60 protein-coding genes and 1 pseudogene (1 of these 61 cut by a window edge) are annotated in these 54,370 nt (G+C 72.8%); 33 read left to right on the forward strand and 28 right to left on the reverse strand.

Features of this window, described 5'->3' with window-relative positions; translation table 11 throughout:
* Both AC3ET3_RS29090 and AC3ET3_RS29095 read right to left on the reverse strand, forming a co-directional pair.
* A partial coding sequence (locus tag AC3ET3_RS29090) for a tetratricopeptide repeat protein (protein ID WP_432139561.1) occupies nt 1–1,121 on the reverse strand: 1,121 nt, incomplete at its 3' end.
* Nucleotides 1,118–2,452 carry an ATP-binding protein gene (locus tag AC3ET3_RS29095; protein WP_432158271.1) on the reverse strand — a complete coding sequence of 445 codons (1,335 nt, stop codon included), beginning with the start codon at nt 2,450–2,452 and terminating at the stop codon, nt 1,118–1,120. The genes AC3ET3_RS29095 and AC3ET3_RS29090, both read right to left, overlap by 4 nt.
* A 325-nt stretch (nt 2,453–2,777) precedes the next feature.
* Here AC3ET3_RS29095 and AC3ET3_RS29100 point away from each other — a divergent pair, with 325 nt between their 5' ends.
* The 5 genes from AC3ET3_RS29100 (at nt 2,778) to AC3ET3_RS29120 (ending at nt 8,266) form a co-directional block, all read left to right on the forward strand.
* On the forward strand, nt 2,778–3,275 hold the full coding sequence (locus AC3ET3_RS29100; RefSeq protein WP_432139563.1) for a hypothetical protein: 498 nt from the start codon (nt 2,778–2,780) through the stop codon (nt 3,273–3,275).
* 183 nt (nt 3,276–3,458) lie between these two features.
* Nucleotides 3,459–5,156 carry a hypothetical protein gene (locus tag AC3ET3_RS29105; RefSeq protein ID WP_435613165.1) on the forward strand — a complete coding sequence of 566 codons (1,698 nt, stop codon included), beginning with the start codon at nt 3,459–3,461 and terminating at the stop codon, nt 5,154–5,156.
* Nucleotides 5,153–5,986, forward strand: a complete 834-nt coding sequence (locus tag AC3ET3_RS29110; protein WP_435613166.1) for an ABC transporter ATP-binding protein — start codon at nt 5,153–5,155, stop codon at nt 5,984–5,986. Before AC3ET3_RS29105 ends, AC3ET3_RS29110 begins: the two co-directional genes overlap by 4 nt.
* Nucleotides 5,983–7,200: an ABC transporter permease gene (locus tag AC3ET3_RS29115; protein ID WP_435613167.1), complete on the forward strand. Its 1,218-nt coding sequence runs from the start codon at nt 5,983–5,985 to the stop codon at nt 7,198–7,200. Before AC3ET3_RS29110 ends, AC3ET3_RS29115 begins: the two co-directional genes overlap by 4 nt.
* A gap of 10 nt (nt 7,201–7,210) precedes the next feature.
* Nucleotides 7,211–8,266: a hypothetical protein gene (locus tag AC3ET3_RS29120; RefSeq protein ID WP_435613168.1), complete on the forward strand. Its 1,056-nt coding sequence runs from the start codon at nt 7,211–7,213 to the stop codon at nt 8,264–8,266.
* An 18-nt stretch (nt 8,267–8,284) separates the two neighbouring features.
* Here AC3ET3_RS29120 and AC3ET3_RS29125 read toward each other — a convergent pair whose 3' ends face one another.
* The 6 genes from AC3ET3_RS29125 to AC3ET3_RS29150 all read right to left on the reverse strand — a co-directional run bounded on the left by AC3ET3_RS29125 (nt 8,285) and on the right by AC3ET3_RS29150 (nt 13,714).
* Entirely contained in the window at nt 8,285–9,739 is a 1,455-nt protein-coding gene (locus AC3ET3_RS29125) for a HAMP domain-containing sensor histidine kinase (RefSeq protein ID WP_432139568.1), read from the reverse strand.
* A complete protein-coding gene (locus AC3ET3_RS29130; RefSeq protein WP_432139569.1) occupies nt 9,736–10,470 on the reverse strand; it encodes a response regulator transcription factor in 735 nt (244 codons plus the stop codon). The genes AC3ET3_RS29125 and AC3ET3_RS29130 overlap by 4 nt, the downstream gene beginning before the upstream one ends.
* A gap of 43 nt (nt 10,471–10,513) precedes the next feature.
* Nucleotides 10,514–10,714 (reverse strand): hypothetical protein, encoded by a 201-nt coding sequence (locus tag AC3ET3_RS29135; protein ID WP_432139570.1) that lies wholly within the window; start codon nt 10,712–10,714, stop codon nt 10,514–10,516.
* 29 nt (nt 10,715–10,743) lie between these two features.
* A complete protein-coding gene (locus tag AC3ET3_RS29140) occupies nt 10,744–11,706 on the reverse strand; it encodes a S1C family serine protease (RefSeq protein ID WP_432139571.1) in 963 nt (320 codons plus the stop codon).
* A gap of 89 nt (nt 11,707–11,795) precedes the next feature.
* The gene (locus AC3ET3_RS29145; RefSeq protein WP_432139572.1) at nt 11,796–12,818 is read right to left on the reverse strand and encodes a LacI family DNA-binding transcriptional regulator; all 1,023 of its coding nucleotides are present in this window, start codon (nt 12,816–12,818) and stop codon (nt 11,796–11,798) included.
* Between the two features lie 116 nt (nt 12,819–12,934).
* On the reverse strand, nt 12,935–13,714 hold the full coding sequence (locus tag AC3ET3_RS29150) for a response regulator transcription factor (RefSeq protein ID WP_432139573.1): 780 nt from the start codon (nt 13,712–13,714) through the stop codon (nt 12,935–12,937).
* 181 nt (nt 13,715–13,895) lie between these two features.
* Between AC3ET3_RS29150 and AC3ET3_RS29155 the strand changes: the two genes are divergently transcribed.
* Nucleotides 13,896–14,762 (forward strand): alpha/beta hydrolase, encoded by an 867-nt coding sequence (locus AC3ET3_RS29155; RefSeq protein ID WP_435613169.1) that lies wholly within the window; start codon nt 13,896–13,898, stop codon nt 14,760–14,762.
* A gap of 47 nt (nt 14,763–14,809) precedes the next feature.
* Here the strand turns inward: AC3ET3_RS29155 and AC3ET3_RS29160 are convergent, their stop codons facing one another.
* From AC3ET3_RS29160 to AC3ET3_RS29205, 10 genes are all read right to left on the reverse strand, one after another.
* Nucleotides 14,810–16,747, reverse strand: coding sequence for a S41 family peptidase (locus AC3ET3_RS29160; protein ID WP_432139455.1), 1,938 nt, complete (start codon nt 16,745–16,747; stop codon nt 14,810–14,812).
* Nucleotides 16,748–16,819: 72 nt separating this feature from the next.
* Complete coding sequence (locus AC3ET3_RS29165; protein ID WP_432139454.1) at nt 16,820–18,748, reverse strand: DNA/RNA non-specific endonuclease; 1,929 nt, start codon at nt 18,746–18,748, stop codon at nt 16,820–16,822.
* Between the two features lie 193 nt (nt 18,749–18,941).
* Nucleotides 18,942–19,907, reverse strand: coding sequence for a CAF17-like 4Fe-4S cluster assembly/insertion protein YgfZ (ygfZ, locus tag AC3ET3_RS29170; RefSeq protein WP_432139453.1), 966 nt, complete (start codon nt 19,905–19,907; stop codon nt 18,942–18,944).
* Nucleotides 19,908–19,916: 9 nt separating this feature from the next.
* Nucleotides 19,917–20,354: a Fur family transcriptional regulator gene (locus AC3ET3_RS29175; protein WP_432139452.1), complete on the reverse strand. Its 438-nt coding sequence runs from the start codon at nt 20,352–20,354 to the stop codon at nt 19,917–19,919.
* Nucleotides 20,355–20,386: 32 nt separating this feature from the next.
* Complete coding sequence (locus tag AC3ET3_RS29180; protein ID WP_432139451.1) at nt 20,387–20,962, reverse strand: heme-binding beta-barrel domain-containing protein; 576 nt, start codon at nt 20,960–20,962, stop codon at nt 20,387–20,389.
* A 224-nt stretch (nt 20,963–21,186) separates the two neighbouring features.
* Complete coding sequence (locus AC3ET3_RS29185; RefSeq protein WP_435613170.1) at nt 21,187–22,125, reverse strand: hypothetical protein; 939 nt, start codon at nt 22,123–22,125, stop codon at nt 21,187–21,189.
* Nucleotides 22,122–22,955 carry a hypothetical protein gene (locus AC3ET3_RS29190; protein WP_435613171.1) on the reverse strand — a complete coding sequence of 278 codons (834 nt, stop codon included), beginning with the start codon at nt 22,953–22,955 and terminating at the stop codon, nt 22,122–22,124. The genes AC3ET3_RS29185 and AC3ET3_RS29190 overlap by 4 nt, the downstream gene beginning before the upstream one ends.
* Nucleotides 22,952–23,614, reverse strand: a complete 663-nt coding sequence (locus AC3ET3_RS29195) for a hypothetical protein (protein ID WP_432158280.1) — start codon at nt 23,612–23,614, stop codon at nt 22,952–22,954. The genes AC3ET3_RS29190 and AC3ET3_RS29195 overlap by 4 nt, the downstream gene beginning before the upstream one ends.
* A gap of 218 nt (nt 23,615–23,832) precedes the next feature.
* Nucleotides 23,833–24,042 (reverse strand): DUF397 domain-containing protein, encoded by a 210-nt coding sequence (locus AC3ET3_RS29200; RefSeq protein WP_435613172.1) that lies wholly within the window; start codon nt 24,040–24,042, stop codon nt 23,833–23,835.
* Nucleotides 24,024–24,866 carry a helix-turn-helix domain-containing protein gene (locus AC3ET3_RS29205; protein ID WP_435613173.1) on the reverse strand — a complete coding sequence of 281 codons (843 nt, stop codon included), beginning with the start codon at nt 24,864–24,866 and terminating at the stop codon, nt 24,024–24,026. The genes AC3ET3_RS29200 and AC3ET3_RS29205 overlap by 19 nt, the downstream gene beginning before the upstream one ends.
* Nucleotides 24,867–25,039: 173 nt before the next feature.
* On the opposite strand from AC3ET3_RS29205, the gene AC3ET3_RS29210 reads away from it, so the two are divergent.
* Both AC3ET3_RS29210 and AC3ET3_RS29215 read left to right on the forward strand, forming a co-directional pair.
* Entirely contained in the window at nt 25,040–25,213 is a 174-nt protein-coding gene (locus tag AC3ET3_RS29210; protein ID WP_435613174.1) for a hypothetical protein, read from the forward strand.
* Between the two features lie 190 nt (nt 25,214–25,403).
* Nucleotides 25,404–25,766 carry a DsrE family protein gene (locus AC3ET3_RS29215; RefSeq protein WP_432139444.1) on the forward strand — a complete coding sequence of 121 codons (363 nt, stop codon included), beginning with the start codon at nt 25,404–25,406 and terminating at the stop codon, nt 25,764–25,766.
* 29 nt (nt 25,767–25,795) lie between these two features.
* Here AC3ET3_RS29215 and AC3ET3_RS29220 read toward each other — a convergent pair whose 3' ends face one another.
* Nucleotides 25,796–26,062 (reverse strand): DUF3099 domain-containing protein, encoded by a 267-nt coding sequence (locus tag AC3ET3_RS29220; RefSeq protein ID WP_432139443.1) that lies wholly within the window; start codon nt 26,060–26,062, stop codon nt 25,796–25,798.
* A gap of 78 nt (nt 26,063–26,140) precedes the next feature.
* Between AC3ET3_RS29220 and AC3ET3_RS29225 the strand changes: the two genes are divergently transcribed.
* The 6 genes from AC3ET3_RS29225 to AC3ET3_RS29250 all read left to right on the forward strand — a co-directional run bounded on the left by AC3ET3_RS29225 (nt 26,141) and on the right by AC3ET3_RS29250 (nt 30,016).
* Nucleotides 26,141–26,395 (forward strand): MoaD/ThiS family protein, encoded by a 255-nt coding sequence (locus AC3ET3_RS29225; protein WP_432139459.1) that lies wholly within the window; start codon nt 26,141–26,143, stop codon nt 26,393–26,395.
* A gap of 8 nt (nt 26,396–26,403) precedes the next feature.
* Nucleotides 26,404–27,600 carry a hypothetical protein gene (locus tag AC3ET3_RS29230; protein WP_435613175.1) on the forward strand — a complete coding sequence of 399 codons (1,197 nt, stop codon included), beginning with the start codon at nt 26,404–26,406 and terminating at the stop codon, nt 27,598–27,600.
* A gap of 106 nt (nt 27,601–27,706) precedes the next feature.
* On the forward strand, nt 27,707–28,429 hold the full coding sequence (locus AC3ET3_RS29235) for an LmeA family phospholipid-binding protein (RefSeq protein ID WP_432158282.1): 723 nt from the start codon (nt 27,707–27,709) through the stop codon (nt 28,427–28,429).
* Between the two features lie 197 nt (nt 28,430–28,626).
* The gene (locus AC3ET3_RS29240) at nt 28,627–28,707 is read left to right on the forward strand and encodes a putative leader peptide (RefSeq protein WP_350203226.1); all 81 of its coding nucleotides are present in this window, start codon (nt 28,627–28,629) and stop codon (nt 28,705–28,707) included.
* Nucleotides 28,708–28,844: 137 nt separating this feature from the next.
* Nucleotides 28,845–29,690, forward strand: coding sequence for a sulfurtransferase (locus AC3ET3_RS29245; protein WP_432139440.1), 846 nt, complete (start codon nt 28,845–28,847; stop codon nt 29,688–29,690).
* Nucleotides 29,691–29,725: 35 nt separating this feature from the next.
* Entirely contained in the window at nt 29,726–30,016 is a 291-nt protein-coding gene (locus AC3ET3_RS29250) for a DUF1416 domain-containing protein (protein ID WP_432139439.1), read from the forward strand.
* Nucleotides 30,017–30,121: 105 nt separating this feature from the next.
* Here AC3ET3_RS29250 and dtd read toward each other — a convergent pair whose 3' ends face one another.
* Nucleotides 30,122–30,547 carry a D-aminoacyl-tRNA deacylase gene (gene dtd, locus AC3ET3_RS29255; protein WP_435613176.1) on the reverse strand — a complete coding sequence of 142 codons (426 nt, stop codon included), beginning with the start codon at nt 30,545–30,547 and terminating at the stop codon, nt 30,122–30,124.
* 180 nt (nt 30,548–30,727) lie between these two features.
* Between dtd and AC3ET3_RS29260 the strand changes: the two genes are divergently transcribed.
* From AC3ET3_RS29260 to AC3ET3_RS29270, 3 genes are all read left to right on the forward strand, one after another.
* Entirely contained in the window at nt 30,728–31,324 is a 597-nt protein-coding gene (locus AC3ET3_RS29260; RefSeq protein WP_432139437.1) for an RsiG family protein, read from the forward strand.
* A gap of 83 nt (nt 31,325–31,407) precedes the next feature.
* The gene (locus tag AC3ET3_RS29265; protein WP_432139436.1) at nt 31,408–32,667 is read left to right on the forward strand and encodes a GNAT family N-acetyltransferase; all 1,260 of its coding nucleotides are present in this window, start codon (nt 31,408–31,410) and stop codon (nt 32,665–32,667) included.
* 323 nt (nt 32,668–32,990) lie between these two features.
* Nucleotides 32,991–33,908, forward strand: coding sequence for a winged helix-turn-helix domain-containing protein (locus tag AC3ET3_RS29270; RefSeq protein ID WP_432139435.1), 918 nt, complete (start codon nt 32,991–32,993; stop codon nt 33,906–33,908).
* Here the strand turns inward: AC3ET3_RS29270 and AC3ET3_RS29275 are convergent.
* Nucleotides 33,898–34,080, reverse strand: a complete 183-nt coding sequence (locus tag AC3ET3_RS29275) for a hypothetical protein (protein ID WP_432139434.1) — start codon at nt 34,078–34,080, stop codon at nt 33,898–33,900. The two genes, AC3ET3_RS29270 and AC3ET3_RS29275, sit on opposite strands and share 11 nt — an antisense overlap.
* Nucleotides 34,081–34,205: 125 nt before the next feature.
* Here AC3ET3_RS29275 and AC3ET3_RS29280 point away from each other — a divergent pair, with 125 nt between their 5' ends.
* From AC3ET3_RS29280 to AC3ET3_RS29340, 13 genes and pseudogenes are all read left to right on the forward strand, one after another.
* Nucleotides 34,206–35,081 carry a FadR/GntR family transcriptional regulator gene (locus tag AC3ET3_RS29280; protein ID WP_432139433.1) on the forward strand — a complete coding sequence of 292 codons (876 nt, stop codon included), beginning with the start codon at nt 34,206–34,208 and terminating at the stop codon, nt 35,079–35,081.
* Nucleotides 35,082–35,084: 3 nt separating this feature from the next.
* Nucleotides 35,085–35,933 carry a winged helix-turn-helix domain-containing protein gene (locus AC3ET3_RS29285; protein WP_432139432.1) on the forward strand — a complete coding sequence of 283 codons (849 nt, stop codon included), beginning with the start codon at nt 35,085–35,087 and terminating at the stop codon, nt 35,931–35,933.
* A complete protein-coding gene (locus AC3ET3_RS29290; protein WP_435613177.1) occupies nt 35,930–36,673 on the forward strand; it encodes an HAD family hydrolase in 744 nt (247 codons plus the stop codon). The genes AC3ET3_RS29285 and AC3ET3_RS29290 overlap by 4 nt, the downstream gene beginning before the upstream one ends.
* A gap of 69 nt (nt 36,674–36,742) precedes the next feature.
* The gene (locus tag AC3ET3_RS29295) at nt 36,743–37,969 is read left to right on the forward strand and encodes a phosphotransferase family protein (protein WP_435613178.1); all 1,227 of its coding nucleotides are present in this window, start codon (nt 36,743–36,745) and stop codon (nt 37,967–37,969) included.
* An 86-nt stretch (nt 37,970–38,055) separates the two neighbouring features.
* Nucleotides 38,056–38,667: a TetR family transcriptional regulator gene (locus AC3ET3_RS29300; RefSeq protein WP_432139429.1), complete on the forward strand. Its 612-nt coding sequence runs from the start codon at nt 38,056–38,058 to the stop codon at nt 38,665–38,667.
* A 78-nt stretch (nt 38,668–38,745) separates the two neighbouring features.
* Complete coding sequence (locus tag AC3ET3_RS29305; RefSeq protein ID WP_435613179.1) at nt 38,746–40,959, forward strand: HelD family protein; 2,214 nt, start codon at nt 38,746–38,748, stop codon at nt 40,957–40,959.
* A gap of 101 nt (nt 40,960–41,060) precedes the next feature.
* Nucleotides 41,061–41,612 (forward strand): DUF2269 family protein, encoded by a 552-nt coding sequence (locus AC3ET3_RS29310; RefSeq protein WP_432158289.1) that lies wholly within the window; start codon nt 41,061–41,063, stop codon nt 41,610–41,612.
* Nucleotides 41,609–41,845 carry a hypothetical protein gene (locus tag AC3ET3_RS29315; protein ID WP_432158290.1) on the forward strand — a complete coding sequence of 79 codons (237 nt, stop codon included), beginning with the start codon at nt 41,609–41,611 and terminating at the stop codon, nt 41,843–41,845. Before AC3ET3_RS29310 ends, AC3ET3_RS29315 begins: the two co-directional genes overlap by 4 nt.
* Nucleotides 41,842–42,452: pseudogene (locus tag AC3ET3_RS29320) on the forward strand (hypothetical protein). Before AC3ET3_RS29315 ends, AC3ET3_RS29320 begins: the two are co-directional and overlap by 4 nt.
* Before the next feature lie 35 nt (nt 42,453–42,487).
* The gene (locus AC3ET3_RS29325; RefSeq protein WP_435613180.1) at nt 42,488–42,832 is read left to right on the forward strand and encodes a hypothetical protein; all 345 of its coding nucleotides are present in this window, start codon (nt 42,488–42,490) and stop codon (nt 42,830–42,832) included.
* A gap of 116 nt (nt 42,833–42,948) precedes the next feature.
* Nucleotides 42,949–43,386 (forward strand): helix-turn-helix domain-containing protein, encoded by a 438-nt coding sequence (locus tag AC3ET3_RS29330; protein ID WP_432139423.1) that lies wholly within the window; start codon nt 42,949–42,951, stop codon nt 43,384–43,386.
* 122 nt (nt 43,387–43,508) lie between these two features.
* Nucleotides 43,509–44,186, forward strand: a complete 678-nt coding sequence (locus AC3ET3_RS29335; RefSeq protein WP_435613181.1) for a hypothetical protein — start codon at nt 43,509–43,511, stop codon at nt 44,184–44,186.
* 153 nt (nt 44,187–44,339) lie between these two features.
* Complete coding sequence (locus tag AC3ET3_RS29340; RefSeq protein ID WP_432139458.1) at nt 44,340–44,675, forward strand: DUF2516 family protein; 336 nt, start codon at nt 44,340–44,342, stop codon at nt 44,673–44,675.
* Between the two features lie 298 nt (nt 44,676–44,973).
* On the opposite strand, the gene AC3ET3_RS29345 is transcribed toward AC3ET3_RS29340, so the two are convergent.
* The 3 genes from AC3ET3_RS29345 to AC3ET3_RS29355 form a co-directional block, all read right to left on the reverse strand.
* On the reverse strand, nt 44,974–46,263 hold the full coding sequence (locus tag AC3ET3_RS29345; protein ID WP_432139421.1) for a PP2C family protein-serine/threonine phosphatase: 1,290 nt from the start codon (nt 46,261–46,263) through the stop codon (nt 44,974–44,976).
* A gap of 327 nt (nt 46,264–46,590) precedes the next feature.
* Nucleotides 46,591–47,727 (reverse strand): C40 family peptidase, encoded by a 1,137-nt coding sequence (locus AC3ET3_RS29350; protein WP_432139420.1) that lies wholly within the window; start codon nt 47,725–47,727, stop codon nt 46,591–46,593.
* A gap of 183 nt (nt 47,728–47,910) precedes the next feature.
* Nucleotides 47,911–48,729: a class I SAM-dependent methyltransferase gene (locus AC3ET3_RS29355; protein WP_432139419.1), complete on the reverse strand. Its 819-nt coding sequence runs from the start codon at nt 48,727–48,729 to the stop codon at nt 47,911–47,913.
* A gap of 420 nt (nt 48,730–49,149) precedes the next feature.
* Between AC3ET3_RS29355 and mshA the strand changes: the two genes are divergently transcribed.
* Complete coding sequence (gene mshA, locus AC3ET3_RS29360; RefSeq protein ID WP_432139418.1) at nt 49,150–50,490, forward strand: D-inositol-3-phosphate glycosyltransferase; 1,341 nt, start codon at nt 49,150–49,152, stop codon at nt 50,488–50,490.
* Nucleotides 50,483–50,989 (forward strand): type III secretion system chaperone family protein, encoded by a 507-nt coding sequence (locus tag AC3ET3_RS29365; protein WP_432139417.1) that lies wholly within the window; start codon nt 50,483–50,485, stop codon nt 50,987–50,989. Before mshA ends, AC3ET3_RS29365 begins: the two co-directional genes overlap by 8 nt.
* On the opposite strand, the gene AC3ET3_RS29370 is transcribed toward AC3ET3_RS29365, so the two are convergent.
* From AC3ET3_RS29370 to AC3ET3_RS29380, 3 genes are all read right to left on the reverse strand, one after another.
* Nucleotides 50,943–51,638 (reverse strand): methyltransferase domain-containing protein, encoded by a 696-nt coding sequence (locus tag AC3ET3_RS29370; RefSeq protein ID WP_435613182.1) that lies wholly within the window; start codon nt 51,636–51,638, stop codon nt 50,943–50,945. The genes AC3ET3_RS29365 and AC3ET3_RS29370 overlap by 47 nt on opposite strands.
* Nucleotides 51,639–51,667: 29 nt before the next feature.
* Entirely contained in the window at nt 51,668–51,931 is a 264-nt protein-coding gene (locus AC3ET3_RS29375; protein ID WP_435613183.1) for a GntR family transcriptional regulator, read from the reverse strand.
* 323 nt (nt 51,932–52,254) lie between these two features.
* Complete coding sequence (locus AC3ET3_RS29380) at nt 52,255–53,130, reverse strand: helix-turn-helix transcriptional regulator (protein ID WP_435613184.1); 876 nt, start codon at nt 53,128–53,130, stop codon at nt 52,255–52,257.
* A 49-nt stretch (nt 53,131–53,179) separates the two neighbouring features.
* On the opposite strand from AC3ET3_RS29380, the gene AC3ET3_RS29385 reads away from it, so the two are divergent.
* Nucleotides 53,180–53,641: a DUF2000 family protein gene (locus tag AC3ET3_RS29385; protein ID WP_435613185.1), complete on the forward strand. Its 462-nt coding sequence runs from the start codon at nt 53,180–53,182 to the stop codon at nt 53,639–53,641.
* Here AC3ET3_RS29385 and AC3ET3_RS29390 read toward each other — a convergent pair.
* On the reverse strand, nt 53,616–54,370 hold the 3' portion of the coding sequence (locus AC3ET3_RS29390) for an MDR family MFS transporter (RefSeq protein ID WP_432139412.1). It continues 577 nt past the right edge of the window; only the last 755 of its 1,332 coding nucleotides appear in the window; the start codon falls outside the window, past its right edge; its stop codon occupies nt 53,616–53,618. The two genes, AC3ET3_RS29385 and AC3ET3_RS29390, sit on opposite strands and share 26 nt — an antisense overlap.

Here is a 54,370-nt window from a genome sequence, read left to right on the forward strand (position 1 = left end):
CAGTGGTTCTTCCTCCGGTCGAACGGCATCGTCGCCACCGCCGACAGCACCCCGGCCCAGAAGATGATCTGCGGCACGGTCCGGTCCGTCCACGCCACCTCGGCCAGCAGCAGGGCGCAGAGCATCGTGCACCCCGCCTGGACCAGCACGATGCGCGCCCAGACGCGGCGCCGGACCACCGACCGCAGATTGATCTGGACCCCGGCCCGCAGCCGCCGGAAGAACAGCAGCGCGCCCAGCGCCCAGATCCCGGCCATCGGGACCAGGTCCCACAGGCGTTGGCCGAGTCCCAGAGGCAGTGCGCGCGGCGTCGCCCCGTCCTCGGGGAACAGGTCGAGGCCGACACCGGCGAAGACGACGCAGAGCAGCGCGAGCCAGCGCAGTCCGCGCAGCATGCGGTACGAGGCGTTGTCGAGGCCCCGCCGCATCTCCGCCGAGTCGGGGGCGACGGCGAGGGCATCGGCGTAGAGGGTGGCCGCGAGGGGTGCCTTGGCCTCGTCGGCGGCCTTGGCGGTGAGCCGGGAGAGAGCCTCCGGGTGGTGGGGGTCGAGCCGGAGGATGGCCTGGTCCAGCATGTCGGCGACGGTCCTGTTGCCCGCCATGCCGGCGATCAGCCTGGCCACTTCGAGGGGGAAGACCTCCTCGGGTGCCAGGCGCATGGCCTCTTTGGCGAGTTCGGCGGATTCGTCGAGGAAGACCTGCGGGATCCCGCCTCCGGGGAACCCGCCGCCGTGCTCCTGACCGTACCGGATGGCCTTGATGCGCCACAGCCAGTCGCCGAGCATCGCGTACCCCACCCAGTACTCGGGGGCGATGCGGATGACCTCCCGCAGGACGCCCTCGGTCTCCGGGAAGCGGCCGCCCACGGCCTGGAGGGCGTAGGCCCGCTGGATGAGCGCGGGGACGTCCTCGGGGTCGAGCGCGAGCGCCCGTTCGGTCGCCTCCAGCGCCTGGTCCGCCTCGTTCTCCAGGCGGAGATGGCACCGGGCGAGCCTGACCCAGGCCCGGACGTCCTCCGGATCCTCGGCGAGCCGCCGGGTGAGGACCGTCTTGGCTTCGTCGTACCGCCTCAGCTCGAAGAGCCCGTCGGCCCGTTCCAGGGAGGAGTGCGCGGTCGTCACAGCTTGCGCCTCTTCTTCAGGTACGCGACGAGGTCGTCGTACATGCCGCCCTCGTTCGCGAACATCGCCACATTGCGGGCCGAGGCGAACCACGGTTCGGTCGACGGGACGACCTCCTTCGCGGCCGCCAGCAGGTCCTTCATGCCGATCATGCGGACGGTGCCGGTGCGGGCCGACTCCAGCAGGGCGCGTTCGGCGGCGGCCTCGCAGACGTGGGCGAGGTCGGCGCCGGACAGGCCGTCGGTGGCCTTGGCCAGCCTGCCCAGGTCGATGTTCTCGATGGGACGGTCGCGCAGGTGGTAGCGGAGGATCGCCTCGCGGGCGGGGGCGTCGGGCGGCAGCACCAGGAGGGTGCGGTCCAGGCGGCCCGGGCGGCGCAGGGCGACGTCCACGTCCCAGGGGACGTTGGTGGCGGCCAGCACGAACACGCCCTCGTTGGCGCCGGCGTCGATGCCGTCCAGCTCGGTGAGCAGCTGGTTGACGGTGTTGCGCATGCCGCTGTGCGCCGTACGGCTGCGCTTGGCGCCGAGCGCGTCCAGCTCGTCGAGGAAGACCACGCAGGGGGCCTGGCGGCGGGCGGCCTCGAAGACCTCGTGCATGTTGCGCTCGGAGTTGCCCATCCACATGTCGAGGACGTCGTTGACGGACACCGACAGGAAGGACGCGCCGAGTTCACCGGCGACGGCCCGCGCGATGAAGGTCTTGCCGCAGCCGGGCGGCCCGTACAGCAGCAGGCCGCCGCGCAGGCTCTTGCCGTACAGGCGGCGCAGTTCGGGGTTGCGCAGGGGCGCGAGGAACGCCGCCTCCAGCCGCTCCTTCACCTCCCGCATGCCGCCGACGTCGGCCAGCCGTACGCCGCCCGGCGCCTCCACGTCCCAGGCGTCGGGGCCGCCCGTCGCGCCCGGCCCGTCGGCGGCGGCCCGCGGCGCCTCGGTGCCCGGTGTCCCGGTGTCCGTAGTCCCGGTGTCCGGCGTCCCGGTGTCCGGCGTCTCGACGAACCGGGGCGGTACGACGTCCCCGATCTGCTGCTCGGCGGCTTTCCAGTCGAAGCCGGTCGACGGCTCCCCCGTACCGTCCGCCGACGTGGTGGCGGGTGGCGGCTCGTCAGTCCCGGCAGGGGACGCGGGTATCCCCATCGCCCGGGCCATCAGCGCCCGCGCCTGCGCGTCCCCCGGCGCCTGCTGCAGCGCCGTGGCGACCTCGGCGACGGCGGCCTCGCCGTGCCCGGCGGCCAGCAGCAGCTCCGCCAGATGAAGGCGCAGGGGGACGTCGGCGGGGGCCGCGGCGACGGCCGTACGGAGGCTCTTGATCAGCGGGGACTCTTCGGACATGGCCCTACCCTACGGACCGGCGACCGGCCCCCGGTTCGGGGACCGGAGTTCCGTTTCACCTTCGGGGGACCGGACCGCCGAGGCGGTCGCCGCCTCGCGGGTGAAGGTAGCCGCCGCGTCCGCCCCCGATGGCCGACGGCCCCGATCGGTTCCGTCCGACCGATGTGATCAAGCCAACCGCCCTTGCGGCTCCCGGGAATTGTGCGGCGGCTCGGCTCTCGCGTATGAATGAGATCAACAAGCCGCGCTCCCTTTCGGACGCGGCTTATGTGCGCGGTTTCCTGACCCGAAACCGCTTTCGTTGATCTCACGGGGAGACAATAGAATGAACAAGGGCATACGTACGCGCCTGATGTCCGGTGCGGCTGCCGCTTTCGCGGCCGGCGCGCTGGTGCTGACGGCGGCCCCGGCACACGCCACCTCGGCCTCCACTTCCGTGGGTCTGCCGGGCGGCAACAAGATCTCGGTGAACGCCTGGCACTGCGGCTTCTACGTCACCACCTGTGACTGGAAGGCCTCCACCAAGATGTCGGGCAGCAACCCGCGCAAGGCGCAGTGGATCCAGAACCGCGCCGAGCTGCAGGCCCACGGCTTCAGCGTCTCCATCAAGATCTCCAAGAACCCCGAGGCCACGCTCACCATGAAGAGCAAGTCCCTCGGCGAGGTCCGCTGGAAGAACACCCGCGCCAACATCTCCGACACCCACGGCCAGATGCGCCCGGGCGGCGCCACCACCTACGTGTCGACCAAGAGCTGCGGCTCGGCCAAGGTCACCAACTCGATCAAGGTCAGCGAGAAGTGCGCCTACGCGGGCGCCGCCTGACCGGCTTCCGCTTCGGCGTGCCGAAGTAGTTGAGCGAGCGACAGGAAATGTCACACCGTCAAGGGCCCGGCGGTGTGGCATTTTTTGCTGGCTTTTGCCGGCTTTCCTGGGGGACCTGTGAATGAACGGGGGAGATCCGTGAGATTCGGTACCGTGCCGCGGCGGGCGCGTGGAGGAATTCCGGTGCGCCGTCTTCTCGGGGCGGCGACGGCCGCCGTCCTGATGGCGTCCTGCGCGTCGTGCATTTCCTCGTCCGGCGATTCGGAGCAACGGGATCCGGCCAGGGCCCGCCAGTTCGACGTGCTGGCCAGCGGCGAGAACGGCTACTACTACCACCCGTTCCTGCGCCGGGAGCCGGCCGGACCGCAGGCCCAGTCCTACGCACTGCGCACCCTCACCGAACTCGGCCGGGACCCGAAGACCAGCATGAGCCCCGCCGACGCCGCCTCCTTCCGCCACGACGCCCTGGAGACGGCCTCCCTGTGGGGCCGCGACTGGCTCGTCCCGCTGCGCCGCGCCGGCGCCGGCGACGTCCTCGGCCCCGCCGACGCGACGGCGGTGGGCAAGGCCCGCGCCGAGGGCGGCTGGTACGTCGACTCCGCGCTCGGCGACGACGGTGACGCGGCCCGCCTCGGTGGCACCTGGGCCGCCCTCGACGTCCTCGACGCGGTCGACGGCCTGGACGACCTCCCCGCGGACGACCGCGCCACCACCGTGGCCTGGCTGCGCTCGCTCGCCGACGCGCCCGCGTCCGCCCCGGGCGGCCGTCCCCTCGACCAGAGCAGCGCCCTCGCCGCCTCCCTGCGCCTCCTGCACGAACCCGTCCCGGCCACCCTCACCCGCGTCCCCGCGCCCCGCACCGACGACTACGCCGGCCTCACCCCCGAGGCCCGCGGCCAGCGGCTCGCCGACACCTACGCCTACGTCGTCGTCCAGGAGGCGGCCGGACGCAAGCCCGCGGTGGACCGCGGCACCTGGGAGCCGGTGCTCCGCGACGGCGCCGCCGAGCTGCCGTACGAGCAGCTCTACCAGCTGGTGCACGTCCTCGGAGCGGCCGGTTCGCCGCGGTCCCTGTTCACGCCGGTGATCGAGCGGCTCGAAGCCGACCGCCTCGACGACGGCACGGTCCGCGACCCCGACGCCTACCTCGGCAACCCCGACGCCTCCCTCTTCGTCCAGCGGCTGCGCGCCCTCGCGGGCTGGTCCCGCCGGGACCCCGGGCTGCTGTCCGCCCTCGACCGCGAGGAACACGCACCGGACGTGAGCCAGGAGGGCGCCGAGCGGCTGAACCGGGCCGCCCTGCGCCAGGTCACCGACGGTGACGACGACGCCGCCGACCAGGCACGGAAACTGTGCGCCGACCCGACGGTGCTGCCCGCCACCGTCACCGAGCAGAACGCCACCGTCTGGCAGCGCACCGCCCTGACCTGCACCGACGCCGACGCACCGGCGGCCGTCCCGACGGTCGCCCGCTGGGCCCTGGACACCCCCGCACGGCTGGTCGCGGCGGCCACGCTCACCGTGGGCCTCGCCGACGCCGGCCACCGGGACGCCGTGCCCTCCTGGATCACCGCCGACGCCCTGCGGCCCTGGGCACAGAACCCGGACCGCTTCCCCTCCGTCTACGACTACGCGCTGGTCGCCCGGGCCTACGTCCTGCTCGGCGGACCCGTGGACGGGACGCTGCGCGCCGCCCTGGACCGGGGCATCACCCCCCACCGGGGCTGCCCGGCCCTGCCCGACCTGTACCAGGTCGGCGGCGGCGACACCGCGTGCGACCTGAAGACCACCTGGGCCGTGTGGACGCTGGACCGGCGTCTGGACGGCGCCATGGGCTGGCTGCCGGCCGGCGACCAGGACGGGAGGAAGAGCGGAAAGTGAGCGAGAACCCGGTGAACGCACTGCTGCGCGCGGAGGGCGTGGGCAAGTCCTACACCCTGCGCGGAAGGAGGGTCGACGTCCTGCGGGAGGTCGACCTGGCCGTCGGAGGAGGCGAGATCACCGCCCTGGTCGGTCACTCCGGCTCCGGCAAGACGACGCTCCTGCACGTCCTCGGCCTGCTGACCCCGCCGGACCGGGGCCGCGTGTACGTCGACGGCACCGACACCTCCGGGCTCGGCGACGGCGCGCTCGCCGGCCTGCGCCGCACCCGGCTGGGCTTCGTCTTCCAGTCGTACAACCTGCTGCCGCAGCACTCGGCGCTGCGCAACGTGCTCCTGCCGTACGCCGGCCGCCGCGCCGACGGCGAGGACCGGGCCCGGCGGCTGCTGGAGCGGGTCGGGCTGGCCGAGCGCGCCGACCACCTGCCGAGCGAGCTCTCGGGCGGCGAACAGCAGCGGGTCGCGCTGGCCCGGGCGCTGGTCAACGACCCGCCCGTGGTGCTCGCCGACGAACCCACCGGGAACCTCGACACCGACAGCGAGGAGGTGCTGCTCGGCCTGTTCCGCGAACTGGCGGACGAGGGCCGCGCGGTGCTGCTCGTCACCCACAACCCGGCGGTGTCGGACCGCGCGGACGTGGTGCACCGCCTCGACAAGGGCGCGCTCGACACGACTGTCAGGACCGACACGACCACGGAGTCCGACACGACCACGAAGTCCGACACGACCACGGAGTCCGACACCATCACGAAGTCCGGCTCGACCACCAAGACCGCTACGGACCCCCGGACCGAAACGGACCCCCGGACCGAAACGGAGGGCACGGAATGAACGTCCTCGGCCTCGCCCTGGCCAACGTCCGGGCCCTGCGCCGCCGCCTCTACGGCCTGGTCGCGCTGGTCGCCGTCGCCGCGGCGGTCTGCCTCGCCGCCCTCGGCATCGCCGGCCGTGCGCAGGGCGCCACCGACTCGGGCGTCACACAGAGCAGCGCCAACCGCAGCGTCACCGTCGACCGGCCCGCCGACCGACCCGACACCCCGCAGCTCACCGACCGCACGGCCGCCCGCCTCGCCGCGCTGCCGCACGTGGCGTCGGTGCAGCACCGGGCGCAGGTGTCGTTCGGGGTGCTGACCGACGCGGGCGACACCGTCCTGCTCTACGCGACGACGTACCGCCCCGCGCTCCCCCCGCCGGTCACCAAGTCCGTCCGCGAGGACCTGTTCCCGCTGCGGCCCGGCGAGATCGTGGCACCCGCCGTGTCCCAGGGCGTGGACCTCGGCGCGCTGGTCGGCAAGCAGGTCGAGATCGAGACCACCCGCTTCGTCCGGCCCGGCGAGGGAACCGGTGTCACCGGCCACGCCCGGCTCGTCGGCGTCTACGACCCCACCTGGCAGCTGGACAACCCGGACGCCGCGTACGCCGCCGACGCCACCGTGATCAAGTGGGCGGCCGACCGCGCGGGCCGGCCCGAGAAGACGTACCTGAGCGGCATCGGCTACGACCAGCTGACCGTGGTCGCCGACCGCGCCGAGAACGTCCCGGACGTGATGAGGGCCGTCCAGGACCTCGGCTACCCGGCGGTCACCCTGCAGCAGCAGCTCGACGCGCTGCCCGCCGTACTGGAGATGATCAGGACCGTCGGCCGGGTGCTGCTCGGCGTGCTCGCCGTGCTGGCGTTCGCCGGTGCGATCACCGTGACCGGCGCGCTGTCCCGGCAGCGGGCCCAGGAGATCGGCGTCCTCAAGGCGGTCGGTTTCCGCACCCGGGCGGTGCTGACCATGCTGGTCACGGAGATGGCGCTGGTCGGCGCGGTGGCCGCGCTGGCCGGTGCCGCGCTCGGCGCGCTCCTCGCCGCCGGTTCGGCGGCCGTGCTGCGCGACAGCGCCGACCTCGCGCCCTACGTCGAGGACCGGCTGCCGCTCCCGGCGCCGGGCACCCTGCTGTTCCTCCTCGGCCTGACCGTGCTGGTGGTGGCGATCGGATCGCTGGCCCCGGCCCGCAAGGCGGCGAGGATGTCCCCCACCGAAGCGATGAAGGACTGGTGAGCCACCCGTCATGCCGTACGACGACACGCACCGCCCCGGGCGCGGCCGGCCGGCCGGACCGGCCCGCGCCGCCCTGGCGCTGACCGCGCTGGCGACCGCGGCCGCGCTGACGACGGGCTGCTCCGGCCCCGGCGGCGTCGACCTGGGCGACGACTGGCAGGGCTCCACGACCTTCGCGCTGGCCCGCGTCGACGGCCTGGTCACGGTCGTCGGGATCAACCCGGCCGCCGGGCACGCGCAGAGCCTGGCCGTGGTCCCGCAGCAGGAGGACGACACCGACGCGATCAGCCCGCACATCGTCCGCCTCGCCGACGGCCGCTGGCTGCTCAGCGTGCCCCGCGCGGACGGCAGGCCCGACCGCCGCTACACGCTCGACCGCGCCGATCAGGCCCTCGACGGGCTGCCCGAGGGGGAGAGCCTGCGCCGCACCCTGCCCGGCCGGACGCTCGTCGCGGAGGTCGGCGGGCTGCCCGAGGCGGGCGGCACCTCCAGCGTGCTGGTGAAGGACCCCGCCGACTGGTCCACCGAGCGCGATGTGAGGATCCCCGGCACCATCGCCCACGCCGCCTCCGACCCGGCGTCGGACACGATCTGCCTGAGCAACGGCACCGGCGTCTACACCGCCGCCCTGACCGACGGCCGCACCACGCCCGTCGCCGTTCCGAAGGACCTGACGGTCAAGGACCTGGCCTGCCCGGCAGGCCGGCCGGTCGTCGTAGGCGCCCCGGCGAAGGACACCGCCGGCGAGGTCGGGGCCGCGCTGACCCGGACCCCCGCCGCGACCCTCGTCTCGGTGACCGGCGGCCGGGTCGACGCGGTCGCCGCGACCAAGGACACGATCGTGATCGCGGCGGCCCACGGCGGCGCCACCGACCTGGTGGAACTCGACGCCGCCACCGGCAGGGAACGGCACCGCGCCACCCTCGACGCGCTCCCCGCCTCCCTCGGCATCACGCCCACCGAGGCGGGCTGGCTCGTCTACGCGGAGGACACGGTCACCCGCGTCGACCTGGCCACGGGCGCCACCGAGCGCTTCGACCTGCCGGGCACCCTGCTCGACTCCTGATCCCGCCCGAGGGGGGCACTACGGCGCCGGCGTCTCCGGGGGAGGCGTCGGCGCCCCGGGCAGCCGTACCGTCGCCACCGTGCCGCCGCCTTCCGCGCGGGCCAGCGTCACCTGCCCGCCGGCCTCCTGGACGGTGCGGGCGACGATGGACAGGCCGAGGCCGGAGCCGGGCAGCGAGCGGGCGGACGGCGACCGCCAGAAGCGGTCGAAGACGTAGGGCAGTTCGTCCTCGGGCACGCCGGGACCGTGGTCGCGGACGGTGAGGACACCGCCGGTCAGGGTCACCTCGATGGTGCCCCCGGCGGGGCTGAACTTCACCGCGTTGTCGAGGACGTTGACCACCGCGCGCTCCAGCGCGGCCGGCTCCGCCCGGGTGTACCAGGGCTCCAGGGAGGCGTCGATCGTCAGCTCCGGGCCCCGCAGCCGCGCCCGGCGCAGCGCGGCCCGCACCGCGTCCTCCAGCGACACCACCTGCACCCGCTCCCCGCGCTGCCCCTGCGACCGGGACAGCTCCTGCAGATCGCCGATCAGCGCGGCCAGCTCGGTCATCTGCGCCTTCACCGACGTCAGCAGCGCCTTGCGGTCGGCCGCCGGGAGGGGGCGGCCGGTCTCCTCGCTGCGGGTCAGCAGCTCGACGTTGGTGCGCAGCGACGTCAGCGGCGTGCGCAGTTCGTGCCCCGCGTCCGCGATGAGCTGCTGCTGCAGCTCCCGGGAGCCGGCCAGCGCGGACGTCATGGAGTTGAAGGACCGCGAGAGCCGGGCCACCTCGTCGTCGGCGTCGTCCTCGACCGGGATGCGGATTCCCAGGTCCTCGGTCCGGGCGACGTGCTCGACCGCGTCGGTCAGCTTGTCCACGGGCCGCAGTCCGGCCCGCGCGACCGCGAGCCCGGCGGCCCCGGCGCCGACCACTCCGACCCCGGAGACGAGCAGCAGCAGCAGGGCGAGTTCGTTGAGGGTCTCCCTGGTCTTGTCCAGGGGCACGGCGACGAGGAAGGCGGCGCGGGACACCTCGCCGGTGAGGTTGTTGCGCAGGGCGAGGGGGACGGTCAGCACCCGTACGGGGGTGCCGTCCTGCGCGGTCCCGTCGCGGTAGACCCCTTCGTTGTCGCCCGCGTCGTCGATCACGTTCTCGTCGGCCCGGGTGACCTTGACGACGCCCCGGGACTCGCCGAGGACACAGGCGGTCCCGTCGGGCGTGATCGCCTGGGAGTAGGCGTTGCGGTAGCCGTTGAAGCCGCTCTGCGGGCTCTGGGTGCAGTTGAGCAGGGCGTTCTCGATGCCCGCCCGCTGGGCCGGGCCGATCGCCGACGCCTTCTCCAGCTCGCTGTCCAACTGGTCGTACAGCTTGCCCTGCACCACGAACCAGCAGGTCACCGATACCGCCGCGACGGCGAACGCCACCGCCGCCGCCACCAGCAGCGACAGTCGCGTCCGGATCGGCAGCGCGCGGAACCGGCGGAGCACCTTGTTCACTCGGCCCCGCCCTGGCGCAGGACGTAGCCCACGCCCCGCACGGTGTGCACGAGCCGCGGCTCGCCGCCGGCCTCGGTCTTGCGGCGCAGGTACATCACGTACACGTCCAGCGAGTTGGAGCTCGGCTCGAAGTCGAAGCCCCACACGGCCTTCAGGATCTGCTCGCGGGTGAGCACCTGGCGCGGGTGGGCCATGAACATCTCCAGCAGGGTGAACTCGGTGCGGGTCAGCTCCACCGGGCGCGTGCCCCGGGTCACCTCCCGGGTGACGAGGTCCATCCGCAGGTCGGCGAAGGCGAGCGCCTCGTCCCGCCGCGCCTCGGCGGACACGGCGGCGGCGTAGGAGCTGCGCCGCAGCAGGGCGCGGATACGGGCGAACAGCTCGTCCAGTTCGAACGGCTTGACCAGGTAGTCGTCGGCCCCGGCGTCCAGCCCGGTGACGCGGTCGCCGACCGTGTCGCGGGCGGTGAGCATGAGGATCGGCGTGGTGTCCCCGGTGCCGCGGACCCGCCGGGCGGCCGTGAGGCCGTCCATGCGGGGCATCTGGATGTCGAGGACGATCAGGTCGGGCCGGTAGGCAGCCGCCTTGTCGAGGGCGTCGGCGCCGTCGACGGCCACTTCCGTGTCGTAGCCCTCGAAGGCGAGGCTGCGCTGGAGTGCTTCGCGTACCGCCGGCTCGTCGTCGACGATCAGGATGCGCTGGGGGTCACGGTCGCCTTCGGCGGGGCTCATGGGCGTGGCTTCCTCGGTCGGGAGTCGGGCGGGCGGGACGCTCTCAGCGTCGCACGTCCGCCCGGCGGCGCCGGGCCCGGGCGGCACGCTTGGCGGCACCGCGGCCGGCCGTGCCCCGCGCCGCCACCTCCGGTGCCCGGCCGCCGTCCGCCGCCGGCGGGTGCAGTTCGTACGCCACGCCGAGGGCCAGTGCGAGACCGGCGGCGCCGGCCCCGGTCGCCGGGTGCGGAACCTGCTTGATCATGACGTGCTCCTCGGGAGGGGGCGGGCGGGTCAGCTGCCGGAGCCGCCGGCCCGCAGCGTGGCGAGGTCGGACTTGACGGTGTCGACCGGGATGGCGAAGCCGAGGCCGACGCTGCCCGCGTCGGAGGAGCCGGAGCCCGCGGCCGAGTACATCGCCGAGTTGATGCCGATGATGTTGCCGTTCATGTCGATGAGGGCGCCGCCGGAGTTGCCCGGGTTGAGGGAGGCGTCCGTCTGGATCGCCTTGTACGTCGTCGTGGACGACCCGGTGTCGCCGTTGAACTGCCGGCCGCCGAACTCGAACGGCCACCCGCCGTCCGGCCGCTGCTGCTGCCCGCCCTCGTCGGTGGAGACGGTGACGTCCCGGTCGAGGGCGGAGACGATGCCGCTGGTCACGGTGCCGGTCAGCCCTTCGGGCGAGCCGATCGCCACGACGGTGTCGCCGACCTGGACGCGGGAGGAGTCACCGAGGCTCGCCGCCTTGAGCCCCGAGGCGTTCTCCAGCTTGATCAGCGCGAGGTCCTTCGCCGGGTCGGTGCCGACGACCCGCGCGCTGTACTTCGTGCCGTCGCTCGTGCGCACCGAGACCGAGGAGGCGCCGGCGATCACGTGGTTGTTGGTGACGATCTCGCCGTCACCGGTGATGATCACGCCGGAGCCGGTCGACGCGCCGTTGCCGAGCGTCGCGTTGATCTCGACGATGCTGGGGCTGACGGCGGCGGCGATGGCCGCGATGTCGCCCTTCTTGGCGGCCGGCACCACGTTGGTGGCGGCGGTGGCCGCCACGGCGGTGTCGTCACCGACGAGTTCCTGGATCCCGTAGGCGGTGCCGCCGCCGATCGCCGCGGCCACGATGGCCACGGCCGCCAGCAGCCCCACGGGGCCTCGGGTCCGCCTGCGCCTGCCCTGCGCGGGGGGCGTCGGCTGGTGCGCCGTCGGCTGGTGCGCCGGCGGGGCCGGCCATTCCGGATTCACGTAAGGGTTCTCCGTCATGGCACCGAGCTTTCCGCCCGACCATGAGAGCCGCCTGAGGGCGGTCTGAGAACCCGGCCAGAAGTGCGTTCGCCCTACATGAGGGCGCGCTACACGCACCCACAGGACCGGCGCGTGACCAGCCGGGACGGGAACGTCTTCAGCCGCTCCCGCCGGGAGCCCGCGACGCGCAGTCCGTCGTCCAGGACCAGGTCGACGGCGGCGCGGGCCATGTCCGAGCGGTCCGAGCCGACCGTCGTCAGCGGCGGGTCGGCCAGCGCCGCTTCCTTGATGTCGTCGAACCCGGCCACCCCCAGCTCGCCGGGGACGTCGATCCGCAGTTCCCGGGCCGCCCGCAGCAGGCCGATCGCCTGGTCGTCGGTGGAGCAGAAGATCGCCGGGGGCCGCTCCGGCCCGGCGAGTATCTTCAGCGCCACCTCGTAGGCGTCGTACCGGTTGTAGGGCGCCTCGAAGAGCCGTCCCTCGGTGGACAGGCCGGCCTCCTCCATCGCGCGCTTCCAGCCCTCGACGTGGTCGGAGACCGGGTCGCCGACGGCCGGTGTCTGCGCCGTACCGCCCATACAGGCCACGTACTCGTAGCCGTGCTCCAGCAGGTGCCGCACGGCCTGCCGGGCGCCGCCCCGGTCGTCGAGGACCACGGCGACGTCGTCCATGGCCTCGGGCCGCTCGTGCAGCAGCACCACCCGGGCGTCCCAGGCGTCGATCTCGGCGGCGGCCAGGTCGTTCAGCGCGTGTGAGACGAGGATGAGGCCGGAGACCCGCATCCCGAGGAACGCCCGCAGGTAGTGGACCTCGCGCTCGCCGATGTAGTCGGAGTTGCCGACGAGCACCATCTTCCCGCGCTCGGACGCGGCCTGTTCGACCGCGTGCGCCATCTCCGCGAAGAACGGCTGGCGCGCGTCCGGCACGATCAGGCCTATGAGGTCGGTGCGCCGCGAGGCCATCGCCTGGGCCACCCGGTCGGGCCGGTACCCCAGCTCCTTGATGGCGGCGAGGACACGCTCGCGCGTGGCCGGGGCGACCGGCCGGGGTCCGTTGTTGATGACGTAGCTGACGACGGCGGTGGAGGTACCCGCCAGCCGTGCCACATCGTCCCGAGTCACCTTGGCCACGCGCGGAGTCTACGCGGAGAGACCGCCTCTGGGCAGGGCGTGAAGGAGCCCGGCCCGACCGTCCCGAGGGGTGGACGGCGCCTCGTGGGCGCCCCGCGCCGGGCCCCGCGCCGGTGTCACGCCTCGGCGGACACTTCCTCGGCACCCACGACGGCCGACTTGTCCGAATCGACACTCTTCGTCCGGTCCGCCTTGGTCTTGGCCTCCTCGGCGGCGCGCTCCACCTTCTCCGGCGTAACGAATCGATAACCGACGTTCCGGACGGTGCCGATCAGCGACTCGTGCTCGGGGCCGAGCTTGGCGCGCAGCCGCCGCACGTGCACGTCGACCGTCCGGGTGCCGCCGAAGTAGTCGTACCCCCAGACCTCCTGCAGCAGCTGGGCGCGGGTGAAGACCCGGCCCGGGTGCTGGGCCAGGTACTTCAGCAGCTCGAACTCCTTGAAGGTCAGGTCGAGGACCCGGCCCTTGAGCTTGGCGGAGTAGGTCGCCTCGTCGACCGAGAGGTCGCCGTTGCGGATCTCCATCGGGGAGTCGTCGTTGACGATCTGCTGCCGGCCCATCGCCAGCCGCAGCCGCGCCTCGACCTCGGCCGGTCCGGCGGTGTCCAGGAGTACGTCGTCGATGCCCCAGTCGGCGGTGACGGCGGCGAGGCCGCCCTCGGTGACGACCAGGACGAGCGGGCAGCCCGGCCCGGTGGAGCGCAGCAGCTGGCAGAGGCTGCGCACCTGGGGCAGGTCGCGGCGGCCGTCGACGAGGATGACGTCGGCGCCCGGGGTGTCGACAAGGGCGGGGCCCTCGGCGGGGGCCACCCGCACGTGGTGCAGCAGCAGGCCGAGGGCGGGAAGCACCTCCGTCGACGGCTGGAGGGCGTTGGTCAGGAGCAGCAGAGAACTCATATGTCTGGTTCCTCCTCGGTCCCTGCGAGGACGTGTTCGGCACAGCACCTGCTCTGCGATCCCGAAGGCCCATACACGAGCGTTCGCCTGGGGTTTCCCGCTTCGTATACAACGCTTCCGAAAGCACAAAAGGACCCGGGGGCTACGCTGCCCGAGTCCTCTGCCCAGCAGAATAGCCGACATGAGCGACGGTCCGGCAGGTCATGTGGCACGTTCCACCGTTCGTCCGTATGGCGAGACGACCCAACACGCACCATTGCGGACGTTTCTGCGCACGGCCGACGGGGTTTCGGTCGATTTCGTATACGACCCGCCCGCGGTTGTATACGACGCCTCCCGGCCACCCTCCGGTGACCTGGTGTTCGTCGTCGCGCACGGCTTCACCGGCGACGTGGACCGGCCACACGTACGGAGGGTGGTGGCGGGTCTGCGGCGTCACGGGGCCGTCGCCGCCTTCTCCTTCCGCGGCCACGGCGCCTCCGGCGGCCGCTCCACGGTCGGCGACCGCGAGGTCCTCGACCTGGACGCGGTGGTCCGCCGGGTCCGCGACCTCGGGCACCGGCGCGTGGTCACCGTCGGCTTCTCGATGGGCGGCTCGGTCGTCCTGCGGCACGCGGCGCTGCACGCCGGGACGGTGTCCGCGGTGGTCTCCGTCAGTGCCCCCGCCCGCTGGTACTACCGGGGCACCGCCCCCATGCGCCGCCTGCACTGGCTGGTGACCCGCCCGGCCGGCCGCCTGGTCGGCCGCTACGGCTTCCGCACCCGCATCCACCACCGCGACTGGGACCCGGTCCCGCTGTCCCCCGTGGAGGCGGTCCCCAGGATCGCCCCCACCCCGCTCCTCGTCGTCCACGGCGACAGCGACGGCTACTTCCCGCTCGACCACCCGCGCGCCCTCGCCGACGCCTCCGCCGGCCACGCCGACCTGTGGCTGGAGCCCGGCATGGGCCACGCCGAGCACGCGACCGACGAGGCGCTGCTGGACCGCATCGCGGACTGGGCCCGGTCGGCGGCCGACGCCGCCGACCGGGCCCGGCGGGGAACCTGACCGCCCGCTCCGGCGGTTCTCCGGCCCCTCGAGCAGGTCTCCGGCGTCTACGGCAGGTCCCGCGTCGTACTGGCCACCAGACGGCCGATCTCGAACCCCTCCAGGCGGGCGGTGTGAGCGGCGGCCGCTCCCGGCACCAGAAGGTCGGCCTGGCCGCCGGCGAGGTCGACGGAGGCGCGGGGACGCTGGTCGAGGTAGACGTCGACCCGGTCCACGTTCTCGGCCGTGAGCCGCAGATGCAGGGCGCCGTCGGCGGGGACGGCCTCCGTGAGGTTCACGGCGTGCGGAGCCATGCCCTGCAGAAGCCGCCCCGCGTGGTCGAGGAGGTCGGCGTTGCCCTCCAGCAGGTCGCGGCGGGTCATCCGGTGCGTCTCGTCGGGGACGACCCCGAGGTCCTCCACCGGGGTGCCCGAGTTCGGCCCGACCCGCAGCGTGCGGCGGATCGACACTCGCATCCCGGCACCGGCCGGCAGCGGCAGATAGGGCGTGGCCGGGTCGTCCGCCATGAAGTCGGACAGCAGCTCCTGCGTCCAGACGTTGGCGCCGCCGGCGCCCGTGTTGTCGTCGGTGCCGAGCACGGGGCCGATCCCGTGATCCTGGAAACCCGCCGCGAAGATGTCCGTGGCCGAGTAACAGCGGGCGTTGGTGATCAGGACGACCGGCCCGAAGTACTGCTGGCCGATGGCGTTGGCACCCTTCTCCGGGGTGATCGGGAAGGCGGCCGAGAACACCGATCCGGTCTCCAGCGACTGTTCCATCGACGGGACCCAGGAGCCCAGGTCCAGCCCGGGGTCCCTTTGATGAAGTCGGCAGATCCGCAGGTTGAGGGGCGTGTTGAGGAACTGCACGGGTTCCGGGGTGATCCGCCGCGGTGTCAGCGTCTGCAGGGTGAACTCGGCCGCGTGGATGTGCCCGCCCCCGTTGTCCCGGACGTCCACGACGAGGCCGCCCTGCGGCAGCCGGCGCACGAGCCGGACGAACTCGGCGACGAAGGCTCCGGGGCTGTCGACGTTGAACGTGAAGATGCGGAGGTGGCCGAAGACCCCGGACGCCGTCCGGACGGTCCGGGCCCGGAACACCGAGGGCATGGTGGTGACGACCTCACCCGCCCCCAGGTCCGGCACCGGTGCGTCCGCCTCGGCGGCCTGTGCCTGGGCGACCACCTGCGGCGCGAACAGCAGCACCTTGGCCCGCTGGGTCTCGTCGCCGTCGAGGTCGAGGCCCTGGAACACGGCCGTGTCCCGGCGGGCGGCGACGAAGGAGGGCAGGTTCTCCACGATCTGCCAGCTCAGCCGGATCTCCCGGGCTGTCCCCGCGAGGTCGAGGTAGCTGACGGTCACCCACTCCTCCAACGGAGGCAGGTGGATGACCAGCGGGCGCACGGTCAGCGACTGCACACCCCGGCTGCGGCGGGCCGCCGCGTTGCCGCCGGCGAACCGGGCCGCGTTGAGGTCGACGGCGTCCAGGACGGGAATGCCGCTCCAGTGAGTGATCTCGACCCCCGGCTCGAACCCGGGCGCGGAGAAGCCCTGGGCGACATGGGTGACCAGGAAACGGGTTCGGTCGTCTTCCGTGCAGGGCTCCACCAGGAAGGGCAGGAAGGCGATCTTGCCGATGAACGGCTCGGGCAGCAGGTAGTTGGTGTGCAGGTCGCGCACGGAGTGGAAGATCTCCGACATCTCGGCGTGGAAGAGCCACTCCCGCGGCATGGTCCGCGGCGTCTGCCGCTCCAGGCGCCGGTGCAGCAGCCGCAGCCGCTGGACCGGGTTGACGGCGTGCATCGCGGTTTTCAGCGGGAGGTGGACGTAGTTCTGCTCCAGCAGGACGAGGGCCTGGTCGACGAGGCGCCGGCGGTCCTCCAGGGACAGCCGTCCCGCGCCCTCCAGGAAGGCGGGCAGGGGAGCCGCGCCGCGCAGGTGGTCCCGCACCGGTTCCGCCGCGTTACGGGGGAACTCGCGTGCGCTGTCGTGAGCCGTGGGGGTCATGGTGATACGCCGGTCCTTCACGATCGGGGCGGGCCCGGGCCGGGCGGGCACCCGGCCCGGGCCCCGGCGGGGTCAGCTCCACCGGATGTCGGCCGTGGACTCCAGCGGCGCCCGGTCCGCGGCGGCCTCGGGCACCTGGAGCGTGTCGCCCTTGTGCAAGGCGGCGGGGAAGCGCAGCCGGGTACGGTCCTCGACCTCGCCGAGGGTGACCTGGAAGACCCGGAACTCGTCCAGCTCCAGCGCCTCCAGCTGGTCCAGGTTCTGGGTGAGCAGGAACGCCTTGACCTTGAGCTCTCCGTTCTCGGTGAAGGCGATCACCTTGTAGAACTCGCGGGGTACGGGCACGTCCCGGTAGACGCGGTCGTCGTCCTGGAAGACGGGGCCGCCGATGACGCTGATCCGCAGGTCGTCGACGTCGACGTCGGCGAAGACGGCGTCCTCCAGCTCGCCCCACACCCCGTTTCTGGCGCTCTGGTTGAAGTCGTCCATCTGCGGGGTGATGTTGGTGTAGAAGAACGAGTCGGTGTTGGCCTTCCGGGCCTCCGGCAGGCTCCCCCAGAGCAGGTCGGCGCGGCGGGCGATGTGCCCGCGGTCGAGCCGGTTGGCCTGGTACAGCTCGTTGCCGACCTGGGCGGTGCCGGGCAGCCGCGGATCCTTGACGAAGGGGATGCCGCTGCGGCTGAGCTTCTTCAGCGAGGCGCCGTCGACGTTCCAGGCCACCCAGAACGGGAAGCGCCGAGGCTCGCTCAGGGCGAGGGAGAAATGCGTGTAGGGGATCACCGGCGAGCCGCCCAGCAGTACGGCGTCCTGGGCCAGGTCGGTGTCCAGCTCAGGGGGCTCGATCCGTTCGCCGAGGAACCCGGCGTCGTAGCCGGCGATGATCTCCAGCTCCTCCGGAGCCGGCTGGGTGAGGGTGATGTCGAGCTTCTCGAACACCGAGGTCGACAGGCAGGCCAGCGCGTGCTCGTCGGGGTCACCGGTGCCCTCGCCGGCGAAGTGCAGCCCGGCCATCACCGTGCTGACGCGGTCGCCCTCCTTGAACAGCCAGGCCGCCCCGGAGTCACCGCCGCTGCTGACCTCGCCGTCCGACGACGGATGGTCGGGGTCCGGGCCGATCTCGAAGCAGCCCACGGTCCTGACGCCGGTCACCCCGCCGTAGTCGATCTTCGCCACGGTGTCGACGCGGCGGACGACGCCGTGGGTGACCCCGGTCGACCGGCCGCTCTTGACCACCTTGTCGTCGAGCTCGGGTTCCCCGAGGGTCCGGGGTGCGACATCCAGTTCGAGGAGTTCCGGGAAGAAGTGGCGGTTCTCCACGGTCGCCACCGCGCAGTCGCCGGCCACGCCGAGGTGCGAGCGCTTGAGCACACCCAGACGGTTGCGGTCGACGCGGTTGTCGTCCCGGGTGCCGGGCTGCACCACCTCCACGCCCAGCTCCCCGAACGGGCCCTGCAGCACATGCCAGTTGCTCAGTACGTACGGTGTGCCGTCGGCCCTGTCGAAGACGACGCACCCGATGGTGCCCGCCGAGACCGTCACCGCGCCGACGCTGGCCCCCGGCCGTATCGGGTCGAGCCGGGTCTTGCGCAGGGGGCTCTCCACCTCGGGCACCGTGCGGAAGCTCGGCTGGTAGGTGCGCTCGACGACATCGGTCGGCACCTCATGGCCGTCGACGGTGATCGTGGCCGGGATCAGGGACGTGCCCAGGGACTCCAGCACCTCCGGCTCGGCCTTGGCCGCCACGGTGAACTGCAGCGCCACCTCCTCGCCCCGCTCCCCGTCGGTGATCTTCCGGCCGATGCCGACGGAGGTGATGTTCGGGTCCTCCAGCAGGTGCGGGCCCCGGGTGCGGATGTACTGCCGCAGCGAGGCGACGAGTTCGTCGTCGGGGGAGGAGGCCCGGGGGGAGGTCCGGCGCGCCGAGGCGGGCCGCGGTGCGGATGTCGGGGCGCCCTTGGAGACGGCCTTCGACGCTGTCTTCTTCGTGGTTCTCGTGGCCATGACGGCCACATCCCTTCGTCGGCGGGACGTCAGGGGGCGAGCACCGGAAAGTGGGTGACCGGTGCGACTCCGAGGAGTGGTGGAGGTGAGAACGGCAGCCGGGACACGTCACCGGACCTGCGGTGGAGGACGTCGTCGCGCCCCTCACCTCCATCATCGGTGAGGGGCGCGGAGAAGCAAGTCGACGTTGGGGCTACGGCTCCACGACGACTTCCTGGGCGGCGGCCGTGTCGCCCGCGACCAGGGGGGCGTCGAGCGGCACGTTGCGCTTGACGAGGGCGAGGGCGACCGGGCCCAGCTCGTGGTGGCGGACCGACGTCGTCACGAAGCCGATCCTGCGGCCGTCGGGCCCGTCCGCCGCGAGCCGGAGCTCCGTGCCCGGCGCCGGGAGGTGCACCTCGCTGCCGTCGAGGTGCAGGAAGACCAGGCGGCGCGGCGGCTTGCCGAGGTTCTGCACCCGGGCGACCGTCTCCTGGCCCCGGTAGCAGCCCTTCTGCAGGTGGACGGCCGAGCCGATCCAGCCCAGCTCGTGCGGGATCGTGCGGTGGTCCGTCTCGAAGCCGAGGCGGGGCCGGTGGTGCTCGACGCGCAGCGCCTCGTACGCCAGCAGCCCGGCCGGTGACCCGACCCGCTCGGCGAAGGCCTCCAGGTCCTCGCGCGGCAGGAACAGGTCCCGCCCGTAGGGCGTCTCCCGTACGACGACGCCGTCCGGGACCGGGGCGATGGAACCGGCGGGCAGGTGCACCACCGCGATGTCGTCGGTGCGGTCGGCGACCTCGACCCGGTAGAAGAACTTCATCGACTCCAGGTAGGCGACCAGCGCCTCCCGGGTGCCGGGCTCGACGTGCGCCCAGACCGTCTCGCCGTCGTCGACGAGATACAGCGCGTGCTCGATGTGCCCGTGCGCGGAGAGGATCAGCGCCTCGGTGGCCCGCCCGGCGGGCAGGTCGCTGACGTGCTGGGTGAGCAGCAGGTGCAGCCAGCTCAGCCGGTCGGCGCCGGACACGGTGATCACCCCTCGGTGCGAGAGGTCGACGAATCCGGTGCCGTCGGCGAGGGCGCGCTGCTCGCGGAACAGATCGCCGTAATGGGCGGCGACGCCTTCGTCCACACCCTCGGCGGGGACGGCGCCGGGCAGGGACAGCAGGGGGCTCTTCATACCCCTAGCCTACGACCCGGTAGTTGAACCCTTCAGAGCACAGCTCCGGCACCGCCCGAAGATCGCGAAGTGCTTCATGTCGGTCTCGAAGCCGAACTCGTCCCGCAGCTTGGCGGTGAACTCGGCGGCCACCTTCAGATCGGCCTCGATCACGTTCTCGCAGTCCCGGCAGACCAGGTGGATGTGGTGGTGCCGGTCCGCGAGGTGGTAGGTCGGCGCCCCGTGCCCCAGGTGCGCGTGGGAGACCAGCCCGAGCTCCTCCAGGAGTTCGAGCGTCCGGTACACCGTCGAGATGTTGACCCCCGACGCGGTCCGGCGGACCTCGCCGAGAATGTCGTCGGGGGTCGCGTGCTCCAGGGACTCCACGGCTTCGAGCACGAGTTGCCGCTGCGGCGTCAGCCGGTAGCCGCGCTGCCGCAGATCGCTCTTCCAGTCAGTGCTCACCACACCGGAAAGTCTAGGACCACTCGAAGGCCCGCCTACTTGAAGAAGGCGATCCCGTCGTCCGGCATGTCCTCCGGGAGGGCCTTCGCCCAGCGCTCCACGTCCTCCGGGGTGACGACCTTCTTCAGCTGGGCCGACATGTACGGGCGCAGCGGGACCTCGGGGGTCTGCTTCTCACCGACCCACATCAGGTCGCTCTTGACGTACCCGTAGAGCCGCTTGCCGCCGTTGTACGGCTGGGAGGCGGCCGTCCGGGCCACGGCGTCGGTGACCAGGTCGATCTGCGGCTTCTGGTGGGCCATCTCGCCGTACCAGATCTCGATGACGCCGTCGTCGCGGGTCATCGTCACCTCGACCTTGCGCTCGGCGTCGATCCGCCAGTAGCCGTGCTCGGACTCCAGCGGACGGACCTTGTTGCCGTCCTTGTCCAGCACCCAGGTCGCGGAGTGGTACTCCAGGAAGTCCCGGCCGTCGTGGGTGAAACTGACCTCCTGGCCGAAGTTGCACTTCTCGGCGCCGGGGAAGTCGTGCACACCCGCACCCGCCCAGTTGCCGAGCAGGAAGGCGAGGGGGACGAGGTCCTTGTGGAGGTCGGACGGAATCTCGATCATGAGGGGTTCCTAGCTATGGATCAGCGCTGGCCCTGGTACAGCTTCTTCACGGTCAGACCGGCGAAGGCGAGCACGCCGACGCAGACCAGGACCAGCAGGGACTCGAAGAAGATCTCCACGGGTTGCTCCTCGGATGAGCGGAGTGGGGTACGTACGTACAGGGCCGGGCCCCAGCTTACGCGGCCGGGGCCCGGCCCTCCTTGTGAGGTACGCCCCCGCCCCGCTCACCCCAGCAGCTGGCTCTGCAACACGACCGTCTGCTGGAAGGGCACGGCCGCGGCACCGCCCTTGCGGGACTGCACGACGAGGGCGACGACGTCGCCGGCGGTCAGGTAGGCGTAGCGGACCTGCTCGTCGCCGTAGGGTTCCTTCTCGACGTGGGGGGACCGTTCCACGTTCCGGACGTCGGCGTTCTCCGGGAAGTCCTCGTCGAGTTCGACCTCGTCCGTGCCGCGCACGCGGTAGGCCGGATCGCCGTACCGCACCAGCTCGTCCGACAGGCTCTCCGCGACCTCCGCCGTGCTGAAGCGCAGCAGGTAGACGCGGGTGTGGGTGCCGTCCGGGGTGGTCCAGCCACGCGCCGCCACGTGCCGCAGCCCGTAGTCCTTCAGCTGCTGGGCCAGGCCGGCGCGGTCGTTCTCGTCCGGGAACTCCGCGAGGAGGTCCTTCGTCGCCAGCCACCCGTCGGTGCCGCGCAGCGCCTTGTCCTCCGTCGCGCCCTTCGGTGCCGGCAGCACCAGGGCGCGCAGGTCGGCGTGGTGGGTACCGGCCTCGTTGTCCACCGCGAACGGTCCCGGGCTGCCGGAGGGCAGCGGCGGCCGGCTCAGCGCCGGGTACTCCCACCGCCCGTCCGACTCGGTCGCCAGTCCCGGCACGTCGGTGCGCTCCATCCGCGTGATGCCGTACGCCGTTCCGGCCCCCGCCGTGGCGAAGACGACGACGGCGGCGGTCCATCGCAGCACGGCCCGCAGGACCCGGCGGTCCTTCTTGACCGGGGCCGGGGCCGGGGCCTGTTCCGGTGCTTCGGGCGGGGGCGGGGCCTGCGGTGGCATCGGGGGGAGTGGCGGAGGTGCGGGGACGCCGTCCGGGGCGGCCCCCGAACCGTGCTCGTCGCTCACCGGACCGTCCGTGGTCTGCGGCTCGGACTGGGGCTGCTCGGTCATACGGCCGCTCCCGGGGCCTTGATGCGGTCCAGTTGATTGGCCAGCAGGCGCGGGACGTAGTCCGTCAACGCCTCGCTCTCGCCAGACGCCGTGAGGTTGACCAGGACGTCTCCCACGTACCCGGAGCAGATCATCGCGTCGAGCGCCTCCTCGTCGTCCTCGTCCTCGTCCGCGTCCTCCTTGGGCGGCAGGAAACACTTGGTGTTCTTGTGGTCCTCGACCTCGGGACCCTTGCGTATGGCGTCGAGATCCGCCAGGAAGTCGTTCTGCCAGCTGGAGGCGTCACGGACGGCCGACTTGTTGTCCATCTGCGTGAGGACGATGCTCACCGTGACCCCGTCGGAGCCGTAGGGGCCCGCGTAGCTGCGCATCGCCATCCCCCGGACGCGCTCCTTGTCGATCTCCTTCTCCAGCTGCTTGCGCTCGGTGCGGGGCAGATCGCTGAACGCCTGCTTGCGCAGCGCCGCGGCCCGCTTCCCGCTCAGCTGGGCGTCCGCGCCGAAGTCCTCCAGGTCCGGGCCCCGGTCCCACTCGGTGTCGTACGGCACGATCACGCCGGCGAGTCCGGTCGGGCTGGGCGGCACGGCGGTCGGCGCGGTCTCCTCGGGGAACGCCCACACGGGGTCTCCGGCGTCCCGGTCGGCGTCCCGCACGGTGACGACGGTGTACCCGACCCCGGCGACCACCGCCCCCACGACGAGCGCCGCGCCGGCGGCGGTGGCGATCCGGCCCCACCGCACGGGCTTCTTCACGGGCTGCGGCGGGACATCGGGTGCCGCTTCCTCCTGCGCCTCGCTCAGGACGACGGGCTCGGTCCGGTTCTCGCTCACAGCCGCTCCATCTGCCGCTTGGCCAGGTCCATGATCGTCGCCTTGGCGATCGGCTTGCTGGAGTAGACCCAGACCCCCATCACGGTGTCCCCGCGCCACGCGTAGGCCTCCGCCCCGTACAGGGGCAGGTATCCCGGCTTCTCCTCCGGTGTGCGGTGGACGTACACCATGCCGTTCTCCGTGCCCGGGACCGGCCAGCTGTCGGTGTCGGACTCGTTGTCCGCCCAGCGCTCGGACGTCTCCACCCGGTGGTCGACCACCATGTCCTCCTCCTGGCGGAACTGGGCCAGCTGGATCTCCACGGTGTAGCTGTTGCCGACCTCCCAGCCGGTGGTGACGGCGCGGCGGAACTCGTCGTCGAGGAGGGCGCCGAAGGCCCGCACGGGCTTGTCGAAGTAGTTGGCGTACTCATACATCGGGAGCCAGCCGTCGTTGCCCTTGAGCCCGTCCACGTCCTTCGCGCCGCGGGGCTTGTCCAGCAGCAGTTCGCGCAGGTCGCCGTCCATCCTGACCTGCCGGTCCCGAGCGGCCGACAGCGGCTTCGGCGCCGGCCCCTTCGCCTGCGGCAGCGTGGGCTGCGACAGCGGGGGCAGCGCGGTGGCGTTCCGGTCCGCCTGGATCAGGTATCCGGTACAGCCGCCCGCGACGGCACCGAGCACGGCGGCGGACGCGATCAGCAGCGTCGTACGCCCGCGCCGGCGCCGTGGTCTTTCCGCGGGTACGGATTCCGGAACGGGGTCCGGTGCCGATTCCGTTACCGATTCGGGTATTTCCAAGACATCCCCCACAAATGTGAAGCGCGCACTCCGCATACGCGCTTCACAGGGGACTCATGTACAACACCGTGAGTTGTGCATTCTTCGATCACGAGTTGGTCTCATCCGGGAAGGGCTCCTCGCCGCACACCCCCGACGAAGGCCGCCCAGGCGGCAGTTGAGAGGAGGAGGGGGGTGCGGGTGGTGTCCTTGCTGTCCCGGACGGGGGTGAGGGAGGGCACGGCTTCGGCGACTTCGAGGCACGCGCCGCCATCCGGATTGCTGTAGCTGCTCTTGCGCCACGTCAGACCGTTCAGGTCGATGGATCGCACGGCGTCTCCTCCAACATCCGCAGGATGAACTTCCGTGACTGGGCGGGATTCAGAGCCGCGTCACGCATCGAATCGTACGCACGGTGCAGTCGCTCGACAGAGGCGCATTCCTCGACCAGTTCGCCTCGCAGGGCGTTCTCCGTGTACGCCACGGTCCGTCCGTCCGGCAGCCGCAGGAACATCACGTCGGTGCTCACCAAGCCGTACAGTCCGACATGTTGAGGCAGCACTTGGATGGTGACGCTCGACCGCTCCGACACCTCCAACAGGTGCTGCAGCTGCCTCGTCCAGGCGCCGGGGTCCAGCAGGGGGGTCCGCAGAGCGGCCTCAGCGAGCAAAGCGCGGAAAGCAGGAGCCTCGCGCCCCTCCAGCAACTGCCGTCGCCCGGTTCGCGCCTCGATCTGCCGGTCCAGTTCGTCGCCGTCGGCCCCGCCGATTGCGAGCACTTCCCGGGCGTACTCGGCGGTCTGGAGCAGGCCGTGGACGGTGCTGACCCCGAAGTGCCACAAGCTCACCGCCTCCGACTCAAGGATCATGTACCGCCGGTACTGCTCCTTGAACTGCGTGGGGTCACCCATCGCCAGCTCCCACAGCGTCAGCAGCAGGCCCCGCGTGCCGTAGTACCGGTCCAGGGCCTCGGCGATCTCCGGGCTCCCCAGCGTGTGTCCGTTCTCCAGGCGGCTGAAGACGGAGGAGTCCCAGCCCACCGCATCGGCCAACTCCCGAAGCGTCAGGCCCTTTTCGGTGCGCAGTAAGCGCAGCTCCTCCGCGTAGCGCAGCCGCGGTTCCTGGCTCTTGCCCGTGATCGCCCGCCTCGGCGGCATGGCACCCCCTCGCTTGTTGCGCTTGTTGCGTTTAGACCGCCCCTTGTTGCGTTAAGCCCCGTCAACGCCCCGACGGCCCCCGCCCTGCGCCATCCTCGTATCAGCCCAGGAATACGCAGAGTAGTGCAACTGGTGCTTTCCGTATATATGTTGGACGAAAGGGTGGAAAAGTCATGCCTGTTATCGACGATGACCTGAGCCGGCCGCCGCAGCCCGTCCCCGGCTGCGCCACCTGCGCCGAGCTGCTGGTGCTGCGGGAGGCCGCGCGGGCCGCGTACGACCGGAGCGCGGAGACCGACGCGAACGTGCTGCTGCGCCGCCATCAGAGGAAGGACCACCGCGCGTGAGCGAACGGGTGCCGTACGCGCTGCCGCCCTTCCACCCGGGCTACCCGCCCCGGCCACCGGCTCCGTCCCCGCCGCCCCCGCCGGCTCCGCCGGAGCCCCGCCGGGCGGTGCGGGTGGTGCGACGCGGGCGACACGGGCTGCTCACCGTGCTCGGCGTCGCCGTACTGCTGCTGGGACTACCCTTCCGCCCATGGACAAGAGGCTCGTGATCAAGGTGACGGCGGGGGCCGACGCGCCCGAGCGGTGCTCCCAGGCGTTCACGGTGGCGGCGGTGGCCGTGGCCAGCGGCGTCGAGGTGTCGCTGTGGCTGACCGGGGAGTCGGCGTGGTTCGCGCTGCCCGGGCGGGCGGCCGAGTTCGAGCTGCCGCACGCGGCGCCGCTGCCGGACCTGATCGAGTCGATCATGGCGGGCGGGCGCGTCACCCTGTGCACGCAGTGCGCGGCCCGGCGCGAGATCACCGAGAAGGACGTGATCGAGGGCGTACGGATCGCCGGCGCACAGGTCTTCGTGCAGGAGGCGCTCGGGGACGAGACGCAGGCGCTCGTCTACTGAGACCGGCTCAGTCCCGGACGGGGACCCGCCTACTGGCGCGGGCGCCGTTTCTTGCCGTCCAGCTCGTCCCACCACTCGTCGGACTTCGGATCCCCGGAGGGGTCGTCCCACCAGCGGTCCTCCGGGCCCCGCCGGTTGGCGACCATCGCGGCGAGGGGTGGGATGACCATCGCTACCAGACACATCGCGACCGCGGCCGGGATCGACCAGATGCGGACGACTCCCCAGGCCAGGACGAAGAGGCCCAGGCACGTCGCCATCATGGCGAAGTAGATGTGACGCCGGCGTGCGTACATGGGTCCAGGGTAGGTCGGCCGAGCCCAGTAGCCTGAAGCCGACACAGCCCGACCGACATGACAGACCAGAGGGACGAGATGGCCAAGGTCACGGTGCGCTACTGGGCCGCCGCCAAGGCTGCCGCCGGGGTCGCCGAGGAGCCGTACGACGCGGACACCCTCGCCGGCGCGCTCGCGGCGGTACGGGAACGGCACCCCGGGGAACTCACGCGCGTGCTGCTGCGCTGCTCGTTCCTGGTGGACGGCGACCCCGTGGGGACGCGTGAGCATGACACGGTACGGCTGGCCGAGGGCGGCACGGTCGAGGTGCTCCCGCCGTTCGCAGGAGGGTGAGCAGACCGATGTCCGACCAGCCTTACCAGCCCTACCAGGGCCAAGAGGGGTACGACCCGTATCAGGGTCAGCAGCAGCACGACCCGTACGGGCAACCCCAGTACCAGCAGCCCCAGCATCACCAGCAGGAGCAGCCCCCCTACCAGCAGCAGCCCCAATACCAGCAGCAACCGCAGTACCAGCAGCAGCCCCAATACCAGCAGCAACCGCAGTACCAGCAGCAGTACACGCAGTACCCCCAGGCCCAGCAGGGCTACGACGAGGCCCAGCAGTACACCCAGCAGTGGCAGGGGCAGACCTGGGAGACCAGCGTGCAGCCGCCGGTGCCGGTGGCGGACGCCGCGCAGACCTCGTACCTCGCGCAGCCGAACCAGGCACCCGCCCCGGCCGCCGCCACCGAGGAACCGGCCCCGGCCTACGGCCCCGCCACCCTCGCCGGGAACTCCCGGATCACCGACGCCCAGCGGGCCCGCCTCGAAGGCCGGTCCCCGATCATCGAGCCGGGGATCCAGCCCGCCGGGCTCACCCTGCTGCTCGGCCTGCTGCTGGCCGGGGCCGCGGCCGTGGGGACGTACGGGCTGCTGCTGCCCGTCGTGGCGCTGCAGGCGGTCACCGCGGCCGGGTGGTTCCGGCTGAACGGGATGTGGCCGGCCCGGCAGGGCATCGCGCTGGCGTTCCTCGGCGCACTGGTCGCCGACGCCGCGCTGCTGGCCGCCGGCCGCTCGCACGCGCCCGCCGCGATCCTCGGCACCCTCGGCGTGTGGGTACTGCTCTCCCTGGTGCTGCAACTGCGCTCGCACGCCGACCCGGACGAGCGGATGTACGGCCTGATGGCGACGGTCGCCTCGGCGGCGCTGGCGATCGTGGCGACGGGCTACCTCGGCGCCGAACCGGACGCCGTGTCGGTCGGCGCGGCTGCGGTCGGGGTGGCGGTCGTCGCGCGGGCGCTGCCGCTGCCGGGGCCGGTCTCGGTGGTGGCGGCGCTGCTGGCCGCCGCCGGCGCGGGGGCCGCGGTGGGCGGGATGACCGACCTCGGCACGAAGGGCGCGGTGCTCGGCGCGGGCGCGGCCGTGTGCGCGCTGATCGGGCACCGCGTGGCGAGCTACGACTACCCGTCGCGGTTCGTCCACTTCACGGCGGGCGTGGCCCTGCCCCTCGCTGCGGCGGCCCCGGCGGTGTACGTGCTGGGGCGGGCGCTGGGCTAGCCATGTCACAGGTGATCGACAATTTCACGGCTCCCCTTGCCCCCAGGGCTACCGTGGGTGGTCACCGACCGCCGCCGCCCTACTTCCACACGGGGGAACCAACGCAATGCGCGCGCTTCGAATACTGTTGATCGTCACGGTGATCCTCGGCGGTCTCTTCGTTCTCGCGGACCGGCTGGCCGTGGGCTTCGCCGAGGACGAGGCCGCCGACAAGCTGCGGACCAGCGAGAACCTGGCCGAGACCCCGGACGTCTCGATCAAGGGCTTCCCGTTCCTGACCCAGGTCGCCGGCGGCTCCCTGGACGACGTCGAGGTCGGCATCGACGACTACGAGGCGGACACCGGCGACGGCAGGAAGATCCGCATCGACAACCTCCAGGCGAACATGAAGGGCGTCGAGTTCTCCGGCGACTACAGCTCCGCCACCGCCGACAGCGCCACCGGCACCGCCCGCATCACCTACGAGGAACTGCTGAAGGCCGCCAAGTCGGAGCCGCAGGACATCGGCCTCGGGATCACCGCGAAGGTGGTGAGTCTCGCGGACGGCGGCAACGGCAAGATCAAGGTCGGCGTGAAGCCGTCGATCCTGCCGCAGACCGTCTACGTCCTCAGCACGGTCACCGTCGACGGCGACACCGTCCGCGTCCACGCCGACTCGTTGCCCAGCTTCGCCGGCGTCCGGGCCGCCGAGAACGAGGTGCGCTCCATCACCGACTTCCAGCAGAAGATCGAGGGTCTGCCGGGCGGCATCAAGCTCGACCAGGTGACCGCCGCGCAGGACGGCGTCGACATCACGGTGAAGGGCACCGACGTGCGGCTGGCGGGCTGACGCCGGCTCCCTGTCCGATCGGCGAGACGGCGGCGTCCGTACCGCAGATGGCCGGCCCGCACGACGAGGGCCGCGAGCGCCCGGGACCCCTGCGGGGGCTGCCCGGGCGCTTTTCGTTTCCCGGCATTCGGACGATCCCGTCTCGCTATATGACACGCCGGTGACATGCCCGCCCGTCCGTCCCTACGATCGAGGGCATGAAGCGACAGGCGGATCTCACGAAGCGGCGGGCAGTAGACCTGTGCCGTGTCGCCGCCATGCTCTGTCGCACCGTCTGAGCGGGAGCGCCGACGCGCTTCCGTATCCCCCGCCCGGCTCCGTCCGGGCACCCCGTGCGCCGCGCCCCCGTACGGCCTGCGCGCACGCCTCTCCCACTCGCACGCCCCCGCCGCAACTGCCCCGGAGGAGAAACAGCATGAGCCGCAGCGACGTCCTGGTCGACGCCGACTGGCTCCAGGAGCACCTGGACGACCCGACCATCGCCATCGTCGAGGTGGACGAGGACACGTCCGCCTACGAGAAGAACCACATCCGGAACGCGATCCGCATCGACTGGACCCAGGACCTCCAGGACCCGGTCCGCCGCGACTTCGTCGACCAGGAGGGCTTCGAGAAGCTCCTGTCGGAGAAGGGCATCGCCAACGACCACACGGTCGTCCTCTACGGCGGCAACAACAACTGGTTCGCGTCGTACGCCTACTGGTACTTCAAGCTCTACGGCCACGAGAACGTCAAGCTCCTCGACGGCGGCCGCAAGAAGTGGGAGCTGGACGCGCGCGAGCTGGTCGCCGGTGACGAGGTGCCCGAGCGGGCGAAGACCGAGTACCGGGCCAAGCCGCAGGACAAGTCGATCCGCGCCTTCCGCGACGACGTCGTGGCCGCCATCGGCTCGCAGAACCTGGTCGACGTGCGCTCCCCCGACGAGTTCTCCGGCAAGCTGCTCGCCCCGGCCCACCTGCCGCAGGAGCAGTCGCAGCGCCCGGGCCACGTGCCGAGCGCCCGGAACATCCCGTGGTCGAAGAACGCCAACGACGACGGCACCTTCAAGTCGGACGAGGACCTCAAGGCCCTCTACGCCGCGGAGCAGGTCGACCTCGCCAAGGACACCATCGCGTACTGCCGCATCGGTGAGCGCTCCGCGCTGACCTGGTTCGTGCTGCACGAGCTGCTCGGTGTGGAGAACGTCAAGAACTACGACGGCTCCTGGACCGAGTACGGCTCCCTCGTCGGCGTGCCGATCGAGCTCGGCGCCAACAAGTAAGACCTCACCGACCTTTACCCCTCAAGGAGTTCAACATGTGCGGAGCGAAGGCCGGCGGCCCCGACGCCTCGACGATCAAGCCCGGTGAGACCACCATCCAGGGTCAGGTGACCCGCGGCGGCGAGCCCGTGCAGGGTTACGTGCGTCTGCTCGACTCGACCGGCGAGTTCACCGCCGAGGTCCCCACCTCGGCGACCGGCCAGTTCCGGTTCTACGCGGCAGAGGGCACCTGGACCGTGCGCGCGCTGGTGCCCGGCGGCAGCGCCGACCGCACCGTCGTCGTCGCCGAGAAGGGCGCTCTGGCCGAGGTCGCGATCGCGGTCTGACCGGTCCCCGAACGGCAGGAGGGCCGTACCCCGCGGGTTGGACGCCTTGGGGTACGGCCCTCTTCGCCCTGCCCGGACCCCGAGCGGTGCTCCGGGGCGCGGGCTTCAGATCTCCAGCAGCACCGTGAACGGGCCGTCGTTCGTCAGCGACACCCGCATGCGGGCGCCGAAGCGGCCCGTCGCCACCGTCGCGCCGAGCGCGCGCAGCTGGGACACCACCTCGTCGACCAGGGGCTCGGCGACGTCACCGGGCGCGGCGGCGTTCCAGGTGGGGCGGCGGCCTTTGCGGGCGTCGCCGTAGAGCGTGAACTGGCTGATCACCAACAGGGGCGCGTCGATGTCGCTGCACGACCTCTCGTCCTGCAGCATGCGGATCGACCAGAGCTTGCGGGCCAGCTGGGCCGCCTTCTCCTTGGTGTCCTCGTGCGTGACGCCGACCAGGACACACAGTCCCTCGCCCTCGATCGCGCCGACCGTCTCGCCGTCCACGACGACGCTCGCGCCGTCCACCCGCTGCACCACCGCTCGCATACGGCCATCATGCCGTGCCCGCCGGCGACCCCCGTGACCCGGTCCCAGACCTGGCCGTGAGCCGGTCTCCTTTTGATCCTTTGGCCCGCATCTGGGCCGTTCGGGGGCACTCGGTAACCGAGCGGCCACTCGGGGTGGCACGATGCTAGCCACACGCCGGTCGAGGGGACGGTAGAGGGAATGAGCACACCGAGTACCGGGCAGCGGGGCACGACCACCCTGCGGACGCCCGTGCAGCGCACCGACAGTCCGGAGCCGGCGGGGGAGCCGCCGCGACCGGACCTGTCCCGGCTGAGCCTGGCCGAGCTGCGCACCCTGCGCCGGGACGCCCAGCGTGACGAGGCGGACCTCAGCTACGTACGGCGGCTGCTGCACGGGCGGATCGACATCCTGCGCGCGGAGCTCGCGCGGCGCGGCGCGGCGGCGGCGCCCCTGCGGCCCGCTCCCGGTGAGGCGTCGGTCGTGGCCCGCCTCTCCGAGATCCTCGCGGACGGCCCGGCCCGGCAGCGCTCCTCCGCCCGCCACGTCACCGTGGCCACCCCGCACAGCGAGGAGTACCGGCGGCTCGCCGCCGAGATGCTCGCCGAGGTGGAGCTGTCCGACCTGGGCGCCCGCACCGACGCCGAGCTGGCCGCGGCGATGGACCGCCTCGCCCGCTACGAGCAGCAGGTCTCCCGCCACCGCCTGGCCCGCCAGCGCACCATGGACGGCTGCAGCACCGAGATCACCCGCCGCTACCGGGACGGCGAGGCCCAGATCGACGACCTCCTGACCTGACCCGTGGCCGCCCGCGCGCCCGCCCCCGTCGGCGGTCGGAAATGCGGGCGACAGCCGAGCGGTGGGCCGCCTACCGTGGCCTCATGACCAGCCACGCCGCCACCGACATCGATGTCCGTGCGATCACCGAGGCCGAGATTCCCGCGTGGGTGCGGGCGATGAACGTCGGGTTCCTGCGGAGCCGGGACGTGCCGGAGGAGGTGGTGGCCGCGCGGGCGTCGGGGATGGAGCCGGCGCGGACGCAGGGGGCATTCGACGCGGGGCGGTGCGTGGCCACGTTCCGGTCGTTCGCGCAGGAGCTGACCGTCGTGGGCGGGGCGATCGTGCCCACGGACGCCGTCACCAACGTGACCGTCTCCCCCACCCACCGCCGCCGCGGCCTGCTGACCCGCATGATGGGCCACGACCTGGCCGCCGCGAAGGACCGCGGGGACGTCGCCGCGACGCTGATCGCCGCCGAGTATCCGATCTACGGCCGCTACGGCTTCGGCGTCGCGACCCGGACCGCCGAGTGGGCGATCGACGTGCCCCGGACCGGGCTGGACCCGCGCCGGGCGGTCCCGGACGACGGCGGCCGCATCGAGCTGCTCGACGGCGCCGACGTCCGCAAGCTGGGCCCCGAGCTGTTCGAGCGCGTGCGCCGGGCACAGCCGGGCGCGGTGAGCCGCAGCGAGCGCTGGTGGCAGTTCCAGACGGGCGTCCTGCGCGCCGAGCCGGACTGGACCGAGCCGTTCTTCGCGCTGTACCGCTCGGCGTCCGGCGACATCGAGGGCATGGTCCGCTACGGGGCGGACGACAAGTGGGGCGACGCCAAGCAGCCGCTGAACACCGCGACCGTGGAGTGGCTGGTCGCGGCCACGCCGGCCGCCGAGCGCGCGCTGTGGCACTACCTGTGCTCGATCGACTGGGTGGTGACGGTGCGCTCCGGCTGCCGAGCCCCCGACGACGTGCTGCCCCTTCTGCTGCCCGACCCGCGGGCGGCGCGGATCGTCAGCCTCGCCGACTTCCTGTGGGTGCGGCTGCTGGACGTCGTACGGGCGCTGGAGGCGCGGACGTACGAGGGCCGGGGCGGGCTGGTGCTGGAGGTGGCCGACCCGGGCGGGTTCACCGGGGGCCGGTTCCTGTTGGAGGCCTCGCCCGAGGGGGCGTCCTGCACCCCGAGCACCCGGAGCGCCGACCTCACGCTCGACGTGGCCGACCTGGCGCCGCTGTGGCTGGGCGACGAGTCGGCGGTGCGGCTGGCGGCGCTGGGCCGGGTGCGCGAAGAACGAGCGGGCGCCGCCCGGAAGGCGGACGCCCTGCTGCGTACGTCCAGGCGACCGTGGTGCCCGGACATGTTCTGAGTGTGGGTCGCTCCTTCCCCCTGGGCTGCGATGCTCGTGCCGTTCGGTGGATCCGTAGCGCGGATTGTTCAGTGGTCGATGTTCAGTTGTCGATGTTCGGTTGTGGCTGTGCGCGGTGTTCAGTTGTGACTGTGCCGTCTCGTGCCGGTCCGGTTTCCTGTCGGGCTCCCGGCTCCCCTCCGGAAGGGAACCCGACCAACCACCGGCAAGCTTGACCATGTTGTGGAAGTTGGCTGCCAACTTCACTCTGCTTATGTCCGCTTGGAAGCGGCTTATAACCATCTCTCGCTGAACTGCCCAAAGATGGCGGGAAGTTGTACTGTTTGGCCGTGGAGCCGGAACACGCCTCCGCCAGTGGGCGGAAGAGGCAACAGCGGCCACAGAAATCACACCGCGACGTGGCCGACGAACTGCGCGCCCGGATCAGGTCGGGGGTGCTGCGACCGGGCCAGCGCATGCCCACCCAGGCGCGGCTGGCGGACGAGTTCGGCGTGGAGCGCGGCGCGGTGCGCCAGGCCCTGCGGATCCTGCGGGAGGAGCGCCTGCTCACCGGCGCCACCCAGGGCGCCCCGCCGACCGTGGCCCCGGACCTGGAGCGGAGCCCGTCCGGGCTCCGTGCGGCGGACGGTCCGCAGCCCACGATGGTGGCGCTCGCGCCGCGCATTGCGGAGGCGTTCGCGGCCGACCACGTCGAGATCGACGCGCTCTGCCTGACCGCCGTCTCCCTCACACTTGCCATGGGCGAACCCCTCCGGCAGATTCACACGGACCGTCGGAAACCGGCCAAGGTCGACGTCCGGGTCCTGCTGCCCGCCCGCGACATCGACCTCGCCTTCCCGGCCCCGGTGGACACCGCCTCGCCCGCCGAGAGCCTGCACCGCCACTGGCTCGCGCACCGCAACGCGCAGGTCCAGGTGCTCAGGCACAACCTGCGGACCCTGCGCGCGACGCACGGCATCGAGGTGACGGTGACCTTCCGGGCGCTGCCGTTCACCCCGCCGGTGAAGCTGTACCTGCTCAACCGCTCGGAGGCGCTGTTCGCGTACTACCGGCTGGAGCGGCGTGAGCAGGTCGTCGGCCAGGAGCGGATGGCGCTGTACGACGCGGAGGGCACCCGGTCGATGCTGTTCGCCTTCGAGCGGGGCGCCGGACCGCGGGACACGCTGTTCGTGGAACAGTCCCACCTGTGGTTCGACGCACTGTGGGAGACCATCAGTTCGGACCTGGTGGCTATGAGCTGACCGCGGGGCCGGCCACCAGTACGGCGAGGATCACCGCGCCGAGCGAGGTCGCCGTCGGGCTCTGCGCCTTCATGCCCCCGCTGAACAGGAGCAGTCCGACGGTGCCGGCGGTGCCGTACTTCCACTGGACGACCTGTTCCAGGGCCGTGGAGACGAGGGCGAGTGGGGACATGGGCCTACCTCCTCCCACCAACTTTCTTAAGTTGGCAACCAACTGTGCTTAAGTTGTCCCCACTTGGCGACAACTGCCAAACAACTTTTGGGTAAGTCCCTTAAGATGGATATGAGTTGTAGCGTTTGGTCGTGACCCAGGAGAACGTGGTGGTGGACGGCGGCAGAAGGCGCACCCCCCGGGAGATCGCCGAGGCGCTGCGCGAGCGCATCCGCGCCGGCGAGCTGAAGGCGGGCGACCGGCTGCCCACCCAGGCCGAGCTCGCCGCGGAGTTCGGCGTGGAGCGCGCCGCCGTGCGCCAGGCCCTGCGGGCGCTGCAGGGCGACGGGCTGCTCACCCACGTGAGCAAGGGCAGCCCCCCGCGCGTCGCCGAGGCCGCGTCCGCGGGCCGGGACGAGCCCCGGCCGGCCATGGTGGCGCTCGCCCCGCGCCTGGTCGCCGCGTTCGACGCGCCGCGGGTCCGGATCGACGTCGTCTGCCTCACCGCCGAGACCCTGATGGTCGCCATGGGCGAGCCGCTGCGCCTCGTCCACGAGGACCGGCTGCGCCCAAGGGCCGTCGACGTGCGCGTCCTGCTGCCGTCCCGGACCATCAACCTCGCCTTCCCCGCGCCCGTGGACGGCACCGACGAGTCCGTGCACGAGCGGTGGCTGGCCCGGCGCAACGCCCAGGGCCATGTGCTGCGGCACAATCTGTACGCCCTGCGCGCGACCCACGGCATCGAGGTGAACGTGACCTTCCGGGCGCTGCCGTTCACCCCGCCGGTCAAGCTCTTCCTGCTCGACGGACAGGAGGCACTGATGGCGTACTACCAGGTCGGCCGCCGCGAGGAGCGCACCGACCACGGCCCGACCGACCTGTACGACGTGCTGGACGCCGAGTCGCTGCTGTTCAGCTTCGAGCGGGACGGCGGCCCGCGGGAGGCGGCGTTCGTGGAGCAGTCCCAGAAGTGGTTCGACGCCCTCTGGGAGACCATCACCTCCGACCTGGACCTGGGCTGAACCGTGACGACGACCCCCCAGAACATCGCGGACAGCCTGCGCGGCCGGATCCGCGCCGGCGAGCTGAAGGCCGGCGACCGGCTGCCCACCCAGGCCGAGCTGGCCGAGGAGTTCGGCGTGGAGCGCGGCGCGGTCCGCCAGGCGCTGCGCGCCCTGAAGGAGGACGGGCTGCTCACCCACCTCACCAAGGGCAGCCCGCCCCGGGTCGCCGGCGCGGCCCCGCCGCCCGCCCGGCGGTCCCGGGCCTCCCGGGTGGTGCTGGGCCGCTATCTGGCGGAGGCGTTTCGCGCGGACGAGGTGCGCGTCGACGCCGTCTGCTTCACCGCCGAGACCCTGCTGTGGGCGCTCAACGAGGTGCACATGGCGGTGCTGCGCCGCGAGCTGCGCCCCCGGTCCATCGAACTGCGGTGCCTGGTGCCCGGCCCCGACGCCGAACTCCCCTACCCGCGGCCGGTCGGCCGGCCCGACCTGGCCGAGCGGGTGCGGGCCGAGCTGCGCAACCAGATCAGCAAGCAGGAGTCCGTCATGAAGTGGCGGCTGGAGGCGTTCGCCGCCGAGGGCATCGACGCGCGGCCCCCGGCCTTCGGCGCCCTGCCGTTCTGGCCGTCGGAGAAGCTGTACCTGCTCAACGGCGCGCTGGCCCTGCAGGGCAGGTACCACGTGGGGCCGCGCACCTACCAGCTGCCCGGCGAGGGGGAGTTCGAGGTACTGGACGTGGGCGGCTTCCAGGCGCAGCTCTTCGAGTACCGGCGCGGTGCTCCCGGCCAGGAGGGCGAGGCCTTCCAGGACGCCGCGCGGTACTTCGAGGCCCTCTGGGCATCGACCGCCGAACGGCCCACACTCGGCAGGTGACTGCCGACACGGGACGGACCGACCTGGTGACGAGCGAGGCCGACGATCTGCGAGAGCTGGTCGCGCGCACACGGTATGTCCTCTTCGACTTCGACGGACCGATCTGTGCCCTGTTCCCCGGCGACTCGGGTAACCACCTCTCGGAGGACCAACTCTCCCTGTTCCGCGCACGGGGGCTGCTCGGGCTGCTCACCGACGAGGAGCGGATCCAGCGCGACGCCTACACCCGGCTGAGCGCCTTCGGCCGCCGCCACCCCCGCAGCGACCTCTTCCTCGAACTGGAGGAGCGGCTGACCCAGCACGAGTTGCGAGCCGTACGGCACGCGATGCCGACGGCCTACGCCGACCCCCTGATACGCACCTGGGTGGCGACCGGGACGCGGCTCGCCGTGGTGACCAACAACTCGGCCCGCACGGTCAACCGCTACCTGCACAGCCGCGGCCTGCTGCCCTGCTTCGCGCCGCACGTCTACGGGCGCACCCAGGACATGAGCCTGCTCAAGCCGCACCCCCACACCCTGCACCGGGCGCTGGAGGCCCTGGGCGCCGCGCCCGGCGACTCGCTGATGATCGGCGACACGGTCACCGACCACGCGGCGGCCCGTGACGCCGGGGTCCGGTTCATCGGCTACGCGCGTAACGACGTCAAGGAGCACATGCTGCTGCGGTCCGGGGTGGAGCACCGTCACGTCGTGCGCTCCCTGGAGCCGCTGCTGCGCGCGGTGCGGGCGCACGCGTGAGCGAACGTTCTGTCCACATCGTGGCCGGATGTGAGGAGCGTCACGCCGGAGCGGATACCCTCTGCGGCCATGTCGTCCCAACCGCCTCAGGGAGCACGCCTGACCCTGGTGCGTCTCCTCGCGCGCGCCCGACTGCTGGGCGCCGGCCTGTCCGGCGGCGAAGCCGTCGTCGGTCACCACAACCGCAATCTGATCCTCCCGGTGGGCGGGCCGCTGGCCCGGCTGCTCGGGCTGGAGTCGGGTCAGGTGCCCGCCAAGTTCCGGGTGCCGCTGCGGACCGTGGAGGTGGTGCCCCGGCTGTGGCCGGAGTCGGCGGTGCTGTCCGCGGTGGGCGAGCGGCTGGACGACGTACCGCGCTGCCTGGCCGACTTCGGCTCCTGGTCGCTGCACGACTACGTACCCGGGCGGGTCCTCGCCGAGGAGACGCCCAAGGGCCCGGTGGGCGACGTGCGGCTGGCCGCGTTCGCCGACTTCTTCGCCCGGCTCGTCTCGGTGCCGGCCGACGCCCTGCCGACGCCGCCCGCGGACTGGCCGCGCTCCCCGGACACCACGGCGTTCCTGTGCCGCCTGGCGCGCTTCGCCGAGGAGCGGGTCCACCTGGCCAACCGCCCTCGCTTCGGCGCCCTCTTCGACCGGGTGGGCATCCCGCACGACGCGGTGGAACGTTTCCTGACCACCCCGCGCGCCCTCCTGCCGCGCCCGTTCTGCCTGCTGCACACCGACGTCCACCGGGGCAACGTCGTGGTCGACCGGACCCCGCTGGGCGAGCGGCTGTCCGTCGTCGACTGGGAACTCGCCCTGTACGGCGACCCGTTGCACGACCTCGCCACCCACCTGGTCCGCATGGACTACGACGACACCGAGCGACGCGTCCTGACCGACCTGTGGGCCGACTCGCTGACCGCCGCCGGACACGCCCGGATGACCGCCGGCCTGGACCGCGACCTCGGCGCCTACCTCGACTTCGAGTACGTCCAGTCCCTGTTCCCCGACGTGATGCGCGCCGCCCTGGCCCTGCCGGACGAGCCCGCCGACGGGGACTTCCGGCAGGGCGCCGAACGCGTCCACCGCGCCCTGCGCCGCGCCTGGGGCCCGCTCGGCCGCACGGACGAGCCGATCGGCGAGCAGCAGGCCGAGGCGGCCCTGCGCGCCTGGCACGCCGACCACGGCCCGGGCGCCGGCAGCCGCCCCCCGTCCCACCCCGACACGGCCACGAGCCCCGGCCCGCCGGCCCCCGGACCCGCGCCGGCACCCCGGGGGGCGGTACGGCGTACTGCGGCGGGGGCGGGGGCGTAGGTTCCTGGAGGGAGTGGCCCGGCGCGCCGCGTGCCCGGCTCGGCGGCCGGCGGGTCGCGGTCCGGGCGGGTGCGTAGGCTCCTGGCATGGCTGAGCTGGGGCTGCGCGAGCGCAAGAAGCGGCGGATGTATCAGGAGCTGTCGGACGTCGCGGTCCGGCTCTTCGTGGAGCGCGGCTTCGACGCGGTGTCGGTGGCGGAGGTCGCGGCGGCCGCCGACGTGTCCAAGCCCACGCTGTTCCGGTACTTCCCCGCCAAGGAGGACCTGGTGCTGCACCGGATCGCCGACCACGAACGGGAGGCCGCGCGGGTGGTGTCCGGCGCGCCGGACGAGCCGCCGCTGCGGGCGCTGCGCCGGCACTTCCTGGACCGGCTGGCCGCCGGTGACCCCGTCACCGGGCTGAACGACGACCCCGACGTCCTCGCCTTCCACACCCTGCTCTACGGCACCCCCGCCCTGGTCGCCCGGCTCTCCGCCCATCTGGAGCGGGCGGAGGCCGCGCTGGCGGACGCGCTCGGCGGCGACCTGGAGGCCCGGCTGGCCGCCGGGCAGATCATCGCCGTGCAGCGGATCCTCGCGCTGGAGAACTGGCGGCGCATCGCGGCGGGGGAGCGGGCGGCGGACGTACGGCAGGACGCGGTGCGGGCGGCCGAGCGGGCGTTCGGGCTGCTGGGGGAGGGGCTGCGGCGCTACGCGTGAGCGGGGTCGGCACCGGCCCTTGAATGCAATCGAGTAATAAATATAACTCGGTAACGTTTGCTGGGTACGCTTCCCCGCATGGACCGCGAACTCGACCTCGAACGAGCCCACCACGACACCTGCCGTGCCGCCCTCGCCGCCATGGTCGCCGGAGCGGCGCGGCAGGTCGTCACCGGCGAGGACGTCTCCGCGTCCGGTGCCGACGCCGAGGCCCTCGGCTACCGGCTGCGCAGCCACGCGAAGGCCTTGCGGGACCTGCCCGAGGGCCCGCTGTTCTTCGGCCGGCTGGACTTCCGGGGCGAGGACGAGGGCGAGGGCGAGGGCCGGGACGGGGACCGGGGCCAGGATCGGTGCGGGACGCGCGAGCGGCTGCACATCGGCCGGCTGCGCATCGGCACCGACCCGGCCTCGCCGCCCCTGGTCGTCGACTGGCGGGCCCCCGTCGCCCGCGCCTTCTACCAGGCCGGCCCCCGCGACCCGCAGGGCGTGGCCGTCCGCCGCCGGTTCGGCTGGGCCCCGGGCAGCCGCGGCGACTCGGCCGACCTGACGGGGCTGGAGGACGAGCACCTGGCAGCCGGAGCCGGAGCTGGAGCCGGAACCAGGACCGGAGCCGGTACCAGGACCGGAGCCGGAGGGGGAGCCGGGACCAGGACCGGGGCCGGAGCTGGAGCCGGGGCAGGAAACGAGGCCGAGGCGGACGGGGCGCGGCCGAGCGCGATCGTCGCCGGGGAGATCGAACGCCCCCGCGTCGGCCCCATGCGGGACATCGCCGCCACCATCCAGCCCGAGCAGGACGACCTCGTACGCGCCGCCCTGACCGAGTCGGTGTGCGTCCAGGGCGCTCCCGGTACCGGCAAGACCGCCGTCGGCCTGCACCGCGCCGCCTACCTCCTCTACACCCACCCGCAGCGCGTGCACCGCGGCGGCCTGCTCGTCCTCGGCCCGAACCGCGCCTTCCTCTCCTACATCGCCGAGGTCCTGCCCGCCCTCGGCGAGACGGACGTACGCCAGTCCACCCTCTGTGACGAGATCGCCCGCCACCCGGCAACCGCCACCGACGCCGCGCCCACCGCCGCCGTCAAGCACGACGCCCGCATGGCCGAGGTGCTGCGCCGCGCCCTGTACGCGCGCGTGGCCGCCGACCACGCCACCGACCTGGTCGTCCCGGACGGCTCCTACCGCTGGCGGATCACGGCCGGAGACCTCGCCCGGATCGTGGCCGGGGTCCGGGCCGAGGAACCCCCGTACGGGACCGGCCGGGAGCGGGTGCGGGCCCGGATCGTGCGCCGGCTGCGCGAGCAGGCGGAGCGGCGCGGCGGGCCCCGGCCGGGCGCCTGGCAGCGGCGCGTCGAGCGGTCACGAGCGGTCACCGCCTGCGTCGACGCCGTGTGGCCGGCGGCCCGGCCGGAGCAGGTGCTCGCCGAACTCCTCCGCGGCGGCGAGGCGTTGCGGCGGGCGGCGGACGGCCTGCTCGACCCGGCCGAACGGACGGCGCTGACCTGGGCGCGCCCGCCCCGGTCCTGGAAGTCCGCCCGCTGGTCGGCCGCCGACCTCGTCCTGCTCGACGAACTCGCCGGGCTCGTCGAGCACCCCGAGGGGTACGGGCACGTGGTGGTCGACGAGGCCCAGGACCTCTCCCCGATGGAGTGCCGCGCCATCGCCCGGCGGGTCCCGTTCGGCTCGCTGACCGTCCTCGGCGACCTGGCGCAGGGCACCACCCCGTGGGCGGCCCGCTCCTGGCCCGTCCAGCTCGCCCACCTGGGCCGGCCGCAGGCGCCGGTGATCGGGCTGACCACCGGCTTCCGCGTGCCGGGGCCGGTCGCCGACCTCGCCAACCGCCTCCTGACCCGCCTCGACGTCGACGTACCGCCCGCCCGCTCCCTGCGCGCCGACGGCGAGCTGCGGACCCGGCGCGCGGACGGCGACCTGTTCGCCGAGGTCGTCGCCGCCGTACGCGAGGCGCTGGCCCACGAGGGCTCCGTCGGCGTCGTCGCCGCCGACGCCCACACCGCAGCCGTACGCGACGCCCTCACCGGGGCCGGGCTGAGCCCCGCCGGCCCCGAGGAGCCGGGCGCACGGCTGAGCCTGGTCCCGGCGAGCGCCGTCAAGGGGCTGGAGTACGACCACGTCGTCGCCGTCGAGCCGAGCGCCGTCGCTCAGGGGGAGGCGCGCGGCCTGAACCGGCTGTACGTGGTGCTCACCCGGGCGGTGTCCCGGCTGGTGGTGGTCCACACGGGGGACCTCCCCTGGGAGGCCCCCGGCAGCGACAGCCGTGTCCACGACCGCGGTTGACACGTGCCGCACTCACCAGGGCGGGCGTACGGCGCGGGGAGCAGGCCCGCTTACTCCCGCCGTCAGACGCCGCAGCGCCCCGCGCGCGGCACGGTGAACGCATGGAACTGCGCCGACCCGCACGCCGGGCCCTCCTCGTCGTCCATGTCGTCGCCTCGGCGGGCTGGCTGGGCCTCACGTTCGGCCTGCTCGCCCTCGCCGTCACCGCGGCCACCACCGGGTCCGCGGCGACCGTGGAGGGGTCCGTCCGCGCCATGAAGCTCTTCGCCGACTGGCTGCTGCTCCCGGTGGCCCTGCTCACCCTGGCCAGCGGTCTGGCGCTGTCCTTGGGCACCAAGTGGGGGCTGGCCAGGCACCGCTGGGTCTACGTCAAGTTCTGGCTGACCCTCGCCGCCCTCACCGCCACCACCTTCGTGCTGCGTCCGACGGTGAACTCCGCGACCGCCGAGGTCGCCGCCGGCCGGCCGCTGCCCGACGACGTCCTGCACGGCCCGATCGTCTCCCTGACCGCGTACGTCTTCATGACGGTCATCTCCGTCCTCAAGCCCTGGGGCCTGACCCGCCGCGGCCGCGCGGCACGGGAACGGACCCGCCGCCCGGCGCCGACCGCTCGGCAGGCCGGCCGGCGCCCCGGCGTACCGTCGTCCCCGTGACCGCGCCGACGGACCTGAACGACACCGGCCCGGCCGCCTCTTGCTGCGGGCCGCCTCCTGACCCCGCGGCCATGGCCGCTTACGAGCGGCAGTACGGCGTCCTCGCGGAGGGCGCACTGCGCGGATGGCAAGAAGCGGACGGTGCTGCCGAGATCACTCGCCAAGAATTCGAGTCGACGTGGGCCGCTGCGCGAGAGACCCTCGACGCGGATCGCACCGAGGAGACGACTTGATCACGGAGTACCAGCAGAAGCTGCGCGAGCGCTATCTCGCTGCCACCGTCATGCCGGCCCCCGAGCCGTGGCAGCCGGTGATGGACCGCAGGACTCCCATCGGGGGCCTGCTCGGTTCGGGGGCCTGCTCGGTATTGGATTCGCCGTCCATCCCGACAGCGGACACGACCTCATCATGGTCGTGTCCAGCGACGGCCATGGACTCTTCGATGCGGTCACCGGCGAGAAGATCGCCCGCGACCGGGACCCTGACCCGGAAACGAGCACTCCCGACGCCCACCCGGACCTCACCTGCCCGGGGCTCGGCCCAATCGCGGGCGTCCCGGTACGCATAGCCGGACTCTTCGGCGGCGGCCTGCACAGCACCACGCCGGACGGCTGGACCCTGGACGTCGTCAGCCCCGAGTGGCCCCACGACCGCGTCATCCTCTCTGCCGACGGCGGGTCCCACAAAGGCGCGGCGGGAGGGACGTGGTGGCACGTCTTCCACTCCGAGTACTCAGAACTCCGCGCGGCCGGGTTCTCTCCCTCCGGCCTGACCCTGGCGGTCGCCACCAGCAGTGACCTCACACTCTGGACCCGGCCCGGCCTCCACTTCGACGACTGAGCGGACAGCGGGACAGCAAGGCGGGAGGAGGACAGATGGACCGGGCGGAACTTGCCGTGATGCTGGGCAACCAGACCACGGCCTGCGAACCCGCCAGGGCGGCGCTTCTCGCCGGAGGCGACTTCGTCGTATGGGACGGCCGCGTTCCCGGTCAGCAGCTTGCCGGCATCTACGCGGCTCGTCTCCGACGGGCGAGGAAGCGAGGTGCTGAGACTCTCGCCCTGCCGTCCACCGTCGACATCCTCACCCGGCTCGAAGCGGCTCAGGTCAGGATCGGCTGCATCTTCTCACCGGACCGGACGTGGGCCTTCATGCTCTTCTTCGCCGACGACGCAGGCTCAGTCCTCGCCTGCACGGGAGTCCGCCAAGACGCACGGTGACAGTTGTCCTCCTCAAGTGACAACGTGCCCAGTCACAGGCGCCCTGCCGGACGGCATGGCGCACTCCTGCAAGCGAGGTGCTTGCAATTGTTAGCGCAGGGGTGCACTGTGGGGGTATGGCCTCGCTCAACGTCGGCAATCTCGGTGAGTACCTGCGCGAGCAGCGGAGGAGCGCGCAGCTGTCGCTGCGGCAGCTCGCCGAGGCCGCCGGGGTGTCCAATCCGTATCTCAGCCAGATCGAGCGCGGGCTGCGCAAGCCGAGCGCGGAGGTGCTGCAGCAGGTCGCCAAGGCGCTGCGGATCTCCGCCGAGACGCTGTACGTGCGGGCGGGGATCCTGGATGCCGAGCGGGACCGCGACGAGGTCGAGACCCGGGCGGTGATCCTCGCCGACCCGACGCTCACCGAGCAGCAGAAGCAGGCGCTGCTCCAGATCTACGAGTCGTTCCGCAAGGAGAACGGCTTCGCGCCCGACGGGGCGAGACCCGACGGCGCGAGACCCGACGACTCGCAGGACCCCGGCGCCGACGCCGATCCGCAGCAGACGGCCAGTTGACCGGACCAGGGGACCGGCCGCCCGACTGCGGACCAGCTCCGCCCTCAGCCGAATCCACGGCGGACAGCACGAACGCGAACGACCCGAACGCGAACGACCCGAACCAAGGGAGGACCCTCACCATGACCATCACCGACGACCTGCGCAAGACCCTCAGCGACCCGACCCCCCTCTACTTCGCCGCCGGCGCCGCCGACCTGGCTCTGCAGGAGGCCCGTAAGGTGCCCGGCCTGGTGGAGCAGCTGCGCGCCGAGGCGCCGGCCCGCTTCGAGGCCGTTCGCAACACCGACCCCAAGACCGTTCAGGACCGTGCCGCCGCGCGCGCCAAGGAGGCCGGCGTCAAGGCCAAGGAGGCCCAGGAGAACCTGCAGACCCGGGTCACCGACTTCTTCGCCTCGCTCGACGGCGACCTGAAGAAGCTCGGCACCACCCTCGACGCCGACATCAAGAAGCTCGGCGAGTCCGCCCAGGACCTCGCCCTGCGCGGCGTCGGTGTGGCCGCGGAGTACGCGGTCAAGGCCCGTGAGACGTACGAGAAGGTCGCGGAGCACGGCGAGCAGACCGTGCGCCAGTGGCGCGGCGGGGCGGCCGAGGAGATCGAGGAGCTGGCGATCGCCGTCGAGCCGGAGGCCAAGCCGAAGGCCGAGCCCGAGCTGAAGCCCGAGCCCGCAGCGGTGAAGGACGCCGAGGGTGACGCTCTCACCGGCGAGGGCGACACGGGCCCGGCCCGCAAGACCGCCGCCAAGAAGGCCCCGGCCCGCAAGACGACCGCGAAGAAGACCACCCCGCCCGCGAAGTGACCCCGGTCGGCGGTGAGGCCGAGTGAAAACGGGTGAATCCGGCGGACCGGGCACTCCTCGGGTGCCCGGTCCGTTCTACCGGGTAGCCGGGTCATGGTGCGGGTACGGTGACCGGGTAAGGACGAGTCGAGTCGGGTGGTGGACGTAGTGCTGATGCAGGGCTTCGCCGGGTTCATGTGGCTGCTCTACCTGGCCATGCTGGCGCTCGCCGTGGGGGCGTTCGTGATGGCCGCCTTCTTCCGGGAGGACGCCTACCGGGCCGCCAGCAAGCAGAACAAGGGCTTCTGGCTGATCATCCTCGGCATCGCGGTCGCCGTGAACCTGCTGATCCCGATGCTGTTCCTGCAGATCATCGGCCTCATCGCGTCGATCGTCTTCTTCGTCGACGTACGCCCCGCCCTCCAGCAGGTCTCCGGCCGGGGCGGTCGCAGAGGCGGCCGGGGCTCCAGCAGCGACGGCCCCTACGGCCCGTGGAACGGCGGCCGCTGAGCGCCCGGACGGTACTCACCCCACCCTCCGACCCCCACGAGCGGCGCCCCTCACCCGCCCGCCGACCCCGCGCGGCCCCTCACCACGCCCGCCGGTCTCCTCCGTGAGTGGCCCCTCACGGCGCCGGCCGCTTTTCTCGCCAGGCAGTCAGTCAGGCCGCTCCTCGATCGCCGCCCAGCCGGGCAGTCAGTCAAGCCGCTCCTCGGCCGTCTCCCACCCGGTGGTCAGCCTCGCCGGCCACGCCGCTCCTCGGCCGTCTCCCCCGAGGGACCGCTCGCGCGGCCCGCCGGGGCGGCGGTCACGCTCCGCGCTCCAGCAACAGCAGCGCCACGTCGTCCGTCAGCTCGCCCCCGTTGAGTTCGCGGACCTCCTGCACCGCCGCCTGCAGCAGTTCCTCGCCCCGCAGGCCCTCGCCCAGCTGCCGCCGGATCATCTCGACCATGCCGTCCTGGCCCAGCCGGTCCCGCGACCCCTCGCCGACCCGGCCCTCGATCAGCCCGTCGGTGTACAGCAGCAGGCTCCACTCGGCGCCCAGCTCCACCTGCATCCGCGGCCAGCGGGCCCCGGGCAGCAGACCCAGCGCCGGACCGTTGTTCTCGTACGGCAGCAGCCGCGCCGGCCGGCCCGGTCCCGCCACGAGCGGCGCGGGGTGGCCCGCCAGGCACAGCCCGGCCCGGCGTCCGTCCGGCGCGATGTCGACCGTGCACAGCGTCGCGAAGATCTCCTCGTCGCCCCGCTCGTGCTCCAGCACCTCCTGCAGCGTGCTCAGCAGCTCGTCGCCGCACAGCCCCGCCAGGGTCAGCGCACGCCACGCGATCCGCAGCTCCACGCCGAGCGCCGCCTCGTCCGGGCCGTGGCCGCAGACATCGCCGATCATGGCGTGCACGGTCCCGTCGGGGGTGCGCACGGTGTCGTAGAAGTCGCCGCCGAGCAGCGCGCGCGAACGGCCGGGCCGGTAGCGCGCGGCGAACCGCAGCGGGGACCCCTCCAGCAGTGGCGTGGGCAGCAGGCCCCGCTCCAGGCGGGCGTTCTCCTGGGCGCGCAGCTTTCCCTCGGCCAGGCGCCGCTCGGCGGAGTCGGAGCGCTTGCGCTCCACCGCGTACCGGATGGCCCGGCTCAGCAGCCGGCCGTCCAGCTCGTCGCGGAAGAGGTAGTCCTGGGCGCCGACGCGCACGGCCTCTGCCCCGCGCTCGGCGTCGCCGGACGCGGTGAGCGCCAGCACGGCGTGCCGGGGCGCGAGCCGCAGCACCTCCTTGAGCACGGCGAGCTCGTCCGCGTCGTCCTGCGCGCGGCCGGGCGCGGGCAGCGCCAGGTCGAGCAGGATGCAGTGCACGTCGTCGGTGAGCAGCCGCTCCGCCTCCGTGAGGTTGCGGGCGGTGCGCACGCGGATCGGCTTGCCGGCCGAGTCCAGCAGATCCGGGACGACGGGCGCGGCGGCCGGGTCGTCCTGGATCAGCAGGAGCGTGAGGTTGGTGTGGGCGGTGTCGGACGCGCCTGTTCCGTTGGGAGTGATGTTGTTCTCGACCTCGACCGCCTGACCACTCTCCACGACGGGGATCGCTCTCTGCCGCGGTATGGGTACGGGCATCGTTTCGGGTTCCTTCCCTCCCCCCGAGGGCATGGTGGGAGCGAGGGACCTCGACCCACCGACGGGGACCATAGCCGTTGTGTGCGCCGCAGCGGAATGGTGTGCGGCACGCTGCTTGATCTCAGGCCCGTGTCATATGCCGCGTTCCCTACCGCAGTTGGGCACCCCGCCGCCCCCGAGGGGATGACGAAGGTCACGTCCGGGCGGCGTTTGGCGGCCGGTTGGGGTGCGCTGGGTCACGTGGCGGCCATCACGAATCCGGCAAGTCCGACTCGTTCCGCACCCTCCCGGGTGCCCGCCGTCCCATGTGCTCAACGGCCCTCCGCCTCACGCGTCCGGCCGCACCACTCCCAGGATCGGCATGGAGCCGGCGCCCGCCAGCGTGACGTTCCGTCCCGGCCGGGGCGCGTGGATGATCGCCCCGTCGCCGACGTACATCGCCACATGGCTGGCGTCCTTGAAGTAGATGATCAGGTCGCCGGGGCGCATGTCCTTGACGTCGACGTGCCTGAGCTGTCGCCACTGCTCCTGTGAGGTGCGCGGGATGCCGTGCCCCGCGCTGGCCCACGCCTGCGAGGTGAGCCCCGAGCAGTCGAACGACTTCGGGCCCTCGGCGCCCCATACGTACGGCTTCCCCACCTGCTCGGTGGCGAACTTCACCGCCCGCTCGCCCTGCGCGCTCGCCTTGCCCCGCACGCCGGTGAGGACGCCGGTGCCGAGCCACGTGGTCTGTGCCTGCCGCGCCGCCTCGGCCTCCAGCCGGGCGAGGCGTTCCTTCTCCTCCTGCTCCAGCTCGGACTCCAGCTTCTTCGCCGCCGCGATCTGCTGCTCGACGCGCTTCTGCGCCGTGGCCTTGGCCTTGCGGTTGGTCTCCAGCTTCTGCCACTGGGCGGTGGCGTCCTTGGCGTACTGCTCCAAGTCCTGCTGGACCTGTGTCAGTTCGCCGAGCATGTCCTTGGTCGCCTTGTGGCCCTGCCGCACCCGGCCGGTGCCGTCGAGGAACTGCCCCGGGTTGTCGCTGAGCAGTAGCCGGGCCTCGTCGGGCAGTCCGCCGGTGCGGTACTGGGAGCGGGCAGCGGCGCCGGCCCGCTCCTTCAACTCGGCGAGCCGGTCCCGGCCTTCGACGATCTTCCGGGCCAGTGCGACGATCTGCGCCGACTGCTGCTCGGCGGCCTCCTCGGCGGCGTTGTAGGCGTCGGTGGCGACCGCGGCATCGTGGTAGAGCGCGTCGAGCTTGGCGCGTACGGCCTGCAGGTCCTTGTCCGGCGCGAGGGTCCGGGGTGTCGCGGAGGGGGCCCCGGTGGCGCCTGGGGTCGACGGCGAGGTGGCGGCCGGAGGGGACGCGGGGCCTGTCGGCTCGGGGCTTCTCGCGAACGCGGTCCCCGGCACCGCCAGGACCGTGACCGCGCAGACCACGGTCACGGCCACCGCGAGCATGCCGCGCCTGCCCGTACCCGTACCCATACAGCCCCCCCCAACTGATTAACCGTCAGTAACTTCTGGACGTCTGGGGGATCGTGCCATGCCGCGCCGGAAAACGACAGAGGTGATGCCGCCCCCCCGCTTCTGTGACGAAGGAGAGGGGGAGATCGTTCCGCCCCGGCTCCGGGGCCTCCGGCGGCTCCTCGACCAGGCAGACGGCCCCGCTCAGCTCCGGGGCGCCAACGCCTCCCACCGCACGGTCACTTCTCCCTGCCGCCACCGTGCCGGGCCGTCCGTCACCGGCCAGTCGGCCGTCAGCTCGCGCACCGCCCGGATCCAGCGCTGCCGGGCGCCGTACGAGGCGTAGGGCGCGGCGGCCGCCCAGGCGCGGTCGAAGTCACGCAGGAAGGCGTGGACCGGCTCCCCGGGCACGTTGCGGTGGATCAGCGCCTTGGGGAGCCGTTCCGCCAGGTCGGACGGGCGCTCCAGGGAGCCCAGCCGGGTCGCGAAGGTCACCGTGCGCGGTCCCTGCGGGCCGAGCGCCACCCACACGTGCCGCCGGCCGATCTCGTCGCACGTGCCCTCCACCAGCAGGCCGCCGCCCGAGCCCGCCACCGGGTCGGCCGGCGCCAGCCGCGCGCACAGCCGCTGCCACACGGCGGCCACCTGGTCCTCGTCGTACTGGCGCAGCACGTTGGCGGCGCGCACCAGGTGCGGCCGTCCGGGGAGGGGGATCTCGAAGCCGCCGTGCCGGAAGACCAGCCCGTCGCGCTCGTAGGGGCGGGCGGCCGCCACGCGCGCGGGGTCGATCTCGATGCCCACCACGCGCGTGTGGGGCGCGGTGGCGCGCAGCCGGGTGAGGAGTTCCACGGCTGTCCAGGGGGCGGCCCCGTAGCCGAGGTCGACGGCGACGGGCGCGGCGGCCCGCCGCAGCTCGGCGCCGTGCGTCGCGGCGATCCAGCGGTCCATCCGCCGCAGCCGGTTCGGGTTGGTCGTCCCGCGCGTGACGGTGCCCACGGGGCGGGCGGCGGGGCGGGAGGGCATGCCTACGAGGGTATGCGTCCGCGCGCGGCCGGGGCCGGATCGGGTCCGGGCCGGGGCCTCTGGTGACTGCAAGCCGCCCGCGTGTGGCCCGCACGGCGCCCGCGCCCGCCCGCAAGCGGCCCGCACGGAGCGCACCACCCGTGCGCACCACCCGCGCGCATCACCCGCGCGCATCACCCGCGCGGAGCGCACGCGCGGGGCGCACGGGCTCCGCACGCGCTCCGCGCGGGTCCCGAGCAGGACGGAGGCCGCCCGACGCCGTCACCCCATCGAACGGTTGAGCGACAGACGGTAATCGTTCGGCAAAAACCGGCCGCCCGGAAATCCGGCCGGAATGGGAATGACTCGCTCCGGTGTTGCCACCCGTGGAGGAGCACCCTCCTGTCCGGCCTGCCCGCCCGCAGCAAGGAGGAACGCCACGTGAGCCAGTACGTCAGCAGGCTCGGGCGCCGCTCCCCGGCCACCCCCTCCCGCCTGCGGCTGCCGCACCGCAGGCCACGCCGCGTCGCCATGCTCTCCGTGCACACCTCCCCCCTGCACCAGCCGGGCACCGGCGACGCCGGCGGCATGAACGTCTACATCGTGGAACTCGCGCAGCGCCTCGCCGCGATCAACATCGAGGTCGAGATCTTCACCCGGGCCACCACCGGAGACCTCCCGCCCTCCGTTCAGATGGCCCCCGGCGTGCTCGTGCGGCACGTCGACGCCGGCCCTTACGAGGGCCTGGCCAAGGAGGACCTCCCCGCCCAGCTGTGCGCCTTCACCCACGGCGTGATGCAGGCGTGGGCCGGCCACCGCCCCGGCCACTACGACCTGGTCCACTCCCACTACTGGCTCTCCGGCCACGTCGGCTGGCTCGCCGCCCAGCGCTGGGGCGTCCCGCTCGTGCACGCCATGCACACGATGGCCAAGGTCAAGAACGCCAACCTGGCCGCCGGTGACCGGCCCGAACCGCCCGCCCGCGTCATCGGCGAGACCCAGATCGTCGACGCCGCCGACCGCCTCATCGCCAACACCTCCGACGAGGCCGACGAACTCGTCCGGCACTACTCCGCCGACCCCGGCAAGGTCGCCGTCGTCCATCCCGGCGTCAACCTCGACCGGTTCCGCCCCGGCGACGGCCGCGCCGCCGCCCGCGCCCGCCTGGACCTGCCGCAGGACGCCCTGATTCCTCTCTTCGCGGGCCGCATCCAGCCCCTGAAGGCGCCCGACGTGCTGCTGCGCTCCGTCGCCGTGCTCCTGGACGAGCGGCCCGAGCTGCGCTCCCGCATCGTCGTCCCCGTCGTGGGCGGTCCCAGCGGCAGCGGCCTCGCCAAGCCGGAGGGCCTGCAGAAGCTCGCCGCGCGGCTCGGGATCGCCGACGTCGTACGGTTCCGCCCGCCGGTCGGGCAGCAGCAGCTCGCGGACTGGTTCCGGGCCGCGTCCGTGCTCGTCGTGCCCTCCTACAGCGAGTCCTTCGGCCTCGTCGCCATAGAGGCGCAGGCCGCGGGGACACCGGTTCTGGCCTCCTCCGTCGGGGGCCTGCCCGTGGCGGTGCGCGACGGCGAGACAGGCTTCCTCGTCCAGGGGCACGACCCGGTGCCGTACGCGCGCGTGCTGGCCCGTTTCGCCGACGAGCCGCACCTGACGGACCGTATGGGCGCCGCTGCCGCCCGGCACGCGCAGTCCTTCGGCTGGGACACCGCGGCCGCCGCCACCGCCGAGGTGTACACGGCCGCGCTGCACGCCCACCGCCGTCGCGTACGCTCGCAGCATGGCTGATGCACACAAGGTCATCGAGTCCGCCCTCAAGGACGCCGAACTGGCCTGGGAGAGTCCCGAGCCCGGCACCTACGTCGTCACCCTTCCCGGCACCCGCAAGCTGTCGACCACGGTGTCGCTCCGCGTCGGCCGCCACTCCCTGTCGCTCAACGCCTTCGTCGTCCGGCACCCCGACGAGAACGAGGCGGGCGTCCACCGCTGGCTCCTGGAGCGCAACCTCAAGCTGTACGGCGTGAGTTACGCCGTCGACCGGCTCGGCGACGTGTACGTCACCGCCCGCCTCCCGCTCGCCTCCGTGACCGCCGACGAGGTCGACCGCCTGCTCGGCCAGGTCCTGGAGGCGGCCGACGGGGCCTTCAACACCCTGCTGGAGCTGGGGTTCGCCTCCGCGATCCGCAAGGAGTACGCCTGGCGCACGTCGCGCGGGGAGTCCACGCGCAACCTGGAGGCGTTCAGCCACCTGACCCGCGACGCCGCTCCGCGGCCGGCGGGGGAGTGACCACCGGTACCGGGCCGGGGCGCCGCAGCACGTCGTAGCCGACGAAGGTGAACATCCGCCGTCCCCGCGCGAGCGGTCCGCCCGGCCCCGTGTACCGGTGCGCGCCGACGCCGTACGGCACGTCCGGCCCCGACACCCACAGTGCCTCGAAGTCGCGTTCCTTGAGCCAGTCGCACACCCCGGTGTCGTAGTGCCGGGTCCGCGTCCACACCAGGACGCCGCCCGGCCGGCACAGCCGGGTGCAGTGGTCGAACGTGGTGCGCACGTCGGCGTCGGTGATGTTGCCGAGCACCCCGCACAGCAGGACGAGATCGGCGGGGGCGAGGTCCGCGTACGCGTCCGTCGCGGCGGCGTCCCCGGCGACGACCTCGACGCCCTCCAGCCCCGCCCCGGCCGCGAGCCGCCGCGCCACGGCGACGTTGCGCTCGTCCAGCTCGACCAGGCGGGCCCGCACGTCGCCGCCCCTGGGATGCCGGGCCAGTACGCCGATCAGGTCCCGACCCTGCCCCGCGCACACACTCACCGCCGTGAGCGGCCCGGCCGGAGCCTCGTCGAGTGCGTCGGCTATCCGCCGCTGGACGAGCGCGAGACGCCTGCTGAGGTAGGAGCCGGGTGCGTCGTACGCCTGGTGCCACTCGTGCCAGTCCACGGGGCATCCATTTCCGGCGCCGGGGGTGGTTACGCGTCGGGCTGGGCGGGGGGTTGGTCGGGGCGCTTGGCGACGAAGGAGCCGAGGCCGACCTCGGCGCGGATGAGCCCCTCCGCCTTGAGGTGGGCCAGTACCTTCTGCGCCGTCGATGCCGCGACACCGAACTCCGAGGCCAGCTCGACGACGGACGGCACCCGCGCTCCCACCGGGTAGGTGCCGTCCGCGATGCGTGTCTCTACGGCCGCGGCGACCTGCCGCCAGACGGGTCGCGTCCGGTCAAGTTCTGGGCTCATGCAGTGGACGCTAAAACTCTGCGGTAGACCGCGCGACCGCGGTAGACTGCGGTAGACCGACCCGGAAAAGCGGGACCCCCGCGACGGAGAGCAGCCGTCCGGGGGCCGCGTGAACGAGCCCCGCCCGCTGCCGTGGACCGGCGCCGAAGGCAAAGCCTGCTACCTGATCGCCGACGACGACGACGGCACCGGCCCGGTGTCCCGCCTGGCGGACACGACGGAGACCGTCCAACTGGAGATGGGCAGCCAACTCCTCTCCCCCGCGCGGGACATGCTCCCCCGCACCCCACAGCCCGGCGAACTCCGCTTCCTGGCCGAGCGCCTCACCGAGGCCCTGGCGGACGCCCTCCGGGTCGCGGAGAGCCGGGGCCGACGCCTGAACCGCCCGGACCGACGGGAGCCGACGGCTTCTGCGGCGCCCGGTACCGTCCCGGCGTCACCCCCACCACCTTCCGGAAGTGCCGGGTGAGATGGGCCTGGTCGTAGAAGCCGGCGGCGGTGGCGACCTCGCCCGGCGGAAGCCCGTCGAGCAGGCACCGCCGGGCGAGGTCGACGCGACGGGACGTCAGGTACTGGTGCGGGGGGATGCCGTACGCGGCGCTGAACGCCCGTACCAGGTGGGCGGGGTGGGCGTGGACGAGCCGCGCGGCCTCCGCCAGGGTGATCCCGTCCGGCACGCGCGCGTCGAGGAGTTCGCGCAGGCGGCGGGCGAGGACGGGGTCACGGGGCGGCGTGGTACGCCGGGCGGGCCGAAGGCTGTCGCGCAGGCGTTCCGCGACGAGCGTCAGCCGGCTCTCCGCCTCCAGTTCGCCACCGGGCCGCGCGAGCGCGGTGTGAAGCTGCCCCACGCGTCGACGCAGCAGGGGGTCCCGCAGGTCGGGCCGGTCGACCGCCGCCCCGACGAGGTACTCGCCGAGGACCCCGGTGTCCAGGTACACCACCCGCTTGCGGAACCCGTCCGGGGTCGCGGGGGAGCCGTTGTGGGGGACGTGCGGCGGCAGCAGGGTGACCGTGTCGTGCGGGGTGCCGTGCTCATGGCGGTCCAGGTCGTAGCGCACGGCGCCGGCGTCGACGATCAGCAGGGTCCAGGCGTCGTGGACGTGCATCGGGTAGGCGTGCTCGGTGAAGCGCGCGTGGAAGACCTCGGTGACGCCCGGCACGCGCGGACGCCACGCGGTGACTTCCTGCCGGGCGGCCATGCAAAAAACGTACAAGACGGGGTCGTACGCCGGTCGGCAGTCTCACCGTATGAACGCTGAACCCCTGCCTGGTGAGCCCGGCCCCGCCGAACGCACCCCCGTCCGCTTCGACACGAAGATCGCCGTCCTGCTGCGGGCGGACCTGGAGTCGTGGCAGCGCCTCAACGTGACCGCGTTCCTCGTCAGCGGACTCGGCACGGCGGCCCCCGAGGTGGTCGGGGAGCCGTACGAGGACGGCGACGGCGTCCCCTACCTGCCGATGTTCCGCCAGCCGGTGCTGGTGTTCGAGGGCGACAAGGAGACGCTGTCGACGGCCCACGCGCGCGTGCTGGCCCGTTCGCTCCCGCGCGCGGTGTTCACCTCCGACCTCTTCGCGACCGGCGACGACCGGGACAACCGGGCGGCGGTACGGGCCGTGCCGACGGCGGAGCTGGATCTGGTGGGGCTCGCGGTGTACGGGCCGCGCAACGCGGTGGACAAGGTGCTCAAGGGCGCGCGGATGCATCCGTGACGGGGGCGGCTTCGGCGCCGACCGCGCCGTCGGGTGCCGCTGCGACTGGTGCCGTGGCGACGGGTGCCACGCCGTCGGCTGCCGTGCCGTCGGGAGCCGAACCGCCATGGCCGTGCAGGCCGCGCATCAGCACGGCGTACCCGACCCCCGCCACCGTGCCCACGACGGCACACATGCCCCACAGCCAGGCGCCGCCGAAGCGGTCGATGACGAAGCCGGACATCAGCGGCGCGACCAGGGAGGCGACGGCCCACGACAGCGTGTACATGCCCTGGTAGCGGCCGCGCCCCCGCACCGGCGAGAGCCGGACCACCAGCCCCGTCTGCGTCGGCGCGTTGACGATCTCGGCGAGGGTCCACACGCAGACGGTGAGCATGAAGACGCCGACCGACCCGGCGAACGCGGTGAGCCCGAAGCCGTACCCGGCGAGCAGCGCCGACACCACGAGCAGCCGTCCCGGGTCGCGGTGCTCGATGAACCGGGTGACGGGGATCTGCAGCACGACGATGAGCACGCCGTTGACGGCGATGGCCACGCCGTAGTCGGCGGGACTGAACCCGGCCTCGCCCATGGCGATCGGCAGGCCGACCGCCCCCTGCTGGAAGATCAGCGCGATGAGGAACGAAAGCCCCACGACCCCCATGAACCGCCCGTCGCGCAGCACGGTCCCCAGCCGTACGGAGTCCTCCTCGGCCTTCTCCTTCTCGGTCTCCGGCCGGGACTCGGGCA

The organism is Streptomyces sp. bgisy159 (genome assembly GCF_057707805.1).

Coding starts and splice junctions, on each gene's coding strand:
- AC3ET3_RS29250 (WP_432139439.1), top strand. CDS start 29,726: ATGTGCGGAGCGAAGGCCGGCGGCCCCGACGCCTCGACGATCAAGCCC.
- AC3ET3_RS29215 (WP_432139444.1), top strand. CDS start 25,404: ATGGACAAGAGGCTCGTGATCAAGGTGACGGCGGGGGCCGACGCGCCC.
- AC3ET3_RS29365 (WP_432139417.1), top strand. CDS start 50,483: ATGGCTGATGCACACAAGGTCATCGAGTCCGCCCTCAAGGACGCCGAA.
- AC3ET3_RS29155 (WP_435613169.1), top strand. CDS start 13,896: ATGAGCGACGGTCCGGCAGGTCATGTGGCACGTTCCACCGTTCGTCCG.
- AC3ET3_RS29115 (WP_435613167.1), top strand. CDS start 5,983: ATGAACGTCCTCGGCCTCGCCCTGGCCAACGTCCGGGCCCTGCGCCGC.
- AC3ET3_RS29245 (WP_432139440.1), top strand. CDS start 28,845: ATGAGCCGCAGCGACGTCCTGGTCGACGCCGACTGGCTCCAGGAGCAC.
- AC3ET3_RS29165 (WP_432139454.1), bottom strand. CDS start 18,748: ATGGCCACGAGAACCACGAAGAAGACAGCGTCGAAGGCCGTCTCCAAG.
- AC3ET3_RS29375 (WP_435613183.1), bottom strand. CDS start 51,931: ATGAGCCCAGAACTTGACCGGACGCGACCCGTCTGGCGGCAGGTCGCC.
- ygfZ (WP_432139453.1), bottom strand. CDS start 19,907: ATGAAGAGCCCCCTGCTGTCCCTGCCCGGCGCCGTCCCCGCCGAGGGT.
- AC3ET3_RS29130 (WP_432139569.1), bottom strand. CDS start 10,470: ATGAGCCCCGCCGAAGGCGACCGTGACCCCCAGCGCATCCTGATCGTC.
- AC3ET3_RS29350 (WP_432139420.1), bottom strand. CDS start 47,727: ATGGGTACGGGTACGGGCAGGCGCGGCATGCTCGCGGTGGCCGTGACC.
- AC3ET3_RS29220 (WP_432139443.1), bottom strand. CDS start 26,062: ATGTACGCACGCCGGCGTCACATCTACTTCGCCATGATGGCGACGTGC.
- AC3ET3_RS29180 (WP_432139451.1), bottom strand. CDS start 20,962: ATGATCGAGATTCCGTCCGACCTCCACAAGGACCTCGTCCCCCTCGCC.
- AC3ET3_RS29310 (WP_432158289.1), top strand. CDS start 41,061: ATGGAACTGCGCCGACCCGCACGCCGGGCCCTCCTCGTCGTCCATGTC.
- AC3ET3_RS29100 (WP_432139563.1), top strand. CDS start 2,778: ATGAACAAGGGCATACGTACGCGCCTGATGTCCGGTGCGGCTGCCGCT.
- AC3ET3_RS29265 (WP_432139436.1), top strand. CDS start 31,408: ATGACCAGCCACGCCGCCACCGACATCGATGTCCGTGCGATCACCGAG.
- AC3ET3_RS29380 (WP_435613184.1), bottom strand. CDS start 53,130: ATGGCCGCCCGGCAGGAAGTCACCGCGTGGCGTCCGCGCGTGCCGGGC.
- AC3ET3_RS29325 (WP_435613180.1), top strand. CDS start 42,488: ATGGACCGGGCGGAACTTGCCGTGATGCTGGGCAACCAGACCACGGCC.
- AC3ET3_RS29230 (WP_435613175.1), top strand. CDS start 26,404: ATGTCCGACCAGCCTTACCAGCCCTACCAGGGCCAAGAGGGGTACGAC.
- AC3ET3_RS29150 (WP_432139573.1), bottom strand. CDS start 13,714: ATGAGTTCTCTGCTGCTCCTGACCAACGCCCTCCAGCCGTCGACGGAG.
- AC3ET3_RS29335 (WP_435613181.1), top strand. CDS start 43,509: ATGACCATCACCGACGACCTGCGCAAGACCCTCAGCGACCCGACCCCC.
- AC3ET3_RS29260 (WP_432139437.1), top strand. CDS start 30,728: ATGAGCACACCGAGTACCGGGCAGCGGGGCACGACCACCCTGCGGACG.
- AC3ET3_RS29385 (WP_435613185.1), top strand. CDS start 53,180: ATGAACGCTGAACCCCTGCCTGGTGAGCCCGGCCCCGCCGAACGCACC.
- AC3ET3_RS29120 (WP_435613168.1), top strand. CDS start 7,211: ATGCCGTACGACGACACGCACCGCCCCGGGCGCGGCCGGCCGGCCGGA.
- AC3ET3_RS29355 (WP_432139419.1), bottom strand. CDS start 48,729: ATGCCCTCCCGCCCCGCCGCCCGCCCCGTGGGCACCGTCACGCGCGGG.
- AC3ET3_RS29345 (WP_432139421.1), bottom strand. CDS start 46,263: ATGCCCGTACCCATACCGCGGCAGAGAGCGATCCCCGTCGTGGAGAGT.
- AC3ET3_RS29240 (WP_350203226.1), top strand. CDS start 28,627: ATGAAGCGACAGGCGGATCTCACGAAGCGGCGGGCAGTAGACCTGTGC.
- AC3ET3_RS29275 (WP_432139434.1), bottom strand. CDS start 34,080: ATGTCCCCACTCGCCCTCGTCTCCACGGCCCTGGAACAGGTCGTCCAG.
- AC3ET3_RS29185 (WP_435613170.1), bottom strand. CDS start 22,125: ATGACCGAGCAGCCCCAGTCCGAGCCGCAGACCACGGACGGTCCGGTG.
- AC3ET3_RS29135 (WP_432139570.1), bottom strand. CDS start 10,714: ATGATCAAGCAGGTTCCGCACCCGGCGACCGGGGCCGGCGCCGCCGGT.
- AC3ET3_RS29160 (WP_432139455.1), bottom strand. CDS start 16,747: ATGACCCCCACGGCTCACGACAGCGCACGCGAGTTCCCCCGTAACGCG.
- AC3ET3_RS29305 (WP_435613179.1), top strand. CDS start 38,746: ATGGACCGCGAACTCGACCTCGAACGAGCCCACCACGACACCTGCCGT.
- AC3ET3_RS29330 (WP_432139423.1), top strand. CDS start 42,949: ATGGCCTCGCTCAACGTCGGCAATCTCGGTGAGTACCTGCGCGAGCAG.
- AC3ET3_RS29140 (WP_432139571.1), bottom strand. CDS start 11,706: ATGACGGAGAACCCTTACGTGAATCCGGAATGGCCGGCCCCGCCGGCG.
- AC3ET3_RS29210 (WP_435613174.1), top strand. CDS start 25,040: ATGCCTGTTATCGACGATGACCTGAGCCGGCCGCCGCAGCCCGTCCCC.
- AC3ET3_RS29295 (WP_435613178.1), top strand. CDS start 36,743: ATGTCGTCCCAACCGCCTCAGGGAGCACGCCTGACCCTGGTGCGTCTC.
- dtd (WP_435613176.1), bottom strand. CDS start 30,547: ATGCGAGCGGTGGTGCAGCGGGTGGACGGCGCGAGCGTCGTCGTGGAC.
- AC3ET3_RS29225 (WP_432139459.1), top strand. CDS start 26,141: ATGGCCAAGGTCACGGTGCGCTACTGGGCCGCCGCCAAGGCTGCCGCC.
- AC3ET3_RS29300 (WP_432139429.1), top strand. CDS start 38,056: ATGGCTGAGCTGGGGCTGCGCGAGCGCAAGAAGCGGCGGATGTATCAG.
- AC3ET3_RS29095 (WP_432158271.1), bottom strand. CDS start 2,452: ATGTCCGAAGAGTCCCCGCTGATCAAGAGCCTCCGTACGGCCGTCGCC.
- AC3ET3_RS29205 (WP_435613173.1), bottom strand. CDS start 24,866: ATGCCGCCGAGGCGGGCGATCACGGGCAAGAGCCAGGAACCGCGGCTG.
- AC3ET3_RS29235 (WP_432158282.1), top strand. CDS start 27,707: ATGCGCGCGCTTCGAATACTGTTGATCGTCACGGTGATCCTCGGCGGT.
- AC3ET3_RS29340 (WP_432139458.1), top strand. CDS start 44,340: ATGCAGGGCTTCGCCGGGTTCATGTGGCTGCTCTACCTGGCCATGCTG.